This window comes from Anabaenopsis tanganyikae CS-531 (genome assembly GCF_029891675.1).
Lineage (GTDB): Bacteria > Cyanobacteriota > Cyanobacteriia > Cyanobacteriales > Nostocaceae > Anabaenopsis > Anabaenopsis arnoldii.
On sequence record NZ_JANQDF010000109.1, the window covers coordinates 1 to 56,809 of the forward strand.

General features: G+C 42.5%; 37 protein-coding genes, 1 tRNA gene and 2 pseudogenes. 13 read left to right on the forward strand and 27 right to left on the reverse strand.

From position 1 onward, the window contains the following. Positions 1 to 136: 136 nt before the first annotated feature. The 7 genes and pseudogenes from NWP22_RS11070 to alr all read right to left on the reverse strand — a co-directional run bounded on the left by NWP22_RS11070 (position 137) and on the right by alr (position 8,109). Positions 137 to 1,807 (reverse strand): Hpt domain-containing protein, encoded by a 1,671-nt coding sequence (locus NWP22_RS11070; RefSeq protein ID WP_280801888.1) that lies wholly within the window; start codon positions 1,805 to 1,807, stop codon positions 137 to 139. A 633-nt stretch (positions 1,808 to 2,440) separates the two neighbouring features. Further along, positions 2,441 to 3,694, reverse strand: a pseudogene (locus tag NWP22_RS11075) (methyl-accepting chemotaxis protein); the annotation flags it as partial. A 528-nt stretch (positions 3,695 to 4,222) separates the two neighbouring features. Then, a complete protein-coding gene (locus tag NWP22_RS11080; protein WP_271732411.1) occupies positions 4,223 to 4,723 on the reverse strand; it encodes a chemotaxis protein CheW in 501 nt (166 codons plus the stop codon). A 7-nt stretch (positions 4,724 to 4,730) separates the two neighbouring features. Continuing rightward, on the reverse strand, positions 4,731 to 5,108 hold the full coding sequence (locus tag NWP22_RS11085; RefSeq protein WP_271732410.1) for a response regulator: 378 nt from the start codon (positions 5,106 to 5,108) through the stop codon (positions 4,731 to 4,733). 60 nt (positions 5,109 to 5,168) lie between these two features. Next, positions 5,169 to 6,227 carry a response regulator gene (locus NWP22_RS11090; RefSeq protein WP_271732409.1) on the reverse strand — a complete coding sequence of 353 codons (1,059 nt, stop codon included), beginning with the start codon at positions 6,225 to 6,227 and terminating at the stop codon, positions 5,169 to 5,171. Between the two features lie 533 nt (positions 6,228 to 6,760). Then, a tRNA-Leu gene (locus NWP22_RS11095) sits at positions 6,761 to 6,842 on the reverse strand. A 79-nt stretch (positions 6,843 to 6,921) separates the two neighbouring features. Next, positions 6,922 to 8,109 (reverse strand): alanine racemase, encoded by a 1,188-nt coding sequence (alr, locus tag NWP22_RS11100; protein WP_271732408.1) that lies wholly within the window; start codon positions 8,107 to 8,109, stop codon positions 6,922 to 6,924. A gap of 362 nt (positions 8,110 to 8,471) precedes the next feature. Here alr and NWP22_RS11105 point away from each other — a divergent pair, with 362 nt between their 5' ends. From NWP22_RS11105 to NWP22_RS11150, 10 genes are all read left to right on the forward strand, one after another. Then, positions 8,472 to 8,969, forward strand: coding sequence for an HNH endonuclease (locus NWP22_RS11105; protein WP_271732407.1), 498 nt, complete (start codon positions 8,472 to 8,474; stop codon positions 8,967 to 8,969). A 919-nt stretch (positions 8,970 to 9,888) separates the two neighbouring features. Then, entirely contained in the window at positions 9,889 to 11,178 is a 1,290-nt protein-coding gene (locus NWP22_RS11110) for a DHH family phosphoesterase (protein WP_271732406.1), read from the forward strand. Between the two features lie 159 nt (positions 11,179 to 11,337). After that, complete coding sequence (gene sixA / locus NWP22_RS11115) at positions 11,338 to 11,832, forward strand: phosphohistidine phosphatase SixA (protein ID WP_271732405.1); 495 nt, start codon at positions 11,338 to 11,340, stop codon at positions 11,830 to 11,832. A 112-nt stretch (positions 11,833 to 11,944) separates the two neighbouring features. After that, positions 11,945 to 13,081: a citrate synthase gene (locus NWP22_RS11120; protein WP_271732404.1), complete on the forward strand. Its 1,137-nt coding sequence runs from the start codon at positions 11,945 to 11,947 to the stop codon at positions 13,079 to 13,081. A 579-nt stretch (positions 13,082 to 13,660) separates the two neighbouring features. Beyond that, the gene (gene nuoH, locus NWP22_RS11125) at positions 13,661 to 14,779 is read left to right on the forward strand and encodes an NADH-quinone oxidoreductase subunit NuoH (RefSeq protein ID WP_271732403.1); all 1,119 of its coding nucleotides are present in this window, start codon (positions 13,661 to 13,663) and stop codon (positions 14,777 to 14,779) included. Between the two features lie 82 nt (positions 14,780 to 14,861). Next, the gene (gene ndhI, locus NWP22_RS11130; protein ID WP_271732402.1) at positions 14,862 to 15,419 is read left to right on the forward strand and encodes an NAD(P)H-quinone oxidoreductase subunit I; all 558 of its coding nucleotides are present in this window, start codon (positions 14,862 to 14,864) and stop codon (positions 15,417 to 15,419) included. A 191-nt stretch (positions 15,420 to 15,610) separates the two neighbouring features. Then, entirely contained in the window at positions 15,611 to 16,225 is a 615-nt protein-coding gene (locus NWP22_RS11135; protein ID WP_271732401.1) for an NADH-quinone oxidoreductase subunit J, read from the forward strand. 81 nt (positions 16,226 to 16,306) lie between these two features. Continuing rightward, complete coding sequence (nuoK, locus tag NWP22_RS11140) at positions 16,307 to 16,612, forward strand: NADH-quinone oxidoreductase subunit NuoK (RefSeq protein ID WP_006199065.1); 306 nt, start codon at positions 16,307 to 16,309, stop codon at positions 16,610 to 16,612. 6 nt (positions 16,613 to 16,618) lie between these two features. Next, on the forward strand, positions 16,619 to 17,539 hold the full coding sequence (locus NWP22_RS11145) for an NAD(+) kinase (protein ID WP_271732400.1): 921 nt from the start codon (positions 16,619 to 16,621) through the stop codon (positions 17,537 to 17,539). 139 nt (positions 17,540 to 17,678) lie between these two features. Next, positions 17,679 to 19,295, forward strand: a complete 1,617-nt coding sequence (locus NWP22_RS11150) for a glycosyltransferase family 39 protein (protein ID WP_271732399.1) — start codon at positions 17,679 to 17,681, stop codon at positions 19,293 to 19,295. Between the two features lie 22 nt (positions 19,296 to 19,317). Here the strand turns inward: NWP22_RS11150 and NWP22_RS11155 are convergent, their stop codons facing one another. Together NWP22_RS11155 and grpE are read right to left on the reverse strand one after the other, a co-directional pair. Continuing rightward, positions 19,318 to 22,479, reverse strand: coding sequence for an Hsp70 family protein (locus tag NWP22_RS11155; protein ID WP_271732398.1), 3,162 nt, complete (start codon positions 22,477 to 22,479; stop codon positions 19,318 to 19,320). A 30-nt stretch (positions 22,480 to 22,509) separates the two neighbouring features. Next, a complete protein-coding gene (grpE, locus tag NWP22_RS11160) occupies positions 22,510 to 23,727 on the reverse strand; it encodes a nucleotide exchange factor GrpE (protein WP_271732397.1) in 1,218 nt (405 codons plus the stop codon). Positions 23,728 to 24,043: 316 nt separating this feature from the next. On the opposite strand from grpE, the gene treS reads away from it, so the two are divergent. Further along, the gene (treS, locus tag NWP22_RS11165) at positions 24,044 to 27,445 is read left to right on the forward strand and encodes a maltose alpha-D-glucosyltransferase (RefSeq protein ID WP_271732396.1); all 3,402 of its coding nucleotides are present in this window, start codon (positions 24,044 to 24,046) and stop codon (positions 27,443 to 27,445) included. A gap of 21 nt (positions 27,446 to 27,466) precedes the next feature. Here treS and NWP22_RS11170 read toward each other — a convergent pair whose 3' ends face one another. Then, the gene (locus NWP22_RS11170; RefSeq protein WP_271732394.1) at positions 27,467 to 28,315 is read right to left on the reverse strand and encodes an alpha/beta fold hydrolase; all 849 of its coding nucleotides are present in this window, start codon (positions 28,313 to 28,315) and stop codon (positions 27,467 to 27,469) included. A gap of 479 nt (positions 28,316 to 28,794) precedes the next feature. On the opposite strand from NWP22_RS11170, the gene NWP22_RS11175 reads away from it, so the two are divergent. Then, the gene (locus NWP22_RS11175; RefSeq protein ID WP_271732393.1) at positions 28,795 to 29,319 is read left to right on the forward strand and encodes a DUF192 domain-containing protein; all 525 of its coding nucleotides are present in this window, start codon (positions 28,795 to 28,797) and stop codon (positions 29,317 to 29,319) included. Between the two features lie 448 nt (positions 29,320 to 29,767). Further along, entirely contained in the window at positions 29,768 to 29,995 is a 228-nt protein-coding gene (locus NWP22_RS11180; RefSeq protein WP_200987871.1) for a DUF2949 domain-containing protein, read from the forward strand. A gap of 386 nt (positions 29,996 to 30,381) precedes the next feature. Here the strand turns inward: NWP22_RS11180 and NWP22_RS11185 are convergent, their stop codons facing one another. From NWP22_RS11185 to NWP22_RS11265, 17 genes and pseudogenes are all read right to left on the reverse strand, one after another. Then, positions 30,382 to 31,530 carry a pyridoxal-phosphate-dependent aminotransferase family protein gene (locus tag NWP22_RS11185; RefSeq protein ID WP_271732392.1) on the reverse strand — a complete coding sequence of 383 codons (1,149 nt, stop codon included), beginning with the start codon at positions 31,528 to 31,530 and terminating at the stop codon, positions 30,382 to 30,384. Between the two features lie 315 nt (positions 31,531 to 31,845). Then, positions 31,846 to 32,772 (reverse strand): indole-3-glycerol phosphate synthase TrpC, encoded by a 927-nt coding sequence (gene trpC / locus NWP22_RS11190; protein ID WP_271732391.1) that lies wholly within the window; start codon positions 32,770 to 32,772, stop codon positions 31,846 to 31,848. A gap of 155 nt (positions 32,773 to 32,927) precedes the next feature. Beyond that, complete coding sequence (gene lpdA, locus NWP22_RS11195; protein WP_271732390.1) at positions 32,928 to 34,355, reverse strand: dihydrolipoyl dehydrogenase; 1,428 nt, start codon at positions 34,353 to 34,355, stop codon at positions 32,928 to 32,930. 135 nt (positions 34,356 to 34,490) lie between these two features. Continuing rightward, a complete protein-coding gene (locus NWP22_RS11200) occupies positions 34,491 to 37,475 on the reverse strand; it encodes a UPF0182 family protein (protein ID WP_271732389.1) in 2,985 nt (994 codons plus the stop codon). A gap of 329 nt (positions 37,476 to 37,804) precedes the next feature. Continuing rightward, entirely contained in the window at positions 37,805 to 40,546 is a 2,742-nt protein-coding gene (locus tag NWP22_RS11205; RefSeq protein WP_271732388.1) for a cation-translocating P-type ATPase, read from the reverse strand. 78 nt (positions 40,547 to 40,624) lie between these two features. Further along, positions 40,625 to 42,112 (reverse strand): cobyrinic acid a,c-diamide synthase CobB, encoded by a 1,488-nt coding sequence (locus NWP22_RS11210; RefSeq protein ID WP_271732387.1) that lies wholly within the window; start codon positions 42,110 to 42,112, stop codon positions 40,625 to 40,627. Between the two features lie 155 nt (positions 42,113 to 42,267). Then, positions 42,268 to 43,629 (reverse strand): glucose-6-phosphate dehydrogenase assembly protein OpcA, encoded by a 1,362-nt coding sequence (opcA, locus tag NWP22_RS11215; protein ID WP_271732386.1) that lies wholly within the window; start codon positions 43,627 to 43,629, stop codon positions 42,268 to 42,270. A gap of 32 nt (positions 43,630 to 43,661) precedes the next feature. After that, positions 43,662 to 45,191, reverse strand: coding sequence for a glucose-6-phosphate dehydrogenase (gene zwf, locus NWP22_RS11220; RefSeq protein WP_271732385.1), 1,530 nt, complete (start codon positions 45,189 to 45,191; stop codon positions 43,662 to 43,664). A gap of 104 nt (positions 45,192 to 45,295) precedes the next feature. Continuing rightward, positions 45,296 to 46,473, reverse strand: a pseudogene (gene tal / locus NWP22_RS11225) (transaldolase). Positions 46,474 to 46,829: 356 nt separating this feature from the next. Then, positions 46,830 to 47,879, reverse strand: coding sequence for a class 1 fructose-bisphosphatase (gene fbp, locus NWP22_RS11230; protein WP_271732384.1), 1,050 nt, complete (start codon positions 47,877 to 47,879; stop codon positions 46,830 to 46,832). A 405-nt stretch (positions 47,880 to 48,284) separates the two neighbouring features. Then, positions 48,285 to 48,569: an RNA recognition motif domain-containing protein gene (locus NWP22_RS11235; RefSeq protein ID WP_271732383.1), complete on the reverse strand. Its 285-nt coding sequence runs from the start codon at positions 48,567 to 48,569 to the stop codon at positions 48,285 to 48,287. 327 nt (positions 48,570 to 48,896) lie between these two features. Beyond that, complete coding sequence (locus NWP22_RS11240; protein ID WP_271732382.1) at positions 48,897 to 49,118, reverse strand: ssl0294 family protein; 222 nt, start codon at positions 49,116 to 49,118, stop codon at positions 48,897 to 48,899. A 102-nt stretch (positions 49,119 to 49,220) separates the two neighbouring features. Then, the gene (nrdJ, locus tag NWP22_RS11245; protein WP_280793020.1) at positions 49,221 to 51,521 is read right to left on the reverse strand and encodes a ribonucleoside-triphosphate reductase, adenosylcobalamin-dependent; all 2,301 of its coding nucleotides are present in this window, start codon (positions 51,519 to 51,521) and stop codon (positions 49,221 to 49,223) included. A 196-nt stretch (positions 51,522 to 51,717) separates the two neighbouring features. Next, entirely contained in the window at positions 51,718 to 54,057 is a 2,340-nt protein-coding gene (locus NWP22_RS11250; RefSeq protein ID WP_271732380.1) for a DUF3769 domain-containing protein, read from the reverse strand. A 367-nt stretch (positions 54,058 to 54,424) separates the two neighbouring features. Next, the gene (locus tag NWP22_RS11255) at positions 54,425 to 54,541 is read right to left on the reverse strand and encodes a photosystem II reaction center protein I (RefSeq protein WP_200987887.1); all 117 of its coding nucleotides are present in this window, start codon (positions 54,539 to 54,541) and stop codon (positions 54,425 to 54,427) included. Positions 54,542 to 55,122: 581 nt separating this feature from the next. Beyond that, positions 55,123 to 55,812 (reverse strand): acyltransferase, encoded by a 690-nt coding sequence (locus NWP22_RS11260; RefSeq protein WP_271732379.1) that lies wholly within the window; start codon positions 55,810 to 55,812, stop codon positions 55,123 to 55,125. 559 nt (positions 55,813 to 56,371) lie between these two features. Beyond that, positions 56,372 to 56,509: a hypothetical protein gene (locus NWP22_RS11265; RefSeq protein WP_280801889.1), complete on the reverse strand. Its 138-nt coding sequence runs from the start codon at positions 56,507 to 56,509 to the stop codon at positions 56,372 to 56,374. Between the last annotated feature and the right edge of the window lie 300 nt (positions 56,510 to 56,809).

Genomic DNA, 56,809 nt, shown 5'->3' on the forward strand with positions numbered 1-56,809 from the left:
TTCTACTATCAACTGCACTAGGCATCCCCCCGTGCCATTGACATCACTTATATAATACCAATGTGCTTTCATTTAGCGATTGCTACACACAGATGCAAGCTCTGCGTAGCGATCGCCTGTGCCAGTTGCGTAAGTCCTAAGAAATACCCCGACCATCATCACGCATGGTAACAATTATGCGATTACTGCGATGGCTAGCTGTAATTTCAATTAATCCCTGTTCTGGTTTACCTAAAGCCCGACGAGTTGCCGGATCTTCGATACCATGATCAAAGGCATTTCTTAATAAGTGCATAATTGGCTCATTTAAGGCCTCTAAAATGCTACGTTCAATTAATGTATCTCTACCTTCAATTTTTAGTTTGACATTTTTACCATACTCGACATTAAGAGCATGCAATGCTCTGGGAAAACGCTCCACTAAATCGGAGAAGGGACGCATCCGAATATGATTAATTTTTCTCCCTAATTGTTTGGATGTTTGGTTAAGTTTGCGAGAAATTTGATCTGTATCATCAACGCTTAATTGAATATCAGTTGTGACTTCTTGTAGCTCCACAATACTTTCTATAATTTCATGCGATCGCCGGTTAATCTCGTCTTGGCGATCCATTTCTAATGTAGGGAATTTTTTTATATATCCTAGCTGATATTCTCCGAGCGATCGCACTGGGTTTGTGTTCACAGATGGATGGGCGATTTTCTCATATGTTGTCCGCAGTTCATAGTTTTCTCGCTCTAGAGTTTGGACTCGCTGATGCAAACTTCCCACGAGTTTACGGAGTTTTTGCAGTTGGAAATTTAACCCATTACGCTGGACAGTAAGTTCCGCAAATAAATCATGAATTTGATCCAGTTGTTGAATAGGAACGCGCACAGTATTTTCTCTGGGTTCCCAGTCTTTATTTAGATCCTCTGTATGGGTAATATATTTATCGGCTACGGTAGTAATTTCAGAGGAAGATATTGTATTTTTTGTTGGTATTGCTTCTGCTGTTGTCTGTACTTCTTCAGGTATATAAATATTTACATCCTTCAGATATATCTCAGTGGGTAAAATCTCCGCTTGATTTGTCAATACCAAAGCTTGCGATCGCCGCCATGCTTGCAAAGCTAACTGGGCAACTTCGGGAATGCGCTCTCTGGTGACAGTGCTGATATGATGCGCTATCGATTCACAAAGACTCGTAAAGGCTGGCAATTGTAGCATTTCTCCCAAACCGCCCAATTCAGCCGCCATGATAGCCACTTCCTCTTGTAAGCAAGGCTGAGAGATGTCTGCCAATACAGACTCCAGACGCTGCAAACATCCTTCCACTTCAGTTTGAAACAGCATCGGGATAATATCTTGCCCATCTTCGGGTGATAACATGGTCGCAGCATCTTCAGGAGAGGGTTCGCCCAGGTGATCTCGCAGTTCCTTAAATACTGGATAACAAAAACTATCTAACCACTGCTGTTCTATCTCATTTCCTTGTGATAAGGATTCTATGATTTGCCTGAGCCAGTCAACTGCTGAGAGTAGTAAATTTTGTGCGTGAGGGTCAACATCACGGGAATTTTTACGGGTTTTTAGGACTTTAAAAGAATCCTCTAGACGGTGGGCTAAATCACTAAGAGTCCGATATCCCATCATTCCAGCCCCCCCTTTGATTGAATGGGCTGCTCGAAGTGCAGCGTTAATTCTCTCCAAGTTGATGCGCTTACTGGTGTCCATTTCCAGCAACACTGCTTCTAGGGTATTAAGATAATCTCTTGCTTCTTCGAGAAACTGCATCTGGATTTCCAGTTCTTTATCCTTTGACATATTCTTTATGTTCTGTTCCAATCTTGAAGACAAATATAGCCACTCTTATCTATAAGGAGCATCCCGAATATGCACAAGGCAGTTTTGATGTTCATCTCCGAAATCCTTCCATCTCGGCGGGAAAGAGAGCGTTTTCAATTCTGTACTTTTGGAAGCAAAAAGATTGAAAAAAAATATCTCGCTTTCATATGTGACAAATTTACTATCAAAACAAAAAATATTTTTATTTCCCATGACTGTGATCATGACCGATACCTTTTCGCTAACATTTGCTCACAAATACACTCACGAAGTCAGATTGCTTTCCAGTTGGCCTTAATAGTTGAATCTTGCAGCAGTTTAACTGTGGTACTTTGACACTCCCCACGGCTAGAAGCCTGGGGATTCTTGCTTTGCGGGGATTCTCATGAATTTACCCGCGCTAACGCGCCGATCCGCTAACACCAAGCATCTTCACCGTATGCCCTAGGGCTGCAAGCCCCCTAATAAGAACTACTTGAGCGGCTGCAACATCCCTATGAGTGGTATAACCACAACTTGAACACGCATGATTCTTTTGCCAGTTACCCGTATTGTAAAACTATAGGTAACAGGGTTCCTTTCAAAAATTTATGGAATTCCCCGAGACAAAATTCACAGCACCTTGAAAGTTGCCACGGCCTCTTGCAATTGCTGGGAAATCTCCACAGTTTTTTGCAAAGATTGGGAAACCACACCAGAAGAATCACGGGTACGTTGGGAAATAGAAGCCACTTGTTGCATTAACTGGCTGACCTCTTGGGAGGTTTGTAACTGGGATGTAGTGGCATTACAAATTGACCGTACCAAAGCATCTATTTGCCCCGATACATCCAAAATCTGACCCAGATTTTCCTTGGCTGCGGCCACCATTTTTGTACTTTCCACTACTTGGGAAGTTCCTATTTCCATTGACTGCACCACTGCGGAAGTTTCCCGCTGGATATTCTCGATAATTTGCTCAATTTCTTGGGTGGCTGTGGCGCTACGGATGGCTAATTCTCCTATTTCTTCGGCTACTACAGCAAAACCTTGTCCTTCCTCACCCGCTCGGGCTGCTTCAATACCTGCATTGATAGCGAGTAAATTAGTTTGGGTGGCAATTTGGTTAATTAAGGACACCACGCGGGAAATTTGTTGCGAAGAATCCCCTAACCGTTGAACTTTCTTAGTAGTATCGCCAACTGTTTCCTTTAAACTCAGGATATTTTGCACTGTTAAATCCATTGCTTCTCCACTCTTGATGGCATTTTTAGCAGCATTGTGGGCAACAACAGCAGCTTTTTGAGCGTTTTCCGCTACGCTTTTCATAGAAACAGTCATTTGGTCAACAGCATCCAGGGCGCAGCTGATTTCGGCGGATTGGGTGAGTGCTGCTGCTGCGAGTTGGCGAATTGCTGCGTCGTTAGTACCAATGGACACATTTACTTGGGTGGCTGCTTCTTTTACCTGAGTAACAATGTCCCGGAGGTTTTCGATAATAGAGTTGAAAAAGTCGGCGATAGTGCCAATTGCTCCCGTTGTCACCTCGGCACGTACTGTTAGGTCACCGCCAGCGGCACTTTCTACTTGATTGATTAGTTCTAAAAGTTGTATTTGCAGTGTTTCGTTAGCACCTTGTTCTTCAGTCTTGCTGGTTTTTTGAATGGTCTTTTCTCTAGTTAAAACCTCTAATTGTAGGGCTAGTTGATGAATATTTGCGTGGATGATTCGTAAATCATCTTGGCTGTATCTGTCTCCAGGAGCTTCGATTTCAACTTTACCAAGTTTTGATAATTCCCCAGATGCATTTAAAATTTGCCGTGTGGTATAGCTCGCTAACCAAACTATCATTACCACTGCTATTAATACTATCAATCCTGTTAGTAGTATGGGGCTGCCTATGATTTCTTGCAATTGTCTTGAAATACTATGCTTCGGCTGTTCGTCTTGGGATTGGCGAATCAAGTCACCTTGACCATTGACTATGGCAATTCTGTCATTATTTGCTATGGTATTTCTGAATACCGTCAGCATTTGAATATCTTCATATGTAACCAAATTTAAGCTGTTGACTTTGTGTGTTGACTTTGTGGTTGCCTGATCAATTTTATGCACCGATTGAAGAGCAAAATAAGCGATCGCACCTATCCCTATTGTTTGTATACTGGTGATAGCGATGGCTAAAATCGTCTTTTTCATCAACAGAGTGCCTCGTTGTAAATGTCCCTGTATAACATGATTAACTGTTGCATGATGCCTGTTTGAGTCTTTTACATGACCATCGGTAATTTCTGTGGGTGAAATGGAAGATGCTGGATTTTGAGGATTACTAATTTGACTCATAGCGGTTTTGTTAAAGATAGTTTTATTCGCTATAATGGGGGTGATAAATAAATATCAAATGTTTTTCTGTATTTACACATGATCACTGCAAAGAATCGGGGAATCCACAATACTCGATGCATCCAACACCAGCCACATTTCTGGTTGGTGAACAATGCCTCGCACATAAGGCTGTAAACTAGCGGCTACTTTTCCAGAGGGAGACTGAATGTCATCAGATCTCAAGTTACTTATACCTGTTATCTCTCGTACAACTAAACCTAAAACTACAGATTTTACATTAATTAGGATGACATTGTATTGCCGAAGCCTGATATTTATAGATTCTAAATTGAGCATTATTGGCAAGTCGATTACCCAAATTATGTGACTGCGCCAATTCATCAAGCCTAATACACAAGGCGGCATATTAGGCATTGCAGTGACAGATTCTACGGGTAATATAACTGCTTCTTGAGTGTGATTCATGCTCACAAGAGCAGTGGTTTGTTGATTTAATTTAAACTTAAGATACAAATCACCCTTGTTGCTCTCTTTGTCTTTGGCAGAAAAAATACCGTTAAAATTATTCATTATTTGATTACATCGTCACTGATTTAATAGCACGCAGTAACTGTTCGCGTGTATATGGCTTAGTCACATAGGCATCAGCCCCTTGTTTCATTGCCCATAATCGGTCAATTTCTAGATTTTTGGAACTGCAAATAACTATTGGGAGTTTTCGAGTGGATGGATTTTTTTTCAACGAACGGCATAACTCAAATCCACTCATTCCAGGCATGACTACATCAGTAACAATTGCGTCTAGCTGTTCTGAAGCAGCTTTGTCTAACGCTTCTTTGGCACTAGTGGCATGAATGACATTGTAACCACTATCTTTGAGATAATGGCTCATTAGTTCTAATTCGCTGGGTGAATCGTCTACAAGCAGTATTTTGCCCACTAGAATAATAGTCATACTAAAATTTTCTCAAGATAAAACTGATATGATCAGTATGATCAGATGGACGTATATATACTATTCCAGATGCTTAAACAACATTTTGAGTAAATCTTGCTGTGTAAAAGGCTTAGTTAAATACCCAGATGATCTGACCATTTTTGCCTTGGCTTTGTCAATAAATCCTTTTCTACTCGTCACCATAACAATGGGGATGTTCTTCAGATCTGAATGCCTCCTTAATAGGGAACACAATTCAAAACCTTGTAAATTCGGCATCTCTACATCTAGTAAAATTATGTCTGGTTTAGATCGTATAATTTTCATTAACGCCTTTAATGGATCATTGATTGCCACCACTGAAAATGTATCACCTTCCAGAAAAAGTTTTATAGAATCCAATATTGTTTGACTATCATCAATACAAACAACTGTATATACCTTTTCTCTCCCAAATGTCTGAGAATTGTCATGATTCTTGTTGTCAGCAGTTTCAGTATTGTTTACCCGAGAGAATTGTGGGCTATTGAGAAATTCCGACGGCGTTTTTTTAAGAGGTAAAGCCGGGGAACCTTGACTAGCCTTAACTGATGAGTCGATATTTAGCTGATTTCCTAACTGCTTGTGACAGTATTCAACTAGTAACCGCAAATCTAAATGGCAGAATTTTGGTAATTTTTCCCAGCCATCCTCAATGGAAAATTGATAATTTCCTGCTTTTAAGGAGAGAAATGTTGCTAGGGCTTCTTGGGATAATTGAGATATCAGAGTTTCTGCTTGGCTGGGGGTGATAAGTTCCTGACGTACCAACCAGCAAATTGCTTGATAATCTGCATATGGCATAGACTGACTTTCATTTTTGGGTTCAAACATCAGCCGGATTTGTACACGAGTGGCACTGTCTAGAGTGGGAACTCTCTGACTTAAGCGGTATAGGTGATGATCCAGACGCTCAAATAGTCTGTCTGAATAAGATGCGTAAGTGAGTTTACCCTCCTCTATATTAATTAACCAAGAAGCCATTTGAGTATATACGCGTAAGTTACCAGTAGTATGGCGGCCTGTGAGTTGTGCTAACAGAGATAAGGGATGTAGTTTTTGGGGTACCCGGTGGCTAGTTACAGAAGTCATGTTCATGTTACTTTTATTTCCTCACCTTTGTCTGAATCGAACTATATGTATGATGCCCTTGGGAGTAATATGTAAGATGAATGCCATTGGATGCAATGTCCACTGGATCATCAGTTGTCATATTGGCACATTTTTCTCAAGCTGCGCTGGTATCCATATTGTTAATTTTGGTTTTCAAGAGCTAAATATAATAGCAGCATAATAACATGATCAAAGCTGCTATTATATTTCAGTATAAACAAGGTAAAATAATATTTTTAACTGGCATAATTACTGTCAAACAGGGCACATTTTCATCACACACGGCTCTAGGCGGGAAACTATCCCCTGTTTCCAACCCATGAAAAATAGGCGCTACTGAGTGAAATTATCAGTTACTCAGGTTAGCTGCCGCCCAAGCCACCTAGGAGAAACAAAGAATAGATGGTGTTTCTCTTAGGAGCAAGGGGCAATTAGAACTATGTTGGCAATGCCAGAAATCAACTTAGTGACCTTACCCTCAGATATTGATGGCTGGAGTTTAATTACTGCATTGAAAATGCGGATGAAAGGACTTGAACCTTCACTCCTCTCGGAACTAGAACCTAAATCTAGCGCGTCTGCCAATTCCGCCACATCCGCATCAGACTTTCATCGTAGCACAAAAAATCTCTTATGGACAGAGGAAATAAAAAAAATATTTTCCTCATGCCCAATTTTCCTACATGACCGCCACACGAGGCAAGCGATGCTTAAAGCCGCAAAGAATTTCCCAAGAAATAGTGTTTAATTTTTCCGCCCAATCGTTAGCTGAAATGGTTTCTCCTCCTTGTTCGCCGAGTAGGGTTACTATTTCCCCGGCTTGTAAGTCTGGGATGGTGCTGACATCAAGCATCAACTGATCCATTGTAATCACCCCGATTTGTGGCACGCGCTGGCCGCGAATTAAAACCTGGATTTTTTGGGAAAGATTACGGGGGACTCCATCAGCGTAACCAATACCAACCACGGCCAACCGGAGTTCGTGGGGAGCGATAAAGTGTTGACCATAACTAACCCCAGTACCGGCGCTAATTGTTTTGACCTGAGTAACTCGCGCCTTCAGTTGCAGAACAGGCTGGAGGTTAATCGTATTTTTTAAATGAGGAGCTGGATAAAGTCCGTAGATGGCTAAACCGGCGCGGACAATGTCGTAATGTAGGGCAGGATTGGTTAGCGTGGCGGCTGAGTTAGCTAAATGCAAGCAATGTGGATTGATTCCCATTTTTTTGATTTGGGCGATCGCCTGCTCAAATCGTCTATGCTGCTCTTCCATGAAGGTAGTGTCAGCATGATCTGCCGTTGCCAAGTGGGAATAAATGCTGGCAATCTCAAGATGAGGTAAATTCTGTACTAACTGCACAAACTCAAGGGATTCTTTCCAGTCAGTTCCCAACCGAGACATTCCCGTATCTAACTTAATGTGTACGGGTAAAGGAGAAGTATCATTAATGGTTTCTAAGATATTGGAAAAAATCAGAGCGTGTTTGGGACTGCACAGAGTTGGCTGTAGTTTCCAGTGGGCGATGGCCCGAATTTGCTCTGGTGTGTGGGCTGCGCCCAAAATCAAAATCGGCGCTTTTATGCCACCTTCCCTGAGTTGAATACCTTCTGGAACTGTAGCGACTCCCAACCAACTGGCTCCTGATTGCAGTGCTGTTTGAGCCACTGTGACCGCTCCATGTCCATAAGCATCAGCCTTGACCACAGCCATCAACTGGGTACGTGGCAATATAAAGTTTACTAACTGCCCCACATTGTGGGATAACGCCCCTAAATCAATTTCCACCCAAGCCCTTTGCGAGAACCAAGCATATGTATCACGCTCCTGACTATCCGCAAAACTAGGCGTTTCTCTGCGACTTAACATTGCACTTAACTCCTATCACAGCACTGCACACTGGCCAAGTTATCTGATTATTCTGGTTTGCCACCCTTAAGGCTATATCAATTGAATCAGTAAACTTCACCCTTGTTCCGGGAGTTATTATCAGGTTATCAACAGCAATTTATTTAATTTATTTAAGAATAGTTCTTCCTCATCGTATTCATGATAACCCATATTGCATCTCAAGTCAACCCGCCAATATCTCTTTGATTGCCGTGGGTATTTCATGAATTAACTCTACCTCATTTACAGCCAGCAGTTATGAACGTATAAATTATTCTCATCTCCCAATAAGAGTATATTTGTGTTAATATACATGAAACTAATACCTCGAGCGTTAACCAATGGGGAAGGTTTTAGTCCTAAACGCCTCTTACGAACCGCTCAATATCACGAGCTGGCGTCGCGCTGTGATTCTGTTAATTAAAGGCAAGGCAGAACGCGTTGAGCATAACGGTAAATTTCTGTATACAGATTTTCCGTTGCCCACCGTAATTAGGCTGCGTCATTATGTGCGCGTGCCCTACAAGGAAATTCCTCTCACTCGTCGAAATATTTTGCACCGTGACAGCCACTCTTGTCAATACTGCGGCTATGTCGGCGATGATTTGACACTAGATCATGTCATACCGCGATCGCGCGGCGGAGGTGATACCTGGGAAAATATTGTTACTGCTTGTGTCCGTTGCAACGTCAAAAAAGGTAACCGTACACCCTACGAAGCCCATATGCCTTTGCGTCATCCCCCACGCCAGCCCTATAGTAGCCTTTATTTTGAGGTCACTAAACACCTCAACAGCGGACTGCATAATGAGTGGCAAAAATATGTGATTGGTCTTTGACGATCCGGTAATGATTCGTAACACCTAAAGGAATTATCACCTGTTGCGGGTGTAAAATTATCCTGCGGCATCAGAGGGAGGTCTTCTGTCCCCATACGAGAGGATGTTTGGCGACATCTAATAGAACATGATGGCAAATATAATGTTCTATTGAGCGACCGGTTTCTAATCGGGGGAGATAGGCGCATTCCCAAATTTATTGGGTATGAAAATGCTAAAGTATTTTCATAGCGGTAAAGCGCACATATAAAAACCCTAGGAGCCGGTTTACTAATATGCCCGTTAAGAATGAATCATATTTGTCATAGCTTGCGTGGTATACCCATACCCGGCCGTACTAAGTCAAGTGGAGAGATCCAACAGCCAGAACCCTGGTAGCAAAAATCATAAATCTTGTACAAATATGGGAGTCTCAGCAGGAGTTTCGTTAAATCTCCCCTCAGACCCCTTAGCACAGTCGTTGTCAGCTTGTGGAGCTATCCACACCCGGAGGCTTGGTGCTAGTATTTAGTCTCTAAGAACGACAGATAAAGCAAGAATCCCCTTCACTTCACTGGGCGGAGTGTCTAATCAACTATAGATTAGGGTGTCTATAGTACCTCAGAATATTGTAAAATAACTGAGTCAGGTGGAAATCTCGCCCCACAGTATAAAAATATGCAAAATACTTATATTAGTTGAAATCACATAAAAAGTTTAGTTGAAACTATTATTGAAAATTATCAAAAATAACCAGGGGGAACTTGGGTGATTTTGGCAGATTATTGACTAATTTGATTCACAGAAAATACATCCAGATAAGTATGTCAACCAAGCTATATTTTTGCGAATATTAGAATGTGTCTCGAAATCAGTTGAGTGTTGATTGTATTATTTCTTTACAAGTCAATGGAGGCTCGCACTTATCAAAATGTCCCCTATGCAATTAAATTCTGCCGCGCAGCAATCAGAAAGTTTTTTATTGACCACAGAACCTAGCCTAGAGGATGCTACTCATAGAGGTAAAGAACCATTTGAAGTTTCACACACCAAGCCATCCTTGGCATCATCCCATGACGAAGGAAAACAAGATAGATATTTAGGTCAAAGGGGAAATTCCTTGGCTTTTCAGAAATCTGAAGAGTTGCAAAAGATCCTCTTTGCACACCGACATGAGCGTCATCTGGTAATTCTACAGGATTTCCCCGACCCTGATGCTCTCTCTTGTGCTTGGACTTACCAGTTAATTGTTCAGCAGTATGATATAAAATGTGAAATCATTTATGCTGGTACGCTGAGTCATCAAGAAAATATTGCCTTAGTTAAACTAACTGGATTACCTGCCCAAAGGTGGACATCACAAGTCCTCAAAAGCAAAGACTTGTCATCTTATCAGGGTTGTATTTTGATTGATAATCAGGGAACTACAAGTCAACTGATGACCGCCGTACAACAGGCGGAAATTCCCGTAATAGCAGTCATTGACCATCACACCTTACAGGCGGAACACAAGTCAGAGTTTGTTGATATTCGTCCTAATGTGCGAGCAACATCGACAATTTTTACTCAGTATCTGCAATCCGGTTTACTCTCTTTAGATAGCAGCATCAGCCAACACGTTAAATGTGCTACAGCATTGATGCATGGTTTACGGTCGGATACTAATCGGCTGATGCAGGCCCAAGAAGAAGATTTCATGGCAGCAGCATATCTGAGTCGGTTTTATGATGCTCAATTGCTGAATGCTATTTTACAGGCAAATCGTTCTAAGCGGGTAATGGATGTGATTGAGCGATCGCTGAAAAACCGCATTGTTCAGAATAACTTTTCCATTGCTGGGGTTGGTTATCTTCGCTACGAAGACCGGGATGCGATTCCCCAAGCCGCTGATTTTCTGGTGACTGAGGAAAACGTTCATACCGCAGTAGTTTACGGTATTGTTCACGACGAAAACGAGGTAGAAGTAGTTATTGGTTCCCTCAGAACTGCTAAACTCACCCTTGACCCTGATGAATTTATCAAGGAAGCCTTTGGACAAGATAGCACAGGACGATTTTTTGGTGGCGGACGTACAGGAGCAGGCGGTTTTGAAATTCCCATGGGTTTTCTGTCTGGTAGTAACGAAAATTCCACCTATGCCAAAATGAAATGGGAAGTATATGATTCTCAAATCAAGCAAAAACTACTCAAGTTAGTTAATCCTCAAGACGACCCCATTAAATCAGTGTGAAATTATAATTCATACACTATCCATAAGTAATATTTACGAAAAAAACCTAGGAAAATATAGTATAGGGATTGGCTGCGACTGCTGTCATTGCGAGGAGTAATGCCAAAGCCCTACGGATAGATTTATTCAGGCTCTTATTATAATAGTAGTGATAATAACATGGAAATATACTTAATTCGTCATGGTATCGCTCAAGAGAAGCAACCAGACATTCAAGATGAAGAGCGAAGGCTGACTAAAGCAGGAAGACAAAAAACCGAGAAAGTAGCCCAAAGAATTAAACAGATGGGTTTGCAGTTTGACGTGATTCTCACCAGTCCCTTAGTAAGAGCGTACCAGACAGCAGAAATTCTCATAACCGCTGGACTAAGTACCCAACTAGAGGAATCTATTTATGTTGCCCCTAATGGTAATATGGAAGGCTGGCTAAATGAGTGGTTAGAACCAAAAAATTATGCCCAAAATAGCCAAATTGCCTTAGTAGGCCATGAGCCTTGTTTAAGCAATTGGGCAGAAATTATGCTTTGGGGGGAAGTCAAACACAGTTTAGTCTTGAAAAAAGCAGGTATGATCGGGATAAAGCTACCAGAAATAGGTTCACCTGTGGGTCGTAGTCAAATGTTTTGGCTAGCATCGCCCAAGTACCTGCTGTAACAGCCTTTCAACATTTTTACCCAAAATGTTGTGACATTGACTGCTGTTATGGTGAAAATAATTTCTGGTAAGTTGGCTTGATCAGATATTTCAAAAAGCAAATGGTGTTGCCATGATGGTGTGCGAATACAAGCCTGGTTTAGAAGGCATTCCGGCTGCCCAATCAAGTATAAGTCATGTTGATGGGCAAAAGGGAATTCTAGAATATCGTGGCATCCGAATCGAGGAACTAGCAGAAAAAAGTTCATTTCTAGAAACTGCTTATCTTTTGATTTGGGGTCAACTACCAAGTAAAGACGAATTGAAGACATTTGAGGATGATATTCGCTCCCACAGGCGGATCAAGTACCGCATTCGTGACATGATGAAATGTTTTCCCGAAAGCGGTCACCCCATGGATGCTCTCCAAGCCTCAGCAGCGGCTCTAGGCTTGTTTTATTCACGTCGGGATTTACATAATCCCGCCTATATTCGGGATTCTGTGGTGCGTTTGTTAGCAACCATTCCCACAATGGTAGCGGCATTTGGGTTGATGCGAAAAGGCAATGACCCCGTAAAACCTCGCGATGACTTAGACTACGCTGCCAACTTTCTCTACATGCTCAATGAGAAAGAACCGGATCCTTTGGCGGCAAAAATTTTTGACATCTGCTTGATCCTGCATGTGGAGCATACAATGAATGCCTCTACCTTCAGTGCTAGGGTAACAGCTTCAACCCTAACTGACCCTTACGCCGTGGTGGCTAGTGCTGTAGGAACCCTAGGCGGTCCCCTACACGGTGGAGCCAATGAAGAAGTGATTCAGATGTTGGAAGATATTGGTACGGTAGAAAATGTGCGTCCCTATGTAGATGACCTGCTGCAACGTAAAGCCAAGATTATGGGCTTTGGGCATCGTGTCTATAAAGTCAAAGATCCACGAGCTACAGTCCTACAAAACCTGGCAGAGCAGTTGTTTGCTAAGTTTGGGCATGATAAGTACTATGACATTGCCCAAGAAATGGAGCAGGTAGTAGCGGAAAAACTCGGGGGTAAAGGAGTGTATCCTAATGTTGACTTTTATTCTGGTTTGGTGTACAGGAAAATGGGGATTCCCACAGACTTATTTACACCAATATTTGCGATCGCCCGGGTTGCAGGTTGGCTAGCCCACTGGAAAGAACAACTGGCAGAAAACCGGATATTCCGACCTAGCCAGATTTATAACGGTGAGCATGGGGTTAATTACATCCCCATAGAGCAACGTTAACGGGCGGTTTGATCGTTAGTCATACTAATGCCCCAATCAACTGGGTCACCGTTGAGATCAACTCAGCGGAGGTAATGTCTGAGCTTTACAAGGGCAGGGTAAAGGGATAAGGGAGGTGTAGAAACAGAATTGTTCATGCACTACCCCATCTCCCCAAAAGAAATCCCAATCCTGACCATAAGTAGAAGTTCTTGTATAGCTTCGAGGGCTGAAAACCATCCGACGATATACTAGGCATGGGAATTCATTCCCGCGACCTCATCAAAGCATAAAAGGGTCAACTACCTTACCTAAGCTATGGGGATGAGGCTTGGGATAGCTTCAACTAAGAGTTGACTAGCCCATAGCAGCCCAATAAAAGCCACACACTTGGTGGGCAAGTCTCCAACGGCGATGATCTGTGTAAGCCTTTTGTAGTGCGGGCATCTTGCCCGCCCCTGACCTTGGCAAAGCCCAGTGATGTTGAATGAAGTAGGTGTGTAATCAAGGATGATGGCTTGGGTGGCGTAGCCATAGTCCGAAATTTATACTTCATAACTTCACAATTCATACTGTAGTTGACTTAAAAGAGCACCAAAAATGAATTCAGGAATTGACCTCCAAGGAACGTTTATTAAATCCTTGATGGATTTAGGGATACCAGCAGGGACAGCCAAAGCCATTTGGATGCCCTTACCCATGATACTAATGCTCATTGGCGCAACAGTGGGCGTACTAGTCTGTGTTTGGCTAGAACGGAAAATTTCGGCATCAGTACAGCAGCGCATAGGTCCAGAATTTATTGGCCCTTTTGGCTTACTAGCGCCAGTAGCCGATGGTGTCAAGCTGGTATTTAAAGAAGATGTTGTCCCAGCCAAAGCTGACCCGTGGCTATTTACCATCGGACCCATCCTAGTTGTCCTACCAGTATTTCTGTCCTACTTAATTGTCCCCTTTGGACAGAATATTGTGATTACCAATGTAGGCATGGGAATATTCTTGTGGATTGCCTTTTCTAGCATTGCCCCCATTGGGTTATTAATGGCTGGTTACGCATCCAATAATAAGTATTCCTTACTCGGTGGTTTGCGGGCGGCCGCCCAATCTATTAGCTACGAAATTCCGCTATCCTTGAGCGTGCTAGCCGTAGTCATGATGTCTAACAGTCTTAGCACCATTGATATTGTTAATCAGCAATCTGGCTATGGTATTCTCGGCTGGAACATTTGGCGTCAACCCGTGGGGTTACTAATTTTTTGGATAGCAGCCCTGGCTGAATGCGAACGCTTACCCTTTGACCTACCAGAAGCAGAAGAAGAAATCGTAGCTGGTTATCAGACCGAATACTCTGGCATGAAATTCGCTCTGTTTTACCTTAGCTCCTATGTCAACCTAGTGCTTTCTGCTCTACTAGTGTCAGTTTTATACCTAGGTGGTTGGGACTTTCCCATTCCGGTGAGTGTGATAGCCAACTGGCTGGGAGTGAGTGAACTCAATCCAGTATTGCAGGTGGTCACTGCTTCTTTGGGTATCATCATGACCCTAATCAAAGCCTATCTGTTAGTCTTTATCGCCATCTTATTGCGTTGGACAGTACCCCGCGTGAGGATTGACCAATTGCTAGATTTAGGATGGAAGTTTTTGTTACCACTTGCTTTAGTTAATCTTCTAGTAACTGCAGCACTAAAACTTGCCTTTCCCTTTGCCTTTGGGGGATAAATTCAGGCTAATAAGTTTTACCTAAAGATAAGGCCTAAAGCCTAAATCGGTGAATTGACTCATAGGGAGAAAAACACTAAAAATGCTAAAGTTCCTCAAACAAGTTGGTGATTACGCCAAAGAAGCAGTACAAGCTGGACGTTACATTGGTCAAGGTTTAGCTGTAACTTTCGACCATATGCAACGGCGACCAGTTACAGTACAGTACCCGTACGAGAAACTAATTCCTGGCGAACGATTTCGGGGACGGATTCACTTTGAGTTTGATAAATGTATCGCCTGCGAAGTCTGTGTGAGGGTTTGTCCCATCAACCTACCTGTAGTAGATTGGGAATTTGAGAAAGCCAACAAAAAGAAAAAGCTCAAACACTACAGCATTGACTTTGGAGTTTGTATCTTCTGTGGTAACTGTGTCGAATATTGCCCGACTAACTGTCTATCGATGACAGAAGAGTATGAGCTATCCACTTATGATCGCCATGAATTAAACTATGACAACGTAGCATTAGGTCGTCTGCCTTATAAAGTCACAAACGACCCAATGGTGACCCCACTGCGCGAACTGGCTTACTTACCCAATGGTGTCATGGAACCTCATGACCTACCTGCTGATGCTCCTCGTGCTGGTTCTCCTCGGTGAAGACCTGGTAGAGCACACAGAAAAAACAAGTGGCTAGCGCTGCTGGGCGGAAGTCAAAGGTCACATTCTAGTCTTTTGAACTGTCTGGAAAAATGTTTCTGTTTCCGCCGTGCCGTACTAGTGGGTAATCGCTACTACCGATTACCACTTACCAGTTACCATTTATTGGAAATCAAAAAGGACCGGAAAAAGTGAATTTAGCTGAAGGAGTACAGTTTGTTTCGTTAGGCATACTGGGTGTAATGATGATTGGAGCAGCCTTAGCTGTAGTGCTGTTCTCTAACGTTGTTTATTCTGCCTTTATGCTGGGGGGGGTGTTTATCAGCATGGCGGGGATGTACCTCTTGCTCAATGCTGACTTTGTAGCAGCAGCACAGGTACTGGTTTATGTTGGGGCAGTCAACGTGTTAATTTTGTTTGCCATTATGTTGGTGAACAAGCGCCAGGATTTTGCACCATTTCCCAGTGCTGGACTGCGCAAAGTAGTAACAGCCATAGTCAGTTTAGGATTATTTGGTCTGTTGAGTGCAATGGTATTGGGGACTCACTGGGCATACTCAACACCTGCTCCTGTAGCTGCCGAAAGTTCTATAGTTGTGATTGGTGAGCATTTCTTTACTGACTTTCTACTACCTTTTGAACTAGCTTCAGTATTGTTGCTGATAGCTATGTTAGGAGCGATCATTTTGGCACGTCGCGAGTATTTGCCTGAAAAAACCACAGCTTCAGAGTTACCACAAACAATTTTGACTTTGCCAGAACGCCCCAGAGACCTGATATCAGCAGGTAGTGAAACAAAAGAGTAAAATCGGCGATATTATTCGCCGGTAAAGGCCAGATTTTTTATGGCTACGCTACGCAAGCTACGAGAATGGACAGTAAAATCGATGCAACTCCAATACTTTTTATTACTAGCAGCAGCTTTGTTCTGTATCGGCATTTACGGACTAATTACCAGTCGTAACGCGGTACGGGTGTTAATGTCAATTGAGTTACTGCTAAATGCTGTTAATCTCAATTTAATGGCATTTTCTAACTTTCTGGATTCAACTTTAATTAAAGGTCAGGTATTCACTGTATTTGTGATTACCGTGGCCGCTGCTGAAGCGGCGGTGGGTTTAGCCATTGTGCTGGCCATTTATCGCAATCGTGATACCGTTGATATGGAGCAGTTTAATCTCCTCAAGTGGTAATTTTGTGTGCAAATCAAGCAGGTAATCATTGCTTATAAAGCCCGAGATTCCCAGAGTCAACGCTGGGCAGAACTCTGTGCTCAACAACTGGAAAATCGCCATTGTCACGTGTTGATGGGGCCTAGTGGGCCCAAAGATAACCCTTACCCGGTATTTTTGGCTTCTGCAACTCAACCCATTGATTTGGCTTTAGTACTCGGCGGTGACGGCACTGTTTTAACTGGTGCTAGACATTTAGCCCCGGCCGGTATACCTATTTTGGGCGTTAATGTTGGCGGACATCTGGGCTTCTTAACTGAGTCCGTAGACGAGTTTGAAGATACAGAGAAAGTTTGGGACAGACTGTTTGAGGATCGCTATGCTATCCAACGGCGGATGATGTTACAAGCTGCAGTGTATGAGGGTCATCGCACGAATTTGGAACCAGTGACTGAACACTACCTCGCTTTAAACGAATTTTGTGTCAAACCTGCTTCCGCTGACCGCATGATTACCTCAATTCTGGAAATGGAAATTGATAGTGAGGTGGTAGACCAATATGTGGGAGATGGTTTGATTATTTCCACTCCCACAGGTTCTACCGGTTATACTGTTTCTGCTAATGGACCGATTATTCATGACGGTATGGAGGCTCTCACCATAACTCCCATCTGTCCTATGAGTCTTTCTAGCCGCCCCCTAGTTTTACCTCCTGGTTCGGTTGTTAGCATCTGGCCTTTGGGAGATTATGATTTGAGTACAAAACTGTGGATGGATGGGGTGTTATCTACCTCTATTTGGCCAGGACATCGGGTTGATGTGCGTATGGCAGATTGTCGGGCGAAGTTCATTATTTTGCGAGAGAACAATTCATACTATCAGACACTCCGAGAGAAGCTGCTTTGGGCGGGTACAAGGGTTCGCTACAGTAATAATCACCGCAATTGATTGTTCAGGTGTCTACCGAGCGTTTTTGTTGCTAGTTATCTGTGAACACAACAATATGCTAGCCCCCGGGTATCTTCGGGGGTTTTTCAGTAATTGTGGCTGTGGGAAGATTTTAAACTACTTTATCGGAAACCTGCTTATGCGGAACCTGACTCTTGTTCCGAGTTGGTTGCGGTTTTTAATTATTTTTTTGTTGGCCATGGGTATATTATTCCGCTTTGTTAATATTCAAGGCAAAGTTTACTCCCATGATGAAATTTATACATCTTTGCGCATTTCTGGCTATACGGTAGCTGAAGTTAAGCAGCAATTATTTAACGGTGGTGTAATTACTAAGGCAAGTTTTGCTAGGTTCCAATTTCCTAATCTAGAAAAGGGCTTTAGTGACACAATTATGTCTCTGGTAAGAGAAGACCCGCAAGCTCCACCACTTTATTATTTAATTGCCAGATTATGGGTGCAAACCTTTGGTAATTCAGTCACTGTCATTAGAAGTTTATCTGCTTTGATCAGTTTGTTGGTCTTTCCATCTATTTACTGGCTCTGCCGTGAATTATTTAATGTGCCATTGTCAGTACCTGGTTTAGCGATCGCTTTGATGGCAATTTCCCCTCTTCATGTGCTTTATGCTCAAGAAGCACAATCATATATTCTGTGGTTACTCACCATACTACTATGTAGTGCCTCACTATTGCGAGCTATGCGCCTGGAATCACAATCTGACCACGAATTAGTCAAAGTACAGCAAATGCCAGACCCTTTTGCTACCTGGGGTATTTATGTATTGAGCTTGGTAGTTAGTCTTTATACAAGTTTGTGGAGTATTTTTTTAGCGGTTACCCAGGGAATTTATGTAATTACAATTAATAGATTTCAACTAACGGAAACAGTTAGGGCTTATTTACTAGCCTCATCTCTAGGTTTTTTAGCTTTTATGCCCTGGATGACTATTGTGGTAGCCAATTTATTTGAGTTTATTGTATCAGCAGATGTCACGCAAAATGATAAATCTATGTTACATTGGCAGCCAATTTTATTTATACAGATAAGTCGAATCTTTTTCGATTTGAACATCGGCTTAGAAAACCCCATACAGTATTTAATTTCTCTGATTTTTACATCTCTAGCAGGATATGCACTTTATTTTATATGTTGCACCACTAATTATAAGACCTGGTTGTTTATGGTGACATTAATTATAGTTCCCTTCATACCACTAATGCTGCCGAATTTATTTTATCAAGCACTAGTTTATACTTCTATCATATATTTAATACCTGTATATTTATGTATTCTAGTTTCTGTTGCCTATATGTTAGCTAGCCAAATATATAGTGGAATTTCATCGCGCCGGAGATTGTGGCAAGTAATTTTAGTATTAATAATTGTGTTGGGGATGGTTTCTTGTAGAGTTCGCTATGAAGGAGAAACTTGGTGGAATAAGGGAATTAGTTATGGTAATCCAGAAGTTGCTGAGATTCTCAATGAGGCGCAAAAACCACTTTTAATTAGTAATTCTCAGGGAATTAATTATGTAACTGTATTTTCCCTGAGCTATCTTGTTACTCCAAAAGTAAGGTTTCAATTAATTAATGGTGAAGATATTCCTAATATTCCTGATGGTTTTAAGGATATTTTCTTACTCAATCCTTCAGATACCTGGCGTAGAGAAATAGAAACCAGATATAAATCTACAGCTAATGTGGTTTATCGCGATAATTATCACTTGCTGTGGAAGTTAACTCATCTCCGGTAACTATCTCAATTGAATTTAGACTTTAACCATTGACAATTTCTAAAAGCCAAGTTTTGATGTCTTTAATATCTTCAATAGTAGCAGTATCAAGATGAAAAGCCCTTTCTATTAGCTCTAACTTGCGGTCAAACTGTTGGGAGATACCCGGGAAATTAACCATTCTACCTTGACAAGGCAGATAAATCTTTGTCAGGGATAAAATGTCATTGACAATTCGTTCATGAAGTAGATTCCCTGTTATGTGCCAACCAATACATTGACCCAGACAACCTAAAGCATCTAAAGCAATTTGAGGCTCACTAATTTGATGTTTAAGTTGCTCTAAAACAAATAATGCTACTTTTTCCACATCATTGAGATTGGCTCGCCATTCCTGGGGTTGACCAGGGCTAATGATTCTGGCTAAAGCCCAGAAAGCTTTTTGGCGCACAGCTAAATGTTGATTGCCTTGGATAATCGAGCGCAAGCGCGTAATATTACGTACAGAAGGTTCAGCACAAAAACCAAATGAGTTAAGTAAATTAACGGAACGTGCTAGGTGTGAGATGACTGTAAACTCTTGGTAAATTAACTCGCTAAAATCTGACCATAGCATTTTACCCGGAGCCAGGGAAATGGCTGTTTGTAATTCATGTATGTGGTTATATCTGGATAAACCAGCTTGAAATTGGCGTAAAATCCAGTTGTGATACCTTTGTTCTAGTTCTCTGACTTGGAAATCAGAACTATCAACAGGTAAACTTTGCATAATATTAGACAAAGCCATTACGGCTACAATTTTTCTGCTTTGTTGTAAATCAGGTTTAACATTACTCTGTGTTTCCAACCACTGTAATAAACTGCGAATAATAGATAAACGATTTTTACCCTGACAAGTCTGATTTTCTAGATTTCGTCTTTGGGTTTGAACACTAGCATTTTGCCAATTTTGAGCCAGACTAAATGCGACCCTCCCCCAAGCCGAAAATTCTACCTCAATATCGGGATTAATTTCTTTACCTGGACGGGAACGGCTAATTTTAGGAATTAAATCTGTGGCTGTGTTATTAACTGTTTTTTGATTAACTGTTTTTTCAACATTGCTAATTCTCGGTATTTGGGGGGAAACTTCTAAGCGGAAACGAGTATCTGGGCGATCGCGATGTACGAGTGTCAGTAATAATCGCTCATCAAAGGTATATTCTACTTCCAGATTTAAATAATCTCCTGGTTGAATATCAGCAGCCCGAATTTCATCGGTATTAACACGGCGAGTCCGTTGTAAAGTAGTATTTTGATTAATTTGGGAACCCATACCCACCCAAGCTTTAAAACCAATCAAACCGTCGTCTTCAAATGCTGGTAAACGGAATCCCGCCAAGGTAGTGCGATAAGGATACTTTTGACCATGAGCAACTAACAACTCTAATTTTGATTCTTGAGTATTATAATCTGTCACTTCTAGCCAAATATTTGTGGGGTTAATTCCTTCTGATTTACCCACAGTACCTGCTGCATAAAGTGCAGCACCACGAGCCACCGCCAAGTCTGGATCTCCCTCTGATAGAATGAGGATTCCAGGTAAAAGCTGTTCTAAGCGTTCCCGAATTAAAGGGAAATATGTCATCCCCCCATTAAGCAGAATGCCATTAATTTTAGGTAATTCCCCCAACTTCTCTTTAGCTTTGAGGAGGACATCAAGAACAGGTACGATAAAAGTGTCACGACGGTCTACAAAGGGAGATTGATTAAAAGCGGTTTTTGGGTCTAACTTTTCTATTAGTTCCGGTTTAATATCTGGACACAGCAACTCTTTTAAAGCTTCCTGCATTTGCCGATATCCCAAACTGTAGAAAATCGGAAAACTAGAGCTAGAACTCACGTATTCAAACGGCATTCTAAACTCTTCCTTATCGAGGCTATCAGAATATCTACTGCCCCAAACTTGCTTAAATTGTTCAGCATAAATCCTGAGTTCATACCACAATTTTTTTTGCTCAGGTACAGATAACTTACCTATTTTACTATAGTTAGTAAACAAATAATCAACTATTTTTTCATCAACTTGATCGCCTCCCACTCTGGTACGGGAACCAATAGAAATATCCTCAATAAAAAACTGGGCTATATCGCTATTCCAGTATACTTTGTGCAATGAAGTATCTAAAGTTCCCCCTCCTAAATCATAGACAAGAATATTTAAAGGACGACTGGTATCTAAATCAGCGCAAATCTCTCCATTTCGGAGTCTATATAAGAAATCATATAAAGCAGCTTTTGGTTCTGGTAACAAAACAATGTTATTTTCTTCCCAACCTGCTAATTTAGCGGCTTTCCGGGTCGCTTCAATAGCATCAGGTTCATAGGACGCTGGGTGAGTGATGACTGCACCTCTCACATCTATTTGTTTTTGGGTTAATTGATGACGACAAAACTTTAAAACTTCTGCGGCGGCTTGTTCTGGTGTAACATTACCGATAGTAAGTTGATATTCAAAAGGTAACCCATCTTGAAGAGTACCAATATCATGTTTCCAAGCCAGAATAGTTTGATCTCTAAAAGCATAATATTGGCTGCGGACATGGTTACCTATTTTCGCAGTATCTAATTGAGAATACCTGACAGCAGAAGGAATTAATTCTGTATGTTGTACAGCTTCATGCTCATTTTTGACCGGAATACTAATGGCGTTAGCTTTCCATTCCTGCATTAATGTTTGACTAGCTCTTGCTATGACTGTGTTAGTAGTGCCTAAGTCGATACCTAAATATGTGGGGCGTAAAATGTTTTGGAGTAATTCAATATATGTGGCTGTTTCTCTAAGTTTATTTCCCAGTTGATTATTACCAATAGCTACTGTTTTAACTTGTTTACTGGTTAAATAAGAAAATAATTTGGCATAATCATTATCATTGCTAACAACGGCAATGATATTAATTTGCTCCTGGGAATTGTTAATCAACTCCTCGGATGTGCGGAAAATTAAATTATCAACTTCTTGGGGAACAGATGTCAATCCGGGTGTTAATTCAAAGCGATATCCTAGATTACGTAGCTGACTACCATAAGCAGAGAGGACTGCTGGAGTGTTGGAAAATGCACGACGTACTTTTATGGAACCATACTTGGTACAAATAGATTCAATTTCCCCAAGTTCAGGTTTAATGTTGTCTAGGTCTAATAAGATTGCAATATTTTCTGCCATGGTTTTTTATCCTGTTTTTATAAAAATCTTTTAATTATTGCTGGAATTATCAGTTAATTCTTGTACTTTTGCCGGTGTAATTATGTTGTCGTTAACCTTCCATCCTTTCTGAATACACTGTACTTGTTTAATTTCTGTGTAATTTGTAAAAGGCGTTCCCCCTACATAAGCATATTTTGCTAAGTCAAGTTGAGATATTGTGAAACTATCTTTGAGGGACTTCGGGTAAGTTTCTATTCCTAGTTTTTGGAATATTTTCATTAAATTACGCAAGACAATAAATATGGACAGAGAATCATCAGAGGAAATTTGAGCTTCTCCACTCGCTTCAATTTGAGGTTCTATTAAACTGATAATTTTCTCTATTTGATCTAAAGCCGGTTGGGAACCATTTTGTAGTTCTTGAGCAATTTGGGTCACAATTTCTTGATGTCCTTGCTCACGCAGTTGCTCCAACTCTCGAGTCAGTTCTAAGTTTTCAGCTTCTAAAATACTAATTTGAGTTGTTAATTGTCTTTCAATCTCTCCGAGACCTGAAACAAGATTCTTAGCTGTTTGGTCTTTAATTGCAGTGCGCGTAACTTTAAAATGTTTCATCAAGGCCATGCCAAAATCCATGAGTATTTCATGAGGACCAGATGCAATTATGCCTTGAAAGACCTGAGAAGCTGCAAAGAATTTTTTAGCATCTTCTGGAACATATGCTTCTATTTGAGACAGAACTAAATAGGTTTTAGAACGGTGTTTTTGAAAGTAATTTATGGCATCACATAGCTGGCTAATTCTGCCAATATCTTTATTATCTGTGTGTATAAATCCATATTCGGCGTTATTAATCAAACCTTGGATAGCTGCTTGAGATTCTTGATAAACTTCCTGTGGTGTAAGTTTTCTACGGTTAGATAGATAATAGTAAAAGTCATCAATCAGCTTGGTGGAAGATGGAGGAATTCTATGGAGTATTTGTCTCCAAGATTCTTGATGATGTTCATTGAAGGTTTTAATGGCGGTTTGCAATATATTTCCACGTTTTTTCTCCTCCTCTGTACTGGGTGGAATGTATTTACTGTAGAAATCTTCCACAAATAATAAAAATTGTCCCCAAGGATTTTTTTGGAGAATTTCCAGATCAAATTCATCTTTTAAGGATGATTTAGTGTTTTGAGACTTTTTAGGTTGTTGAGGTAATGGACGAACAAAAGTAGAATTTTTCTTTTTGGGTTTTGGTTTGTGAGTGTTGTGATCCATAGGTTCGAGTAATTATGTAGTAGGCAGTAATGATGCATCAGAATGTAGAAGCATATACTTAACAATAAAAAAATATGCACTGTCATCTATCTAAAGATAGATATTGAAAGACTCTTGATTAACAACTCAGTGATTATATCACGTAGCTGGAATAGTCCTCTTCCAATCAAGAGCTTGTTAATGCTCTTACCTGTGTGAGATGGATAAAGTTATGATTTTAGGTATTTTGTGATAGGAGGGAAGAGGAAAAAGTGAGTTAACAATTTTTTTATAAAAAAATAAATAAGAGTTTTATCACTAAAAGTTGATAGATAAAATGAGAAGAGCAGACTTAATCATCAAAGATGACCCCTTATGGTTTAAGAAAGCGATTATTTACGAAGTACCTATTCGTGCATTTGCTGATAGTAATGGTGATGGTATTGGCGACCTACAGGGACTAATAGAAAAACTAGATTACTTGCAAGATTTAGGGATTACGGCTATTTGGTTACTACCTTTTTTCCCATCACCACTGAAAGATGATGGTTATGATATTGCTGAGTATACCAGTATTAACCCCATCTATGGGACATTAGAAGACTTTAAAAACCTATTGAATGCTGCCCATGAGCGGGGTATCCGGGTGATTATTGAGTTAATTATTAACCATACATCGGATCAACATCCTTGGTTCCAACGCGCACGCAGCGCCCCAAAAGGTAGTCTAGAAAGAGATTTTTATGTGTGGAGTGATACGGCAGAAAAATACCAAGAAGCGCGAATTATTTTCCAGGATTTTGAAACCTCGAATTGGGCTTGGGATCCGGTGGCTAAGGCTTATTATTGGCATCGTTTCTATTCCCATCAGCCGGATCTAAATTATGATCATCCCTTGGTAAGAGATGCGGTATTTGATGTTTTAGATTTTTGGTTAGAAATGGGCGTTGATGGATTACGTATGGATGCAGTACCTTATTTGTATGAAAGGGAAGGGACTAACTGCGAAAATCTCCCGGAAACTCATGCTTTCCTGAAAGAATTGCGATCGCACATTGACGCGAAACATCCTCACAAGATGCTACTAGCTGAGGCTAATCAATGGCCAGAGGATGCAGCTAAATATTATGGCGACGGGGATGAATGCCATATGAACTTTCATTTTCCCCTAATGCCACGCCTATTTATCGCCCTACAGATGGAAGACAATTTCCCCATTGTAGATATTCTCCAACAAACTCCACATATTCCTGACAATTGTCAGTGGGCGTTGTTTTTGCGTAATCACGACGAATTGACCTTAGAAATGGTCACAGATGAAGACCGAGACTTTATGTATCGGGTGTATGCTCAAGACCCGGTAATGAGATTAAATTTAGGTATCCGCCGCCGACTAGCACCTCTGTTAGGTAATGACCGCCGCCAAATTGAGTTACTTAATAGTTTGTTGTTATCCCTACCGGGAACACCCGTAATCTATTATGGTGATGAAATTGGCATGGGGGATAATGTTTACTTAGGCGATCGCAATGGTGTACGCACTCCTATGCAGTGGAGTTCTGACCGCAACGCCGGTTTTAGTCGGACTAATCCCCAGAGGTTGTACTTGCCGGTGATTATTGACTCAGAATACCACTATGAAGCGGTTAACGTCGAGGCACAGAGGGCTAACTTCAATTCTCTGTGGTATTGGATGAAACGCTTGATTGCTACTCGAAACCGTTTTCAGGCTTTAGGTAAAGGCAAATTTGAATTATTACACCCTAATAACCGCAAAGTTTTTGCTTTTAGCCGCACCTACGAAGAAGAACATATCCTCATAGTAGCAAATTTATCTCATTATGTCCAAACGGCAGAATTAGATTTATCAGATTTCACAGGACTAGTACCAGTGGAAATTTTTGGTTACACGGAGTTTCCCGCCATTGGAGAGTCGCCTTATTTTCTCAGTCTGAGTCCCCATGGATTTTACTGGTTTGTCCTCAAACGTAAGCCTAGTTTGACTCAACCCCCGAAACCCCAAGCCGAGTTACCTACCCTAGTTGTGAATGAACGGTGGCAAAATGTGATTTTACAACGGGAGTTAAAAGGGGTTTTAGAATCAACACTGCGGGATTACCTATATACCTGTAAATGGTTTGGTGGTAAAACCAGAACTTTGCAATCGGTGCAAATTGTAGAAACCATTGCCATACCCTACAATCAGCAGTTAGCCGAAATGGTTTGGTTACAGGTAGATTATATTGATAGACACAGGGAAACTTATCTATTATTTTTCGCCTATGCAGAGAGTGAGCAAGCAATGCAGCTATTGAGAGAAATCCCCCAAGCTGTAATTTCACGTCTGCAAGTGCAAAGGGAGAATACCCTGGTTAATACTTCAGAAGTAGGAATTTTGTTTGATGCGTTAGTAGATAAGAACTTTTTGAGTTCATTATTAGATGCTATTGGGGAGCAGCGTTTATATAGAGGGACAAAAGGAGAATTATTTGCCACGACCACTGATTTATTTTCACAGTTATACTCACAAAACGGTGACCATGAACCAAATGTTCTCAAGGAAGAAGAACAAACCAATACTTATATAGTTTATGGCTCGCGCCTATGTTTGAAACTCTTCCGGAAATTTGAGGAAGGTATGCACCCGGATTTAGAAATCCGGCGTTTTCTGGGGGAGAAAAAACGCTTACAACATTTTGTACCTGTAGCAGGGGCTTTAGAGTATGGTCGCCAATGGGTACGCCACGCAAGCTATCAGAGATTTGGGGATATTTCCAACCTACCGATGACCATAGGCATATTACAAGAGTTAATTCAAGATACTCGCAGCGGCTGGGATTACACCGTAGACAGCCTACGTCATTATTTTGATGTGGTGACTACAGAACAGGCGAGTATTACAGAAGTTCCCATACCATCAGGTTCTCTCTTAAACTTACAGAGAACTGATATTCCCGACCTGGCGACCAAAACCATTAATTCTTACCTTCCAAATGTAGAAATATTAGGTAAATCCACGGCTGAATTGCATATGACCTTAGCTACAGATACAGATAATCCCGACTTTGCGCCAGAACCCTTTTCATCATTTTACCAACGTTCCATCTACCAAGATGCACGTAACCTCACAGGGCGAGTTTTCCGATTACTTAGGGAAAGGGCAAAAGATTTGCCATCTCATACCCAGGAATTGGCAACAGATGTACTTAATAACCAACAAGAGATTTTGGCACGTTTCCAGTTAGTTGTGAATCAAAAAATTATCGCCTTCCGGACTCGTTATCATGGGGACTATCATCTGGGGCAATTGCTGTACACTGGTAAGGACTTTATTATCACCCATTTTGAAGGTAAAGCAGCCCGCAGTTTGAGTGAACGCCGCCGCAAGCGATCGCCATTAAGAGATGTAGCCCGGATGCTGGTATCCTTCAATTATGCTGTGACTGAAGCTTTGCGCCGTGAAATAGAAACTGGTATGGTTCGCCCTGACAATCTGCCACTTATGAAACAATGGGCAAAATTTTGGTATACCTGGGTGAGTGCTACCTTCTGCAATTCTTATTTAGCAACTGCTGGGGAAAACAACTTTTTACCAAAAACCCCTGCGGAACTACAATTACTGCTATTTGCCTATCTATTAGAAAAAGCAATAGAGGAACTCCACCATGAACTCAACCATCGTCCAGATTACGTAGAAATTCCCCTACAACTGATTTTGCAACTAATATCAGAATCATGAACCTGCTTATCTGTGGTTAATTCATCTTGGCATTTTCACAACTTGGGGATGTGCTTCCAACCAAATATCAATATCACCTAATACCTGTTGGGGAACTTCCCAAGGAAATAAATGTGCTGTATTTGGGTAACAACGCCACTGGCTACTTTTCAAATGTTGTGCCGTTTCTAAACTAGACTCAGGGGTAATATGACAGTCTTGTTCCCCAGCCAGTACCAAACCAGGACAGTGAATTTTTTGTAAATCAGAGAGTCGATTGTAACCAGATTTCAGAGCAGTGTAGAGGGCGCGAGTTGCGAAAGAAGAGGTTTGTAAATAGGACTGTACTGCTTCGGTGGCAATATAATTATAAGCTGTGGAGGTATGTTGTTGAATCAAATAGCGAAAAAGCGATCGCTTGGCAAAAGTATCTATATTCCATTGCCAACTTGGTTGAATATAGTTCAAAATTCCGGCAATGGCAGTATATAGATTATCCTGCCAAGTAATGGGGGGATGATTGCCACGGGGTCTGGCTGCGGTGGCCACCAAAATCATACCAGTAAAGCGTTGTGGTAGTCGCAATGCCATTTCCATTGCCAAAATTCCACCCAGTGACCATCCCAATATCAGACATTTTTCAATTTGAAAGCGGTCTAGAAGCGCCTCTAAGTCTGTCAAATGGTCTAACATCTCAAAATTGCCATTACAGCGACTTTTACCGTAGCCGCGTAAATCAGGGGCGAAAGTTTGGTAGCGTTTGGATAAATGATTGGTAAAAACAGAAAGATTACGACCAGATCCAGGATGACCGTGTAAACACAGAATAGGGAACCCCTCACCTTGGATGTAGAGGTTCAGGTTTGCCGGTGTGGTGGAGATATAGGACATAATTTAATATTTTCCCCCTCAATAAATAAAATTCAATTGATTTACAGTCTATTGACGCTCTTGACTTGTGTGCCTTGCAATTACCCTTTGTCATGTTCCACAACCACCAGGTATGCCCCAGGATTGATTTGTACTTTGTTTATTTCTGCTACAAGTTTTTTTTCACCTGGGAGAGAATATTCTTATGTGCTATATTTTTCATACCTCTTTTAAAAAGTTCCTTCTCAACTCACAAGTTGGGAGCTACAATTCATATATTTAGCGCCAATTTCCCTAGGAATCACAATGATCATCATTTGATTTACTATGAGGTAAAAACACAAATCTGATGGTGTTGACCTTTTTCCCAGGCCAAAGCAGTATATGACTTAAGCGGCTGCTTTTTAAACTGGAAGTATTAATTTTATCTATCCTCACACCGTAGTTTTTAGCATAAGTGCTGTGCAATCGCAATTTAAATTACCAAATCAGAAAATATTATGATGCGTTGGCTAATTGTAGTCCCGATGCTCCTGAATGTTTTACTAATGGGCTGTTCTGTTGGAAATACAGCAAAATCTACCACATCCACAGCCAGTAGCCAAACAAAAGCTCCCAGTGGTCAAATGCTACCAATTTCAGCACAAGCAGTTCTGTCTAATGGTACTAGAGTCCAATTGGAAGTGGCACGGACACCGGAACAGCAGGCGAAGGGCTTAATGTATCGTCCACCTTTACCAGATGATCAGGGGATGTTATTTCAGTTCCCTTCTGCACGACCTGTCAGATTTTGGATGAAAAATGTCCCTGTTCCTCTGGATATGGTGTTTTTGCAAAATGGGGTGGTGCGATATATTCAGGCTTCTGCGCCTCCGTGTCCTAGGGAACCTTGCCCTACTTATGGTCCTAATGTGCCCGTTGATATGGTCATTGAATTGCGATCTGGACGATCTGCGGAATTAAATTTGCGGGATGGTGATGTGATCAAAATTGAGTTTTTCGATACGGGAAATCTGGGGAAATAAATTTCCCCCTGTCAGATGGGGCGAATCCTAAGTTAATATCTTTGTTTCCAAGATTTGCTAAGTATAGAATAGAACTTTATTATGGATACTATTTACCTTGTTTACATCATAGTGAAATTTGCAGTTTCAAGCTATAATCACATTTCTCTACTATGGATGCCAAAAATATTCCTTTTGGCGTAAGTGTAAATGGACTCTCATAAGAGAGTATTAGCTATGGAATATTTGTGACTAAATGTGTGATGAAATCAAACATAATAGTCAACAATATCAGTGGTGCTTTGAATTGGGAATCTTCGAGTTTAACCGGTGAAATCTTTCAGTTTGAAGAGTTTTAGCCAATTGTGTTGGAATTTCTGAGAACGTAGCGTGGCGTAAGTCATTCCGGTCATCACCAGTTACGAATGAAACATTAGCTGCAGGTTACTGAGAAATGGGACATGGTTATATGACAATAAATTCAACTAAAGGGGGTGAGTTACAAATGTCACCATCAACCTATTCACGACTGATTCATTTTCTAGAGGAAGATTTGTCAATTTCCTCGGCTTCTCTTGCAGTCGCCCTGCGACATCGGGAACAAGATCCCGGTCCTTTACCAATGATTCTTTGGCAGTATGGATTAATTACGTTAGAACAGTTAGAACAAATTTATGATTGGCTGGAAACAGCATAAGAGCAGGAATTTGAGTTTTGCATTGTCTAAGTCTAAAATACAGGCTACCTCAACCTATGGCGTTTCTATGACATAAGTTGGATTGGCGAAGTTTTTGATTGCAATCATGGTTCTAATGTGTATAAGTATGCCTTTCATACCGGAGAATTGAGGATGTCACGTGGATTCTGTGTTGTACCGAGTCCGATAGATAGCAGAATTGACTGTTACCATTTTTACTTATTTCCAGAAGGATGCAAAGAGCGAGTTGACTGTTTAACTCGCTCTTTATAATTTCAATGGGAGTAGAACCAAAATACTCATCATTGGTGTGGCTAACAGTTCTCCTTTCTCTTGGAGACGCTTCGCCAAGGGTTTACGTTCCCCAGATAGACTGGGGATGGAGACTAACTAAATACTTTAGCCGCTGCTGCTACACCAGCACCAGGGATAAAGTCTTCGTAGCCGAGTTCAGTAAGAGTCACTTCTAAGGCGGCTATACAGGTGAGAATATCGCGATCGCTAACAAAACCCAAGTGACCAATGCGGAAAATTTTGTTTTTCAGATGGTCTTGTCCACCGGCCAAAGCAATATCAAAACGCTTCTTCATCAATGAGCGAATTTTATCAGCTTCAATACCCTGTGGGGCAACAGCGGTAATTGCTGGACTGGCATAATCATCTGCACCAAATAAAGGTAAATTCAAACCACGCACCGCGGCGCGGGTGGCATTTTTGAGTCTTTGGTGCCGAGTAAATATTGACTCCAAGCCTTCATCCTTCATCATTTGTAATGTGGTGTGTAAAGCCACAATCAAGTTCACCGGTGGAGTAAAGGGAGTGGTATTTTTGGCGGCAGATTTGCGATATTTACCTAAATCAAGATAATATTTCGGTAATTTTGCAGTTTTGTAAGCTTCCCAAGCCTTGGGGCTAACAGCAACAAATCCTAATCCTGGGGGAATCATATAACCTTTCTGGGAACCGGAAGCCACTACATCTAAACCCCAGGTATCTATGGGTAAATTGAATGCGCCCAAGCTAGTAACTGCATCCACGATAATTAAAGCTTCGCCATGTTCCTTTACTAGCCGGTTGATAGTTTCTAAGTCATTCAACACACCGGTTGAGGTTTCGCTGTGGGTAATAATGACGGCTTTAATTTCCTTGTTGGTATCCCCTTGCAGTTTTTCTGCAAACACTGATGTATCTAAAGGTTTCCCCCATTCGGTAGTAATAGCTTCAACATTCAAACCGTATGCTGCAGCGATTTCTACCCAGCGTTCTCCAAACTTCCCATTGGAACCGACCAAAACGCGATCGCCTGGAGACAGAAAATTAATGATTCCCGCTTCCACCGCACCCGTACCGCTAACATTGAGCATTAGTACATCATTTTGAGTTTGGTGTAACCATTTGAGGTTTTCTATCACCTCCGCCATGATGTTACTAAACTCATTGGTGCGGTGTCCAATTGGGTGCTTGGCTAATGCCAATAAAGCAGCTTCTGGTACTGGTGTGGGGCCAGGAATCATGAGCATTAGCTTATTGTCCATTTGTTCGTCCTAAAAAAGAATAAAAGTTCAAAACTTGGGGAGGATACTTAAATTTTTGGGGGGAATTTTAGGTTTTATCTGCATATACATAAACAATACTTGCCATAGTCTTCAAATCCACAGATTTAAAGATCATTAGAGCTAAAGAATGATGGTTTACTTGACTTTTGCAACAACCTATGTATATTAGTTAAAAATAATCTAAAATTCTTCTTTCAAGTTATAGCATTTTATCATCTGTTCAACTACGGATTTATCTGTGTACCCTACCCTAGGTTCTGCCTGCATGGACATAAATAAGCACCGAATCTCCCGCTACAGCGGTTGGCGGTGGTTAGCAAACAGTTTAGCGATCGCTAAACCAGGGTCGGGTTGTTTAACTAACGACTCTCCAATGAGTACGGCTGCTGCTCCTGCCTGGTGTACTATATGTAAATCTTCAGGAGTATGTAGCCCTGACTCGCTCACAACTAGGAGATTAAGTTCCTGTAATTGACTAACTCGTGCTGCCAATAATTGACAGGTAGTTTGAAGATCAACGGAAAAATCTTCTAAATTGCGATTATTGATCCCCACCAAAAACTCACAAGTTGAGCGGTCCGCTGTCCAACGTTTAGCTAAAGCTAACACGCGATCAAGTTCTGCCAAACTATGAACCTCAATCAAGGCTGTCATCTTCAATGCTTTAGCAATTTTCAGGAAGTATTGTAAATCTTGATCACTGAGAATAGCCGCAATTAGCAAAATTGCATCTGCACCCTGAATACGAGCCAAATACATTTGGTAAGGATAGATAATAAAATCCTTACATAAAAGTGGTAATTTCACCCTAGCACGCACTTGGGCTAAATTCTCAAAACTGCCTTGAAAAAACTTCCTATCTGTCAAAACAGAAAGACAACTAGCTCCGGCTTGTTCATAGGCCGAAGCAATGGCTACCGGGTCAAAATCCGCTCGTAAGACACCCTTGCTAGGGGAAGCTTTCTTGACTTCAGCAATTAAAGCCGGCTTGGTGCTTCCTTGTCTTAAAGCGGCGATAAAATCACGGGTGGGTGGTGCCGAGAGTGCCTGCTTTTGCAATTCTGTTAAAGGTCGCCTTTCCCGCATTTGGTCAATTTCAACTTCCTTATGCCAGACAATTTCCTCCAAAATGTTGTTTGGTTCTATATCTGGCAAAGCAGACTGATAACGTAAAAAAGAGACATTAATGGTAGTGTTGGTAGAACGGCGACGAATTTGCATAATTTAAGTTTTGAGTTCTTCTTTCCTGAGTTTGACACTCCCGGCCCTCAAGAGACAATGACGGGCGAAAAATATTTCAGTGTTAACAGGCACCCTTTAGCCACTGATGGCGTAGCGTAGCCATCACGACTCATAAGACCTTCCCGCCCTAGTCCTTAAACCACGGCGCGTTTATAAGCTTCATCTAGCACTTCCGAAAGTGTAGGATGGGCGTGTACTAAGTGAGCCAGGTCTTGGACAGCTTGACGGTTAGCGATCGCGGCTGAGGCTTCATGAATTAAGTCCGAGGCGTGCATGCCAAAGATATGCACTCCTAAAACCTCACCAGTATCTTGGCGATACACTACTTTAGCCATACCATCGGCTTCTTTTTCTGCCAGAGCTTTGGAATTACCTTTGAAGTAACTTTTAGTAGTAGCCACCTCAAAGCCTTCAGCTTGCGCCAATTCCTGGGCGGCTACTTCTGTTAAGCCTACATAGCTGACCTCTGGGTGAGTAAATGCGGCCGCTGGGATGCTGCGATAGTCCACAGTGCGGGGACGACCGATGATATTTTCCACCGCGACGACACCTTGAGCCGAGGCGGTGTGGGCCAACATCATTTTCCCAGTGGCGTCACCAATGGCCCAGACATGGGGGACTACTTCCCCGCCAGAGAGCACAGCCATATGGTCATCTACGGGGATATAATTCCGCCGGTCTAGTTCTATGCCTAAAGTGTCTAGTCCTAAGTTATTGGTGGCGGGAATACGCCCTGTGGCTACTAAACAAGCATCGACTTCAATAACATCAATATCTTCTTTAGTTTTAAAGTCTGCTAATTCAATTACCACGGGGGAACCGGGGATGATTCTTTTGGCGTATATTCCCACTTTGGTTTCTATATCCCGGGGTGTAATTAAGACTCGTTCTACTAGTTTAGCAATATCCCGGTCAAATCCTGGCATGAGTTGGTCTAGGGCTTCAATCATGGTGATTTCACAGCCCAAAGCCGAGTAAACATCAGAAAATTCTAAGCCGATGTAACCACTACCAATAATTGCGATCCATTCCGGTAGAGATTCTAATTTTACACCTTGATCGCTGGTAAAAACGGTTTTAGCATCTACTTCTATGCCTGGGGGTACGAAGGGGACAGAGCCAGGGGAAAGAATGATATCTTTAGCTGTCACTGTTTTTTGTGTACTATCGCTAGTGATAGTTACTTTTTGAGTGCCGGCAATTTTTCCCCAACCTCTGATAATATCTACTCCTAGACGTTTGAGGCTGTTGGTGAGGTCGCCTTGAATTTTTGATACAAGACTGCTAGCATGGTCTGCGATCGCTTGACGGTCAAATGCCACATGATCAACTTGAATTCCCAGGGATTTGAGATGATGGGCATTACGTAACTCCCGCACACGTCCAGACGCAGCTAACAAAGCCTTGGAAGGGATACAGCCACGATTCACACAGGTTCCCCCCATGTCCCCAGCTTCAATAATCGCTGTTTTCAGACCACAGCTAACAGCGTGTAGGGCTGCGCCATGTCCACCCACACCCGCGCCGATAATCACTAAATCGTAATCAAATCCATCACTCACGTTAGTTTCCCCTTGTACTTTGCCTATTTATTTTCAACTATGGCTTATGCCAAGCTACGCTATCACGTGCAACCTATGCAACTCCCCATAGTTTGGCAATTCCTTTAAATTTTTTAAACTTTAAATTTTTTCAATTTACTGTGATGGGGTTGGTTCCTCCAAAGGACGAATAATTGTGGGGGTTGGTGTTACCTCTGGCTGAAAGATTCCCTGTAATGCTTGTTCGAGTGTAGGAGCCATCACAATTCTATTTTCAAAAGCCACGATTACCCGTACTAGGGTGGGGAGTCTATTTTGAGTGGCTTCTAAATAAATTGGCTCGACGTACAATAAGGATTGTTCAATGGGGATAATTAAGAGGTTACCTTGAACTGCTCTGGAACCTTGACGATTCCAGAGGGAAATTTGTTGAGAGATGATGGGGTCTTGGTTAATTCTGGCTTCTATTTGCTCTGGTCCAAAAACTAGGCGTTCTTTGGGGAATACATAGAGTAATAATTTACCGTAGTTTTCACCGTCTGACCGAGCTGCTAACCAGGCGATTAAATTAGAGCGTTGTCTGGGGGTGTAGGGTAGGAGGAGGATAAATTCTTCCCTATGAGAGGAATTGCTGTCAGAAAGGGGGACTGTGGGGAGGCTGGTGATGAGGTAGTATGGTTTAACTGGACGGGCTTCGTCCCCGTAGATTTCTGTGGGTATTTGCCACTGGTCTTCCCGGTTATAAAACACCTGGGGGTCGGTCATGTGGTAGGTTATTAATCGCTCGGACTGAATTTTGAACAAGTCCACGGGGTAACGAATATGTTTCCGCAGGTTCAGTGGTAAGTCCAAGAGGGGTTTGAAGGTATCGGGAAATATTTTCCCCCATGTGGCTATGATGGGGTCTCCGGGGTCGGCTATGTAAAAGTTAACTGTGCCGTGGTAAGCGTCAATGACTACTTTAACTGAGTTGCGGATGTAGTTGATTTTCTCTTGATGGTCGGCTATGTTGAGGCTGGTTGTGTCTGAATAGGGATAGCGATCGCTTGTAGTGTAAGCATCAACTACCCAGTAAAGGTAGCTGCCGTTTTTCTCAAAGTCTTTGTCACCAGCATCAGCAGCAACTAAATAAGGGTCGCTGTCAAATTGGAGGAAGGGGGCGATCGCTTGAATACGTTCTTTAATATTCCGCCGGAATAACACTTGAGTATCTGGTAAAAAGTCTTCTGTAAATAGCATTTGCCAATCTTTTAAATACATGGCAAATAGTAATCTTCTCCACCCTCTACCAACACGAATTCCGCCCACACCATCATAAATGTTGTATATATTATCGCTACCACTGGGAAAGTCTAATTCTTTAACTTTTGTTCCAGTCATGACGTAAGTATCAGTGATTTCACCGAAGTAAATCCGGGGTTTTCCTATGGGGATGCTCTCGCGAATGGCTTCACTGGAGGTAGTAAGGGCGGTGTCGTTATTACCGGCGATGTCTTTGACAAAATATTCTGGTAGTCCACCAGGTGCGACGGTATTTACTGGACTCATAGTGAACCCGAAACCATGGGTATAGATTAAATGGCGGTTTACCCAGGTTTGAGCTTGCTGGGGTACGGCGGTGTAGTCTAATTCCCTGGCGGCTATTAGTACTTGTCGCCGTTCTGTGGTCTCTTCGTCTACTGGGTTGGGAAATACCCCCGTTGCTGTGGGTATTTCCGCGGGTACTTCCTTAAGCAGGGTGTAGCGGTCGATGTCCGCATCGGAGAAGCGGTAGTAAAGGCGAATCTGTTGCAGTTGGCGGTTAGTTTCTACCAGTGGTTGCTGGTCCCACAGGCGAATGTTACGAATTGTTAAGTCATTTCTTTGGATATCGGCTTCTGTTAGGTCTCCTGTGGGGTTAAAGGTTTGCACGTCAATGTTTTCTAAGTCAAATGCTTGGCGGGTTAGGGCGATGGTACGCTGGATGTAGGGTTGTTCCCGTTGGAGTTCGTTGGGCTGTACGATTAAATATTGCACTAGGGTGGGGAGGAAAATATCGGCGGCGACCATTCCTATTAGATAAACTCCTAAGCTGTAAAATATAAATGGCCGGTAGCGGGATTGGGGTTTCCAGCTTACTGTCCGCCATAGCAGGTAAAAGGCTAGGGCTAGGGAAGCAAAGCAGAGGATGGTATAGGACGGGAGAACGGCTGTAACATCGGTATAACTTGCACCGTAGGTAACGCCACGTGGGGAATAAACTAGCTCGTAACGACTGAGCATATAACTCAGGGCTACTAGGAGCATGAATAGTCCACCGTTACCGTATAAATGACGCTGTTGCTGGGAAGAAAACCCCAGGAAAACGCCTTGACTAAGGCTACCGGCACCCAAGAGGTAAGTTAGGGCTACAGCGATGAGGGTATACAAGAATAATCCCATTAACCATAGTTCTAGAAGCTCCCAAAAGGGGAGGGAAAATATATATATGCTGATATCTTGATCAAATAATGGCTCGGAGGCGTTGAAGGATGTGGGGGCGAAATATTGCAGTATCCTAGCCCAGTTGTGGGATATGATTTGAGCAAATAGAAGGCTCAGAAGAATTGCGATCGCCCGCAATAGAAAATGAGGATATACTACAATGGCGATGACTATTGCCAAAATTAAACCGAAATACCAAGGGGTGGAAATAAAGTTACCTATTAACTCCCAAATGCGCCCCGGTCGAAATAACTGAGGATTTACCGGAATATCGCGGATAATTCCCGGATGCCAATGGGTAGCAGCTATTTGGCTATAGTAAATCACCATTAAGCCAACTAGAAAACTTAATACTAATGCTATGGGTAGTAACCAGACTAGTTTAATTTCTTTACTTCTGGGGACTTGTTGCACTTTTACAGCCACCATGGGGGAGGGATGATTTGGGGGATGCTGGTGGCGGTAAGCTAAGTGAAGATTACCCAAACAAAAGGCGGCGCTGATACCTGCTACAAATATCCACAGTCCCCCCATGGTGACTATCCGTAGAAGAAATACTTGTAAATAACCGATATTTTCAAACCAGAGTATTTCTGCTCCTAGGTGCGCAAGCAAATCCAGGAATAGCCAGACTCCTAGGGATATTGTTAGTAATCTAAACCACCAATTCCGTAACATAAATCAACTCAGGTAAGCGAGAGTGCACAACTTTCACCCTCTTAGGTCTATTTTACCTGAATCTCGGTGAGGTAGTGGTGTGGTGATGGTGGTAACCGATGCAGTGATTCAGATGCTCTTACCCTGGATACTAATGTAATTGGTGAAAGATTTATTTCTCTAGTTTTATTGATAGCGATCTGCTTGCAGCAGCGCTTCGCTATCGCTTACTCCTGTGCCGCAATTGGTGGGTCAACTTAAAGGTAAAGGAATACACCAAATATATTGGTCAGACCAAAGAACATAGTAGAACAGAACGGACACATATAGCGTGGCGTTAGCCATTGGCCTTAATTAGTGGGGTCTATGCGATTAACAAACCAAGCCAGGGGAATCATAGGTATAGCCGGAAGTAAGCAAATTAACCACTGTTGTAAATTCAGGGGTGCGGTTTTAAATAAAAGATTCATAACATCCCATTGACTAAATATGATTTGTAATAATACTGTGCCGAGTATACCCACAGACATGGCGCGACCATCGTTGATACTGACTGCTTGACCTTGGATTTTTCGCGCCGCTACATTCGCTAACTGACTAATACTCAATAAATAAACAATTCGTCCCGCGACTAGAGCTTGAATTGCCATGGTTCGAGCTATGTTAATATCCCCTATGGTTTGACGCACCCATTCAAACATCCCAAAGATGAGAATCCAGTTAAAGATAGAAACTGCTGCTATGCGCTGGAACAGTGTACGAGAAAGTAACTGCTCCTTGGGGTTGCGGGGTGGACGTTTCATTACCCGGTCTGATTTGGGTTCAAATGCTAAAGGTACGGTCATGGCTACAGAGTTAACCATGTTTAACCACAGCACTTGGAGGGAGAGAATGGGTAGGTCTCTGGCGAAGAGGGCGCTAATGAGAATAGTCATGGATTCGCCCCCATTCACCGGTAAGATAAAGGCGATCGCCTTTTGTAAATTCTGATATACTGTGCGTCCTTCCTCCACCGCAGCCTCAATAGAGGCAAAATTGTCATCGGTAAGCAGCATATCAGAGGCTTCCCGGGCTACATCTGTACCTGCGCCCCCCATGGCGATACCAATATCTGCTTGTCTGAGAGCGGGAGCGTCGTTGACTCCATCGCCGGTCATGGCCACAATTTCCCCTTGGGATTGCAAAGCTTCCACTAAGCGCAATTTCTGCTCTGGAGCTACCCTAGCAAAGACCACACCATGCTCCACAGCATGGGCGAGTTGGCTGTTGTCCATTTGGGCGATTTGCTTACCGTCAAAGGCTTGTACCTGACCGTCTTTTTCTAAACCAATTTGTTGGGCTATGGCTTTGGCTGTGGTAATATGGTCGCCTGTAATCATCTTAACTTGAATCCCTGCGGTTTTACAGGCACGCACTGCGGCGATCACCTCTGGACGGGGTGGGTCAATCATCCCCTGTAAACCTAAGAAAATCAAACCAGAAGCAATATCTTCATGGTCTACAGAGTTCTGCCCATGGCTGACGATTTTTTTACCAAAAGCTAAAACCCGCATTCCCTGTTTAGCTAAAATCGTTACCACGCGCTGCTCTATTAACTCAAGATCCGCCATTGGTTCGAGTTCTCCCTCAGCATTGAGCATTTGCTCACAACGACTGGTAATAGCTTCAACGGAACCCTTGACGTAAATAATTCTCGACTCCGAGTCTCGGTTATCATGGAGAGTAGCCATGTATTGAAACTCAGACTCAAAGGGAATACCATCAATGCGCGGAGTTAATTTTGTCATTTCCGACTGACTCCACCCCGCCTTATTTGCCACTATAATTATAGCGCATTCAGTAGGATCACCTACCACAGACCAATTACCATTACTATTTTTTGCTAAATGAGAGTCTGTGCAAAGTAACCCAGCCATTAAACAATCTGCAAGGGCGGGGAAGTATCCGGTTTGTAAATCTACTGGTTGCTGCTCAAACAGAATCTCCCCTTGAGGATTATAACCCGTACCTGTGACTTGGAAATGCTGCCCGCCGGCGTAAATTCCCTGAACCGTCATTTGATTTTCTGTGAGAGTACCAGTTTTATCCGAACAAATAACAGTAGCCCCCCCTAGAGTTTCCACCGCCGGTAGTTTACGGATGATGGCGTGACGTTTTGCCATGCGGTTAACTCCAATAGCCATGGTCACCGTCACCACTGCGGGTAAACCTTCGGGAATTGCACTCACCGCCAAGGCCACCGATGCCTCAAACATAGCAGGCCAGGTTTGTCCTTTTCCTAAGCCCACAGCAAACGTCATAGCTGCTAGTCCAAGGATTATATAGAGGAGTTGATGACTAAATTTGTCAAATTTACGGGTGAGGGGGGTGCTGAGACTGGTGGTTTGTTCTAGGGACTGGGAAATACGCCCCATTTCCGTAGCGTTGGCAATGGCCACAACAATACCGCTACCTTGACCAAAGGTGACAAAGCTACCTGCATAAGCCATATTCACCCTTTCTGCTAGGGGAGTATCGGGTCTGAGGTCAGCAGTAGACTTTTCTACCGGTACTGACTCCCCCGTTAAAGCGGACTCATCTACCTGTAAATTACGAACGTTGAATAACCGTAAATCTGCTGGGACTTTATCCCCAGAAGTAAGTAAGACAATATCACCGGGAACTAATTCTTGGGAGGGGATTCGGGATTTTTGTCCGTTACGAATCACCGTCGCTTCGGTGGTAACAGCTTGGGCTAAGGCGGCGATCGCACCTTCGGCTTTTGACTCTTGGACAAAGCCAATGATAGCGTTAATTAGAGTCACACCCCAAATTACCCCGGCGTTTGTCCACTGAAGTAAAAGAGCCTTAATTAACCCGGCAATAAGTAAAATGTAGAGAAGGGCTTGATTGAACTGCAAGACAAATCTCAACCAAGCAGGCTTTCCCGGTTTACCCTTAAGTTCATTCTTACCAAACTCAGATTGTCGTTTGTCAACTTCCGTAGAAGATAATCCCCTTTCTGGGTCGCTATTGAGAACTTGAATAACTTCTGTTGTCCATTGGCTGTGATAGTTTTGGGGTGCTGATATACTAGTTCCAGTCGTCGGCATAAAAATGTTCTCAAATTCTAGAGTGGTTAAAATCTCTAAATAAATTTGGATATATAAATACGTCGTCCTCTGTCTGTACTACTTTTTCTTTTCTGATATCTCTAGACAGCGTTGCAGAAACCTGCGGGGGATTTCCCGATTTTGTCCCCAGTGTACATGAATATAAGATGCGTGCAGATTTCTCAGATGTAGCCCAGACAAGCTGTGGGTCTTACCATCAGTTCCCAGATGTTGACTGTTGTGTTCTACTTCCAAGCCATCACCATCGTAGGGATAAATTTTAAATAAACTTTGCTCAGGTTTAGGGTTTAACTCAGAACGATGGAATTCATGACCGTAAATGCTTGTACCTGCTGATACTAATAGGTTATCTTGTGAAGCTACCGCTCGACGATACCCTAAAGTTAAATTTTTGCCCATAATAGCAGATGTGGGTAAGACCCCCGCCATCTGCCAAGGTTTACCCTCAAAGTCGATAATTTCTTTACATAAATACATTAATCCCCCACACTCGGCTATGGTGGGTACTCCTGCTAAAATTGCTGTTTTAACCGCATTACGCACAGAAATGTTAGCTGCTAAACCCTCAGCGAAAACCTCCGGGAAACCCCCGCCAAAATACATTCCTTGTATATCAGGAGGTAGTTGGGTATCTGTTAAAGGACTCCAGAAAACGACTTCGGCACCTAGATTTTGCAGTAAATCGAGATTATCTTGATAGTAGAAATTAAAAGCGCGATCGCGCGCTACTGCAATTTTGAGAGGATAACCGTAGGAATGTGGGAATAATTCTCCTCCCCCTTCTCCCTTAAAGTCTAGAGACGTTCGGTCGGAAGGTCTGTACCCGTCTGTGTCCCCCTTGGGATTCTCCAACAATGGTAATAAATATTGCCAGTCAAAACAGGTATCGCCTAAATCAGCCAGAACATTAACAACAGCTTCCAATTTCGGAAGTTCTGCTGTAGGCACTAAACCTAAATGACGATCGGGTATAGTGATATTATCCTGACGACGCAGTACGCCCACTATAGGTAATTGTAATACTGCTAGAGAGTCTTTAAGTAGAGATAAATGGCGATCGCTCCCGACGCGATTTAAGACCACCCCAGCAATTTTTATTCTTGGATCAAAAGAACAATAACCGTGAGCGATCGCAGCCACAGAGCCGGATAAACGGCTACAATCAATTACTAACAGTATAGGTAAATCTAGCAGTCTGGTAATATGTGCCGTACTAGCAAAATCTGTACTCAAGGAAGGTTTTTCCCCCCCTCTTACCCCCTTGACTCCATCAAATAGACCCATCACCCCTTCCACCAGGGAATATTGACACTCCTGACTGTGATCAACAAAACACCTTTTAAGGTAAGCCTCAGAAGTTAGTACCGGGTCTAAGTTGCGACAAGGACGACCAGTAACATAAGCGTGAAACATAGGGTCAATGTAATCTGGACCAACCTTAAAAGACTGTATAGATACACCACGACGGCGTAAAGATGCCAAAAGAGCCAGGGTAACCGTTGTCTTACCCACTCCACTCCGTTCTCCTGCGACAACTAAAGCCATAGACTGGCAATCATCAAAAATATTAACTGCACCATAGTAATTATGACATAAGAAAAAGGATAGCCATAGCAATCGGGTGGTGCTACGCTACCCTGTAGAGACGTTCCGTCGGAACTTCTCTACTAAAGAAACTTGCATCTGCTAGAGAATACTTTTCAACTGTTTAAAAGCAGAATCTCGGCTACAACAGCCAAACTTTCCTCAAAAAGTAACTCCCGACCCCAACGCTGCACCTGCTGACTTAACAAAGACTCTGCTTTTTGTTCAGAAAGGGAACCGACCTGTTGAAACATACCAGCAGACTGAGCCCCCCCGTGGGTTTCCATACGCATACAACCGCCAGTTTCTGTACAAATAACGGTACCACAGTCCGCTTGGGGATTTGTGGAGCTTAGACGTAGAGCAATTAAATCACCCACAACATCACCTACATCAGCAACCGGAACCCCGGCTAATTCCGCTTCTATTTGTCGCTGATCTTGAGCAACAAAACGAACTTGAGTAATTTCATAATCACCAGATTCTGTTTTATAACAAACTGGTGACCATTGCAAGCGACTAGCCAACCAACCTAAAAATAATAATGCTTGAGCAGGATTACCCTTCTCATAGTCTATAGTCACCCGGTCAATTTCTTTAAGAGCCGCGCGACGATGGGGTGAGTCGTAAGCTTGAGCCGTCAATTCTTGCCATGCCGACAGGCGTCGCCAATTTAAATCAGCCAAAGGAACACCAGTTTCTACCAACTTTTGCAAGCTAAGTAAATCACCTTCTGGCTTGTTAAAATTGCAAGAATCCACAATCACATTATTGCAAACTGTTGCCAGTCGCTTAAAGAGATTGTTATTAGGGTCTGGTGTAGCTTTCCACCAGAGAAACTTGGGTAAGCCACCAATTAATAATGCTGGGATCATACCTCCCACGCGTTCTAAAGCCGCAGCCGTTCCACTCAAAGTAATATATTCACAACAGATAAGAGTGCTAGAAGACTGCTTTTGAATCGGACAGTAGGCAGAAATTGAAGCTCTAACCCCTTCATCTTCCCCAGCAATAGGGAACAGAGCAATAATGCGGCAGGGATTACGTAGAGCAATTTCATCAGCGATAGAGGGGCTTGTGGGGCTGAAATTATAAGCAACACTTTCAGATGTTGCCATATTTCCCTGACGTTTAGCGAATTCTTCCCTTAGTATAGCCACGGTTTCCGGTGTCGCTGTGCCCGTTTCGGGAAGTCCATACTTCACTTGAACTTGCCTGAGGGCTGCTCCCATTTGTGGACCGAGAATGCCATCTAAAGGACCTTTATAAAATCCTAGAACTGATAACAAATATTGAGTTTCTTCCGGTTCGTAAACTAGCAAAGTAAATGTTGTGGCTCTGGTAGCAGCAGGAAGAGTACCGTCTTCACCTGTGATGCCGTAACTTTGCCAAATTTGATTAAGCTCCGTTTCTATTTCGCTGATAGAAATATCTTTAGGAGCCTGAAGAGAGAAAATTGTTGGAGCTTGGGAAATCATAGTACTTTAGTCAGTATTCGTTGGTTATTTTTTTACAGTCTGCGCCAGCGACGACCATCTTGGTTAATTAATAATTCCGCCTCTGTAGGTTCCCAGGTACCAGCTTCGTACCGGGGAATAGTAGCTGGGTCTGCTGGTGCATCCCAAACTGAAAGAGCAGGAGTTACTACTTGCCAAGCCGCTTCTACTTCGTCGGAACGAGTAAATAATGTCTGGTCGCCCATCATGCAATCAAGAAACAGTCTGTCGTAAGCGTCAGAAGTAGCTTCAATACCAAAAGAACCATAACTAAAGTCCATATCCACCGAACGGGTGCGGAATTCAGCCCCTGGCATCTTAACATCAAAACGCAAGGAAATTCCTTCGTTTGGCTGAATACGCATGGCTAAGATATTGGCATTTCTTTGTTGAGATGCTGATTGAAACATACGAGAGGGAACATCGCGGAAGTGAATAGATATTTCACTTACTTTTTTTGGCATCCGCTTCCCTGTACGTAAGTAAAAAGGTACACCTTGCCAGCGCCAGTTATCAACCTGAAATTTCATAGCTACATAGGTGGGTGTAGTGGAATTGGGGGCTACTCCCGGTTCTTCGTGATATCCTGGCACTGGTTGACCTTTCATCCACCCAGCACTATATTGACCACGTACTGCTGACCGTGACAAATTGGGGATATCAGCTAAACGCGTGGCTTGCAGTACTTTTACTTTCTCTGTGCGGATGCTGTCGGCATCCATAGAGTTAGGTGCTTCCATGGCCGTGAGACAGTAAAGTTGCATCAGGTGATTCTGCAACATATCCCTGAGAGCGCCCGCTTTTTCATAGTAGCCGGCTCGGTCTTCTACTCCTACGGTCTCTGCGACGGTAATTTGTACGTGGTCAACAAATTGACGGTTCCATAACGGTTCAAATATGGCATTAGCGAACCGGAACACCAGCAGGTTTTGAACTGTTTCTTTACCTAAGTAGTGGTCAATGCGGTAAACTTGATTTTCTTGGCAATATTTTTGCACTATTTGGTTCAGACTCTGGGCTGATGCTAGGTCGCGACCAAAGGGTTTTTCTATCACCAGACGATGTTTGTAGGGGTCGTCTAGCATTCCGGCGCTTCCTAGTTGCCTAATGGCTTCGGGGAAGAAGTTAGGAGCTACGGAGAGGTAGAACATTCGGTTTCCTCTTGTGCCCCGTTTCTGGTCTAATTCCTTTAAAAGGGTGTTGAGCTTTTGGTAGCTTTCAGGATTGTCTATGTCCCCTGGACAGTAGAACAGACCTTGGGAGAAGTCTTGCCATAATTCACCTAAAGGTACTTTAGCATGAGCTTCTTCCATGCCTTTTTGCATTTGCTCACGGAAGTACTCGTGGCTCCACTCTCGACGGGCAACGCCGACAATGGTGGTTTCTGGAGGTATGCGTCCTTCTCGGCGCAATTTGTAAAGGGCAGGGACTAATTTACGCCAGGTAAGGTCACCAGATGCGCCAAAGATGATAATAATTTGAGGCTCGGGCATCCCTTGTTGTTGCAGGCCAACGCGCAAGGGATTTTCTAGCAAACTAACCATAGAAGTTTTCAGTGGGTGTTAAGTGGTGTGTTGATGAGACGCTGGATATCTGACTACGCCACGCTTGGCTATTGCATCTACAAATAAACTTGTGCCTTGAAGGTCTATACTGGTGACAATAACTTGACTTTGTTTTCTAAAGAGTTCATCAAGGACTCATAAGGTTTGACGAACTTATCAATACCCTCAACTAGGAGTTCCTCGATGACTACATTCAGATCAATGTTAATGTCTGGGTCTTTTAGGCTTTCCATGAGTTGATAGGCTTCTGCAACGCCGCTTTCTCAGCGCAATGCTACATCGCAATGGTCTGCGCAAGCTGCAATTGTCTCGGGTGGTAAGGTGTTAACGGTCTGGGGCCCAATCAATTGGTTAACATACATGAAATCACTGTATTTTGGCTCTTTGGTGCTGGTACTGGCCCAAAGTAATCGCTGTACATTCGCTTCTTTGTCCGCCAAGGCTTGCCATCTCTGGCTTTGAATAATTTTTTTGTATTCCTGGTAGGCAATTTTGGCGTTAGCGATCGCGACTTTGCCTTTGACTGCTTGCAGTTTGGCTTTTTGGGTGATATCAGTAATGCCACTTTTTATTTTGGCATGAATTTTAGTATCAATGCGACTGAGAAGGAAGCTAGCTAGGGAAGCAATTTTACTCAGGTCTATGGCTAACGCCACGCTATCGCTATCACCTTTTCCCGCCCGTTTTTCTAAGCCCCGCATATAAGCCTTTGCTGTTTTGATGTAACTGTCTACGGCAAACACTAGGCTGATGTTGATGTTGATACCTTCGGATATGGCCTGTTCTACTGCTGCTAAACCGGCCTGTGTCCCAGGTATTTTTACCATGACATTTCCCCCCCAATTTCTTGACAGTAGCGACGAGCTTCTGCTATTGAGGCTTGGGGATCATGGGCAATGGTGGGTGTTACTTCTATGCTCACATAACCGTCGAGTTTATTGGATGCTTCATATACTGGGTGCAGCAGATCATATGCGTTGCAAATATCTGCAAAAATTAGGGATTCGTAAATTTTTCTTGGGGGTAATCCCTTCCGAATGCCAGCTTCAATGTCCGCATCATACATGGTATTGTTGGCGATAGCGTAGCTTGGCCCAGCCATCGCTTTTTCAAATATGGCTGGATTGGAAGTAATCCCACAGATACCCTGATTTTCTACCAAGTCTTGCAGTTCACCTGATTTCATAATTTTACGGTTCAAATTATCCATCCAGAGACTTTGACCAAGTTTTTTAATTTCGAGCAAATGATTGGTGGACATACCCATGATTTTACTTCTGTTGATGATACTTCTGGTGTGTGTTGCTATAGCTACGCCACGCTACGCTATTGCCATCACCAGAGAAGCAACGCACAATACATCAATTTTTGATGTTTTCTTTTGAATTGTGGCGTTAATCATCACTCATGACATCGACCCGCTGAGGTAATTTTTAGTTCATCACCAGGGATCTGATCCGTCCGCAATTCCAGATATTCTCGAATAACATAGCCATGTTAACTGTTAATTCTTGGTAGAGATTTATTGTATCTATTAGCTCCTCGGTGTGAATCAACTACTCATTGCCAATTAATCAAAAGAATTTTTAGTCTCAGCACTAGGAATTAGGAGCGGTACTAGTGTCCGTTTTGAATAAAAGACTCCACCTTGGCCACATCTTCCTGACTACCAATAATTAAAGGTGTGCGTTGGTGTAGCTTTTTCGGCACTACTTCCAAAATATCTACTAATCCTGTGGTGGCGCGACCGCCTGCTTGTGAAATCAACATAGCTAAGGGAGCAGATTCATAAAGTAAGCGTAATTTCCCTTCTGGTTTCTGAATTGTCCCTGGATAGAGAAATACGCCACCTTGAACTAAAATGCGATGGATGTCACTCACCATAGCGCCACTATAACGAGCGGTATAGCCTTCAGTGCGATGAACGTAGCGGATATACTCTCGCATTGATTCTTCCCACTGCCAAAAATTACCTTCGTTAACGCTATAAACAGAACCATGATTAGGGATGCGGATGTTTTCTTCCGAGAGGATAAATTCCCCTAAGCTGGGGTCAAGGGTAAATGAATGAACACCATTGCCCATAGTATAAACCAGCATTGTGCTCGGCCCATACAGTATATATCCGGCGGCGATTTGTTCCCGTCCGTTGCTCAGGAGATCCGATGCTTGACGATCAATATCATCGCCTTTTTGCTGACGAATAGAAAAAATTGAACCCAAACTGAGATTGGTGTCGGTATTAGATGAGCCATCAATTGGGTCATATAACAAGGTATAGCGACCTATAGGGCAGTTTTCTGGGATGTAGTAAGGTTCTTCCATTTCTTCGGAAGCGAGGCGACAGACTAAGCCACTTTGCTTAAACACGGAGATAAATACATCGTTGGCGTAGACATCCATCTTTTTGACAGATTCCCCTTGGATGTTGACGTCTCCAGAAAATCCCAGAACTCCTTCCATTAAACCTGCGCGGCTCAGACGACGAGCAACTAGTTTACCCGCCAGGGCTATACGATTCATCAGCGCGCTCAAATCCTGTGCATCTGGGGAAAAAGTCTTAAATTGTTGGAGTACGTGACGCGATAATGTTGTACAATCACGATCTAAGCTCTTATCCGTAGCATCATTCATAAAAAAATCTAGAGATTCTGGAGCTTGAGTCATTTTTGTTACTCCCTAGCATTGTGCTTGTGAGTTGGATTTATTAATGACAACTTTTGGTTGCTGCCTCTATCTTAGAAAGGTATTTTGATAACTCAAATATGATTTTAGATAAACTAAAGAATTGAAATTTTGGCTTTTGCCTGTGAAAGTTCTCTGAACTCCTGGAAATAGCCTGTTAGTGCTTGTATACCTTTATGAGCAAATTTTTTTGATATCAGGAGTTTTACTAGCTTACCTAGTTCATTTTTTCTATTGTTTGCCTTACCGCTAAATTAATGTCAGTAGGTTTTGACTGCAACTAAAGTTGCTGGAAATTTATCCCACCCCAAGAAGGAGTGGGCTTTCTGCTCTAGGACTGGTCAAATTGAGCAATTAATTTTCCGTCGGTATAAAAATCTGCTATTGTTAATAATCTCTTTTTTTACCCCAACTCGCGCCGCGATTGTCTTCCCTGGGCTTGGCTTTATTGACTCTCAGTTGACGGCCCATCCATTCTGCGCCATCTAACTCGGTAATAGCTGCATCTTCTTGAGCATCTTCCTTCATTTCAACAAATGCAAAGCCTCGCATCCGACCTGTTTCGCGGTCAGTAGGTAAGACCACTCTTGTGACTTGACCATACTCGGCAAATACAGTTCTTAAGTCTTCTTCAGTAGCGTGGTAAGAGAGGTTTCCAACGTAAATAGTCATGTGGATCACGTAATTTGTAACAAAAAGCGATCAGTTCAGCTGGGGAAAGAGATATGAACAAACTGCAAATTTTGCATAGTCTGTTCTGACTCACCCATGGCGGATGTTGTAGGACAGCGATCATCATGCTTGCTTTCGCTTCAACTCAAGATGCCAAGGGACTGAACTTAGCCATACGCTCACATGATAACTGATTGTGACATTTTTCAAAGTATGAGATTTAACAAACTGTATTAAACTGATCATGCAGGGCAGGCAAATGCCTACCCATAATACTTTTGTTCAACCTCAATTCTGGTTTAGTCCATTTTAGGATAGGTCTAAATCTCAATCAATAGAAATTTGCTGAGGGCCGCGAGCTTTGCCATTGTGGGCTTCACTAGTTGGACTGGTGGTGTGACAAGTAGAATTGATGTGTTTATCCAGCCAGCTTTTGACCGGATCGTCCTTGAGATTGAGTCGCAGCACACCAGAAAAAAATCCCCCCATAAATGAAACTGGGTGCTTGGTTAATTGTTGAAATATTGGTGACAATTCATCAATGAACATATTTGAGAGTCTGCTGTAGTTTTAAATGATCCTAACCTGAAAAACTAGAGACGCAATTGAACGCGTCTCTACAAGGCAATATCTCCCTACTGGATTTTGGTCCTAAGATGCAGGAGATTCAATAGGAAACATACACTTATCAGAATCACATCCACTAGGCCCAACCTCTGTTAATTCACCCGAATCATAGCGACTCAAAACGGTACAGAAATTATCTGTTCTGCGGCGTGCTTTAACTTGTTGAGTTAAACGCTCATAGGTTGACTTGTCTATGGGCTCAAATGGTAAGCGTGGGAATGATTGCAAGTCATCGAACCGGGCTAACAGCGCGGCGGAAATATAGCCTTCATGATTTTGGATGGCTTGATAAATTCGCTGTCCTAACGGTTCAACTTCTTCAGAACGTAGTTCTATTGTTGCTGATGTGTTGTGAGTTACATACCAACGCTGAACTTGGAGGGCAAAGTCAAATTGAGCTAAGGCGGAAAACTGAGAAACATCAATTTCATCTGCTCCTGGTAAGTCAGCCCAAGATACGGATACAGGAATTTCTACTAGCCATTCAGTTACACGGGGGTCAAATGGGTCATTTAGTAAGTTTCCCTGTTCGTCCTTGTCTGATTGGGATGGAATGACGCTGTACCCGTAGTCAATGCAGGCTAGTGCTACTGGGTCATTTTTCCTGAAGGTGATCCGTCGGATAAATCTCTGTGATTTGGGAGGATGCCAACCCGGGCTAGCACCTGTTAATAAAGATTTAGTTCCACTGGGTTGGACGGTGGTACAGCGATTGGGCCGTTTAATGTTGTGGCGATCGCAGTAGTCCCAAACAACTCGGTGTACTGTATCTTTCCAGTAGCTAAGATATTTTGCCTCTTGCTCTTTCCAAGCCAAACCTTGGGGTGTTTCTGGTCTACCTTCAGACCACCAGCGCAACCAGTCTACACCAAAAGCATGAACAAAGAAATCGAATAATCCGGTAAAGGAGACCCCAACAATCGGGTCTAATTCCCGGCTCTTTTGGTAGCGTGGCTCTAAAAATTGATGGTTTAACAGTGCTGCTACAGATAAAGCCCCAGCAGTAAAGGCTTTTTCTTGTTCTTTGTAGTCTTCTGGGTCAATTTGGTTTAAGTGAATTTCTGATAAGTTACAGTGAAAGTTAGAGCCTATGATTTCACCACAGGGGTTTAAGCCATAGCGGTTTAAACGATGTTCTAATTCTTGAGAATCAATCTTTGGGTGACGTTGTTGTATCCATTCTTTGGCTTTTCCTTGATCATAAGCTTGCAGAAAATCTTTTTTTAATTGTGGTGTATTGAGCAAATCACAATTAGCTCTGGCTACGGATTCCCCAGCCCACTGAATAGCACCTTCGCCACTATAGTATTGTTTACGAACAGATTCTATACACTCTTCTAATGTGGGTTGGCGGTGAAAAACTCTGGTATGATTAGCCATGCGTAAAGGGTCACGTTCTGGGTCTATGCGCCAGTTACCCTCTTGATCTTGTTGCCAAAGATTATCTTTAGCTGTTGCTGCTAAATTGTCATCAGACTTAAACTGACGCATTCCAGCACTGCGCCGAATATTTCCGGCAACAATTGCAACAGCAGCCTGGTCAATCAGCAAACAGCATTCCACGGAGTTTAATTGTCTTCCTATAGCCTTGTTGAGTATAGATGCACACTTTTCATATAGGTCTGGTAATTTGACGGGATTAGCTACTCCACCAAAGCCCTTGAGGGGTTCGCCGGTTTTACGTACATTACTGAGGTCAACTATTACCTGTAGTTCTGTGGATAACCTTTCATTTGTGGAGAGTTCCAATAGGGATTTGTAGGATTCTACCCAGCCTTCGCGGCTATCTCCCACATAGATGGTAACGGTATTGCCTTCTATGGAGGTTTTAGTATGTTGATAACGTAATCCTGAAGGTATGCTACCAATTTCCCCTTGTACCGTGACATTTAAGTGATTACGGATCACAGGGAGTTGATTGATGTGTTGGGGTTCTATAACCGCACCAGTACCACAGCCCATCATGGCTAAATCCATCATTAATGCAAATGCACTCCAGTCTTGCAGGTTTGTGGATGTGCAATTATAAGCGCCGGAAAAGTTTTTGGATTTGGTGATCCACTCTGTACCACCCACCCATAACCAGCGTCCACTGGGTAAGGCTTTGAGGTGGCGTTGCATATTTTCTAGGGTGGCAATCTCGTCTGGGTTGAGCTTCCCTAATTCGATGATCCCCTCAAGGGTGCGATCGCATACCTCGTCCCATGTTTCCCTCAGCCCTGCCTTTGTCAGACGGCTGTAGGTTCTAAAAAATACAGGATTAGCAGCTGGCGCTGTTTCTGGGAACTCTGCACTCTGACGTATTCTTTCTAGTTCTCGAACCATAATCAAGTCTTGTAGCTTGCTAACAGATTATGACTATACGCTAACTAGATTTTGGATGAAAGATTGCCAAATTTTCCACTTTGCGCTACTCACCCTGGTGTACTAATAATAACTTACATTCAGAATGTATAATTTAATTCGCTTTGATTGCTATTGGTTTGATACTGAGTTATGGTCAAAAACTAATTATCGTTAATTATCTGGATTTTCTGGAAGAAAATCCAGATAATGGATCTGTACCGCCAACCCAGTTAAAATCACTAATGCGGATGCTGAAACCGCCTAATTCCACTATTGGGTTATAACGCAAAGTGATGCCATAGGTACGGCGGCTATATTCTAAAATATAGTCTGTGCTAGTTTCTCTACCAGTTTCCAAGTTAATTGCTGTTTGTAAGCCTAAAAGAAATGGCCCATAAATTTGCACCTGAGCGCCAAGACTTAGGACTTTATTATCAACTGAGCGGTCAAACAAAAAGGGTGACAGCCCGCTATTTGATCCCTGAGAATAAGTCACGTTGAAAGCGGTATAGTCTAAATAGGGGCGAGAGAAATTACCAAACTGCCCGACCAAACCGACTGCGGCGGTGAGGGTGCTTTGATTTTGGTTATTAGTATAATAAGTATGTGTACCTATGACACTGGCAATTGTCTGTACGTAAGGGACTACGGGGTTTGGTGTATATCGTAATCCCTCTGTAGAAGTAGGTGGTAATGGTTTACCTTGCCATAGTAAAAACCCCCGACTGAGGCTTGCAGTAGCTTGTAATCGACCAAGGGTAATACGATTATTGTGACCCTGGGCTGCTAGCAAATCTAGGCGGTCGGTGTTGGCATTGATATATTGTACGCCAGCCTGATAGTTGAGGTTAACACCAGTGTTACCTAAAGGAATCACAGGAGAGGTAATCAGACCACCAAGACTGCTCTGGACAGTTTGAAAGCCAAGAGAGCCATTATACAGGCGATCGCGGTAGCTATATTCTAGATTTAATACGTGAGGATTAACATTGCCTAATATTTGGCGCATGCGCAAACCAAGCTGCAAATTTTCCTCTAAATTGTTTAAATTGGTTAACTCACCCCCACCTTCTAGTGTTAACCCTGGGTTGAAAACAGCATTTAAACTGGTCTTGACACCAAACAAGGCAGCTAAATCATCTGTACCCCCTTGCAAGGCTTTTTGCACAAACAACTGAGGGATGATTCTCCAACGTACCTGCTGGGTATCAACAGGTGTGAAACCCCGTTCCACAAATAAACCACCCCGCTTATCGCCATCAAAACCTGGAGACACTAGAAATGGTGAGGCGTCGCGTTCAAAACTGTCAATAGTTTGTTTATCTACGGGAATTGGTAAAGAGACTTTTTGGTCAAAAACTAAACGCTGTCCCCGTGTAGTAATAGTTTCTTTAACAGGAGACTCCCTGATAGAGGTAACTTGAGATGCACGTAACTCTAATTCTGGGGGTGAAAAGGGGTCGTTAGTAATTCGCACATCAAAAGCTTGCCAACCTCGGGGATCAAACGAAATCCGTTGAGCTTCAAACCGGAGTCTCCTGACTTCACCTCCGGTTATAGGTAAAGGGAGATTCCCGGCTTGGATACCACCTAATGTGAAGTCAATACCCCCGGGGCTAGTGATTTGAGTCAGGGGCTGATTTCTTCTGACCCTATCACTTACAGGAGCCTCAATTCCAACCGGTGTAAAATTACCGGATGAAAAAGCGAAATCTTGTTGGGCTGAGGGTATGAAAATCTCGCCGCTGCCATTTTCTATTTCCCCATTGTCTTGGATAAAATTATAGGTAAAGCGTTCTCCCCGCAGGACTTGATCTCCTCGTGTTAATGCCACATTACCAGAACCCACAGCGACCAAGTTATCTAAATTTACTTGCAGGCGGTCAGCATCCACCACAGCCCCATCAAATCGGACTACTACATTACCTTCGGCAGTGACAATTCGCCGTATTTGATCATACTCCTGCCTATCTGAGATAACTTGTATAGTTCTTTGTCTGGCTGAAGGTGTAGGTGAACCAAATTCTATAGTAGACGGTGTCGAGCTTTCCTTACCAGGGTAACGAGACTTTAACTGTAGGGTATTTTGTACGGGTTGAGAACTTGGTGTATAATTTGGGGTATCAACTGAAATATTTATGCCTTCGGGAAATTGTTGAACACAAATATTAGTTTCCTGCTGTTGTGGAGTTACTTTTCCCGTTGCGACTGGCACTTTGGGTTTATTCTTGGGCGCTTCCAACTGCTGTCGGTGATTAGCAAATGTCTGGGGTTGACTCAAACAAGCAGCACTCTGAGAATCCGTGAAGGTTTGTGAGGTATTGGATGTACCATCTCCCACATTGAAAAGTGGAATTTCCTCTGGTGGCGGCGACGCTTGTTTGTGTGCTTGGGGATTTTTTTGATTGGGTATAAATGAGAAAAACTGAGTATCACTAGCACGAGAAATAGAATCTGCTGATGATACCACTTGGAGAATGGCAGGCGGTGGAGGTAGGGGAACTGGATGAAGCATATCTAGGCACATCAAGCTAACAATTGAACTCTCCCGGCTTTGAAAAACCAGGATTCTCCCCTTTCGGGCTTTGACTGACTCAATCAGTTTTCATCCCGGATCTTGGACACAGGGGTTCTCAGGCTCCCACTCAGTTTTCTGATGGCCAATTAATAGCCGGAAGGATCAATTATACGTTGATCTTCCGACCTTTGCTTTCTGCCTAAATATATTAGGAAGCTGCTCAGAGAGGGCGCTGGTGTTTTACGTCTTCGGGCTGTTTTGAGAGCCACTACTATGTTAACGCTGATTATTAAGCCAGCTGCTCCCCCTCCTTGAAGAACAGGAGTTTTGCACTTCCCCTCAAAGTTAATAATTGGTGGCTATTCTACTCTAAATCCTGGCGTCCGGGGTTACGAGCTGGATCGTTTGACAAAAATCCAAAGACGAATATAGCCACAAAAAAGGCAACAACAATATAAACAGCGATTTTTAAAGTCACCATACAAATATCTCCAAAGGTTGTGAGAAAAAAGTGTATCTCCTGTGTATCTGCTATACAGAAAAGATAACTACTTTATATTACCGAAATGTCGCCCCTTTTTAAGATCAGTTTCAGTAGTGAATCTTCCTTAGAGGATGTTTGATAAGTTTTCCACAGGTAATTTTTATCTTAGGGAACAGGGAACACACCGAACAGGGAACACCGGAACAGGGAATAGGGAAGGGGGAATGGGGAACACACCGAACACACAAAAAACAATAAAATCCAGTCCCCTCCCCTGACAAGGGGAGGGTTAGGGTGGGGTCAAATAATATTCGATACACTAATCATGACTTGACAAACATCCTCTTAGATGTTTGTCAACAGTGACGAGTCTTGTTTATCCCATATTGCATACATTTTACAATTTATTTTACAAACTAATCACAGGATTTATAATGACTGCGATAGCCATAGCGTGGCGTTAGTCATATAAAATCGCTAGTGTCCTACATCCCCAGGTTTAGAAAACCCTGGTTCTGGTTGCGTCTTGGGTAATAATCGCCTTCACCAAAGTGGGGGGAGCGTTAACTTAGTCCTTGCTACGATGTCACCAAATCTTTGCTAACTCGACTTTTGATTACTCTTGCAGGTATACCTACGGACACAGAGTAGGGGGGAATATCTTTAGTGACAACTGATCCTGCGCCAATAACACTACCTTTACCAATGGTAACGCCATCTACTACTGTTACTCCGTGCCCTAGCCAACAATCATCTTGAATCTCGATTCCCTGACGGGTTATTCCTTGGTATTTTATGGGTTGTGTTACAGAAGCAAATTTGTGGTTATTGGCATATATTCCCGAATGAGACGCTATCATGCAATGCTTACCAATTTTGATATTTCCCGGCCCAGCAATACAGACATTGGGACCTATAAACGTTTCATCACCAATGGATATGCAAGTGTTATCCAAACATCCAATATCAATGTAACGCTCAAGAGCTACTCCATTTCCTAAAGAAATTTTATTATTTGGGTGTCCTTGGGCATCCAAGCGTACACCTTTAAAAATATATACACCATTGCCCATCTCAATGGCAGAAGTCCCCAGAAATTCCACGCCGTGTTGGATATAAATTAGTTTCCCCATCTGGGAAAAAATCTGGGGATATACGAGATTTCGCAGTTTGGGACCAAAAGCAATTGTGGGAATATCTCCTAACAGGGTCGTGAGCAATAGTTCTTGTAGTCTTTGCAATTTTGAGGTATGTTGCTTGTTAATCATGGTTAAATATCTCTCATTCAAGTTTTGGGCAATTATTGCAGAACTCTTGAGAAGGTAAGCTTTGTTTTGGTAGTGGCACTGACACTGAAGATTATTAAAATGATGAAGTTTGTTTTTAGGTGTAGAAAATCATTCCCCAATTATTAGTTAGTCTCATGGATAAATAGGAAACTAATTCCTAATTTTGACTAACTTGAAATATAGAGACACTAATTAGCATGGGTAATATTTACTCCAGGTTAATTCATTCACATGAATTGCAGGTTTGGTCTGTGTAGTTGCAGCAAAATTTATCCTATCTACATAGACTGACGAACATGGCTAAGAGTTTTAGACCAATAGCCTCTGACCGCAGGTTACACAGATAAATCCGTAGTTTATCTACATGCAGCCTGCTTTATATATACTACTGTTCAGTATTTTTTTTTACATTCAAATCCCTTGCCGTTAAAATTACTCTGCTGAATGATCCCAAATTTTGCAGATAATTTTTAACAGGATTCACATATAATTATTCCGGGATTTTTATGAGTGCTTTTCGTTATACACAAGAATAAATTTAGGGTGGAGTTTCACCAACTTGAGCCATCACATTAAAGTTCACCATTGGTGCAAACAAATAAGCGCTTCCACGATTGCGATGACGAATTTCTTGGAACGAATTTTTGGAGTATGCGGCGCTAATCATGTTGCACATCGGTGAGTTACAGGGGAACCAAGTCACAATTTGAATTACATCAATATTTTTTGGTGATAACTGCTTTTAAGATTAACATATTTTTCTTAGATGGGAACATTTTGAATAAATAAGTTTGTTCCAAGTTGGTTAATGTTAGCTAATTGACAATTAACAATAATTAGGACTTACGCAACTGGCACAGGCGATCGCTACGCAGAGCTTGCATCTGTGTGTAGCAATCGCTAAATGAAAGCACATTGGTATTATATAAGTGATGTCAATGGCACGGGGGGATGCCTAGTGCAGTTGATAGTAGAA

Excerpts from the sequence above, each read along its gene's own strand:
- NWP22_RS11070 (WP_280801888.1), bottom strand. The coding sequence starts at position 1,807 with ATGTCAAAGGATAAAGAACTGGAAATCCAGATGCAGTTTCTCGAAGAA.
- NWP22_RS11080 (WP_271732411.1), bottom strand. The coding sequence starts at position 4,723 with ATGAATAATTTTAACGGTATTTTTTCTGCCAAAGACAAAGAGAGCAAC.
- NWP22_RS11085 (WP_271732410.1), bottom strand. The coding sequence starts at position 5,108 with ATGACTATTATTCTAGTGGGCAAAATACTGCTTGTAGACGATTCACCC.
- NWP22_RS11090 (WP_271732409.1), bottom strand. The coding sequence starts at position 6,227 with ATGAACATGACTTCTGTAACTAGCCACCGGGTACCCCAAAAACTACAT.
- alr (WP_271732408.1), bottom strand. The coding sequence starts at position 8,109 with ATGTTAAGTCGCAGAGAAACGCCTAGTTTTGCGGATAGTCAGGAGCGT.
- NWP22_RS11105 (WP_271732407.1), top strand. The coding sequence starts at position 8,472 with ATGGGGAAGGTTTTAGTCCTAAACGCCTCTTACGAACCGCTCAATATC.
- NWP22_RS11110 (WP_271732406.1), top strand. The coding sequence starts at position 9,889 with ATGCAATTAAATTCTGCCGCGCAGCAATCAGAAAGTTTTTTATTGACC.
- sixA (WP_271732405.1), top strand. The coding sequence starts at position 11,338 with ATGGAAATATACTTAATTCGTCATGGTATCGCTCAAGAGAAGCAACCA.
- NWP22_RS11120 (WP_271732404.1), top strand. The coding sequence starts at position 11,945 with ATGATGGTGTGCGAATACAAGCCTGGTTTAGAAGGCATTCCGGCTGCC.
- nuoH (WP_271732403.1), top strand. The coding sequence starts at position 13,661 with ATGAATTCAGGAATTGACCTCCAAGGAACGTTTATTAAATCCTTGATG.
- ndhI (WP_271732402.1), top strand. The coding sequence starts at position 14,862 with ATGCTAAAGTTCCTCAAACAAGTTGGTGATTACGCCAAAGAAGCAGTA.
- nuoK (WP_006199065.1), top strand. The coding sequence starts at position 16,307 with ATGCAACTCCAATACTTTTTATTACTAGCAGCAGCTTTGTTCTGTATC.
- NWP22_RS11150 (WP_271732399.1), top strand. The coding sequence starts at position 17,679 with ATGCGGAACCTGACTCTTGTTCCGAGTTGGTTGCGGTTTTTAATTATT.
- NWP22_RS11155 (WP_271732398.1), bottom strand. The coding sequence starts at position 22,479 with ATGGCAGAAAATATTGCAATCTTATTAGACCTAGACAACATTAAACCT.
- grpE (WP_271732397.1), bottom strand. The coding sequence starts at position 23,727 with ATGGATCACAACACTCACAAACCAAAACCCAAAAAGAAAAATTCTACT.
- treS (WP_271732396.1), top strand. The coding sequence starts at position 24,044 with ATGAGAAGAGCAGACTTAATCATCAAAGATGACCCCTTATGGTTTAAG.
- NWP22_RS11170 (WP_271732394.1), bottom strand. The coding sequence starts at position 28,315 with ATGTCCTATATCTCCACCACACCGGCAAACCTGAACCTCTACATCCAA.
- NWP22_RS11175 (WP_271732393.1), top strand. The coding sequence starts at position 28,795 with ATGATGCGTTGGCTAATTGTAGTCCCGATGCTCCTGAATGTTTTACTA.
- NWP22_RS11180 (WP_200987871.1), top strand. The coding sequence starts at position 29,768 with ATGACAATAAATTCAACTAAAGGGGGTGAGTTACAAATGTCACCATCA.
- NWP22_RS11185 (WP_271732392.1), bottom strand. The coding sequence starts at position 31,530 with ATGGACAATAAGCTAATGCTCATGATTCCTGGCCCCACACCAGTACCA.
- trpC (WP_271732391.1), bottom strand. The coding sequence starts at position 32,772 with ATGCAAATTCGTCGCCGTTCTACCAACACTACCATTAATGTCTCTTTT.
- NWP22_RS11200 (WP_271732389.1), bottom strand. The coding sequence starts at position 37,475 with ATGTTACGGAATTGGTGGTTTAGATTACTAACAATATCCCTAGGAGTC.
- NWP22_RS11205 (WP_271732388.1), bottom strand. The coding sequence starts at position 40,546 with ATGCCGACGACTGGAACTAGTATATCAGCACCCCAAAACTATCACAGC.
- NWP22_RS11210 (WP_271732387.1), bottom strand. The coding sequence starts at position 42,112 with ATGGCTTTAGTTGTCGCAGGAGAACGGAGTGGAGTGGGTAAGACAACG.
- opcA (WP_271732386.1), bottom strand. The coding sequence starts at position 43,629 with ATGATTTCCCAAGCTCCAACAATTTTCTCTCTTCAGGCTCCTAAAGAT.
- zwf (WP_271732385.1), bottom strand. The coding sequence starts at position 45,191 with ATGGTTAGTTTGCTAGAAAATCCCTTGCGCGTTGGCCTGCAACAACAA.
- fbp (WP_271732384.1), bottom strand. The coding sequence starts at position 47,879 with ATGACTCAAGCTCCAGAATCTCTAGATTTTTTTATGAATGATGCTACG.
- NWP22_RS11235 (WP_271732383.1), bottom strand. The coding sequence starts at position 48,569 with ATGACTATTTACGTTGGAAACCTCTCTTACCACGCTACTGAAGAAGAC.
- NWP22_RS11240 (WP_271732382.1), bottom strand. The coding sequence starts at position 49,118 with ATGTTCATTGATGAATTGTCACCAATATTTCAACAATTAACCAAGCAC.
- nrdJ (WP_280793020.1), bottom strand. The coding sequence starts at position 51,521 with ATGGTTCGAGAACTAGAAAGAATACGTCAGAGTGCAGAGTTCCCAGAA.
- NWP22_RS11250 (WP_271732380.1), bottom strand. The coding sequence starts at position 54,057 with ATGCTTCATCCAGTTCCCCTACCTCCACCGCCTGCCATTCTCCAAGTG.
- NWP22_RS11255 (WP_200987887.1), bottom strand. The coding sequence starts at position 54,541 with ATGGTGACTTTAAAAATCGCTGTTTATATTGTTGTTGCCTTTTTTGTG.
- NWP22_RS11260 (WP_271732379.1), bottom strand. The coding sequence starts at position 55,812 with ATGATTAACAAGCAACATACCTCAAAATTGCAAAGACTACAAGAACTA.
- NWP22_RS11265 (WP_280801889.1), bottom strand. The coding sequence starts at position 56,509 with ATGTGCAACATGATTAGCGCCGCATACTCCAAAAATTCGTTCCAAGAA.